Here is a 57,671-nt window from a genome sequence, read left to right on the forward strand (position 1 = left end):
ATGCTGGCCGGGGTGCTGTAAGGCGCGGCCGCGGCGACCGTCGGCTGCAGGATGTCCTGCCGGAGATAAGTGAAAAAATCAGCGATATCCGCCGCGGACAGGTCGCTGACCTGCTTACCCAGGGCCGCGAAAAAATCGCCCGGACGGGCAACGGTTGCGGCGATACCGGCGGCCATGGCGGCCGCGATTTCCCAGGCTGACGGCTCCTGCTCATCGCCGTCAGCAGCAGGCGCATTGAGAAAGGCGCGATCGACCGTACCCGCCGCGCGCGCCGCCGGCTTGCCCATAATACGGACGCTGGCGGAACCGCTGGTGATCACCGCCGCCGGTGGCCCGGTCAGGCCAAGTGCGCCGACAAGGCCGTCTGCCGCCGCGCCGGCAGCATTGCCCCAGCGCTCAGGAAACCCGCTGGCAATTGCGGCCACCGTAAGGCCAGTCCCCAGCGCGATCCCCGCACCGCTTGCCACCATGGCGGTACTGGCGATGAAAACCCCGGCGTAGATCGCGCCCTCCACCAGCCCACTGACAAAATCACTCAGTAACGAGCTGTGTACCAGCGGATCGTCAAGCCTGGCGGCAACGTAATCGGCCATGGTTCAGGCCTCCGCCACTGCGGGGGAAAACGTCTGGCGGATGGCCTGCCATGCCAGCAGTTGCTGTTCATTAAACTGGCCTGCAGTACTGAACGTGATTACCAGTAAATGATCCCTGCACCATGCCACCAGCAGCTTTTGATCGACCAGCACGCCCTGATTTTCAAAGCGCATCGCCACTTGCTGCGCAGGCAGATCGCCCAGCATGCTCTCCTCAGGCGACTGCGCGCTGAACTTTTTCATATCGCGCTTCACCTTTTGCAGTTGCTGCTGCAAAAAGGTATCCAGCTGATCGACCGTGATCTGCCAGTCGCGGGTCACCACCAGCGTCGCGCCTAAACTGGCCAGCGGCAGCACGGTCACACTCTGTTCCTGAACTGCGTCAGGCAGAGTAAGCATGCCCTCTGATAAGGCATATTGCACTGTCTGGCTCACAGGTTGCTCCCGGCATCTTTAATGATGAACACCTTGCTGACTTCTGCGGCAATCTCTGTCGGGCTTGGCGAGGGCGCTGCGACCGGAACGGGCTGGTTGATATTCAAATCCAGTATTCCGCCGGTGTTAATTTCACCCTGCCCTGAGGCGTTAATCTGAAAGTTTTTACACTGTAGTGAAATGGTGCCGTTGGGATTCATGTTCAGCAGGCTGTCACCGGTGACAAAAGTAATACCGCTGCTGGCCGCCAGCATAATGTTACTGTTCGACTTCAATATATAATCGGTACCGACTAACTCACTGCGGGCGTATTGCGTCTGCTGGGCGTACTGACCACTGACTTTGCTTTCGAAGCTTTTCTCCACGCTAAGGGTATGATTACCGCCAACAGAATGGGTTTCATCATTTTTGACACGGGTATCCATATTCCGCTCAGCCTGCATCCACAGCTGCTCTTCACCGCTCTTATCTTCAAAGCGCAAGGCGTTGGCATTATCCGGCGTACCGTTTTTACTGCGGCTGATAAAGCCCATTTGCGTTGCAGCGGCAGGCAGCGACCACGGCGGCATACTGGCTTCGTTATACACGCGGCCGGTGATAATCGGACGGTCCGGATCGCCATTGATAAAGTCGATCACCACCTCGTCACCGACGCGAGGGATCTGCACGCCGCCAAAGCCCTGACCCGCCCAGGCACTTGAGACGCGTACCCAGCAGGAGCTGGTATCGTCGCCTTTTGCCAGACGATCCCAATGGAATTTCACCTTCACGCGCCCGTATTTATCGGTCCAGATGGATTCGCCGTTCGGCCCCACTACCCGCGCAGTCTGAGGGCCATGAGTACGCGGCCACCCGGTGCGCTGCGGCGAGCGGAAAGTCACATCCGCCGGAATCACCACAAAGTTGATTTGATGCCGGTTGTCATTGTCGCCGCCACTGGCATAGGTGTTTTCCTGCAAGGCGTAGGAAGCTTTTACCACCAGATAATCACCGCTGTCACAGGGATAAGGGGGCTGGCTAAGGGTAAAGGTATAACCCGGCACAATTCCCAGCGCGGTGCCGACGGCGTCAATGCATTGATGCTTCGCCAGCCACTCTTCCTGACGAATGCGTGCATAAAATTCGCCGTGGCTGTGGTCAACAAAACGCCCCGGCCACTCATAGTAATCAATCTGCCCCGGCGACGGTGAAGATGGATTTTGCCGCGCCTGAAATAGCCAGGCATTCGGTTTACGGAAGTCGTAATCATCAATGCTGTAGATGCCCGGCATCACGTATTCGCTGATTGCCCATTGACCAATTCCTTGCTCGCTGGTGCTACCGCCCGACTCGCTGACGTGATAAGGGATCACCTCGTAACCCTGATACGGCTGGTGCTGCTGCGCGCTATCCATCAATACCAGCGTATGTTTGTCCGCTTCATGGCGGAAGAAATAGTAAATTCCTTCCAGCTCCATCAGGCGGGAGATAAAGCTGTAACTGTTTTCCTGGTACTGCACGCAGTATTGCCAGTTGCGATACTCGCCGGTCAGCTTGTCTTCAATGTTTACGCCATACTCACCCAGCAGCGTTTTGATAATATCCGGCACCCGCTGGTTCTGGAAAATACGCTGATTGCGGTCGCGTAACATCGGCCACAAATCCGACTCCATAACCAGCTTGTACACCGCGTAACGCATGCCATTAAGCTCGGTGCTCTGCACATTTACCGATGTGACTTTCCCATTGAGATAGCGCGGTGTGGCCAGCAGTCCCTGGGTGGGAATGGTGAGGGTAATTGGCTGGCCCAGCATCGCTTTGCGGTCAAGGCGTGCATTGGTACTGAGCAGGCTGACATCCAGCGAATAGGAGCGCGATAGCTCCTCAGTGCCGGTGAGTTTCCAGAAAAGCAGTTCTTCGACAGGAAACTGTACAGAAATGCGTTCATGCATAACGTTTCATCCATAAAATAATTCACTACCCCTGCTACGGGGAGTTCACCTGATCCTTCAGGGAGTCACTATTCATATCTTTTACGGGCAGGACACAATGCGCATTCCCGATACTTTACCGCTAGCCACGGTTTTTCGATTTGCAGAATGCTGCCTTGCGTTGTTTTAAACTAACCGCTGCGAAAGCGCAACGGTAAACATCATCCGTTGCACACCAGGCTTTTTAGTCAATAAAGACAGGGGTATTGCTCAATTTATTTCACTGAGGATTTTTTAAAAGCAGCACCTACCCCTGCCTGTCGTCGTCACAAGGACATTCAGGGTTCTGGTTTGGGGATATTGATGGGTGAGTCGTCAGGATGACGCCAGCGTTAAACCGCTTGATCGTAACTCAGCGACTCTTTCTGCACATGCGGAACCAGACGATCGTGCATAATTTTAATCGCATCGCCCAGCGCCATACTGCGCCCGGCCAGCGTAAGCTGACTTTGTGCCAGCAGACACAGTGCGGCATTCTCACCGGTTTCGACCACCAGCAGACGCGCCTGCTCGCCATTCTCGCACAGCTGAACCTTCACCATATCGCCTTCACCCGGTCGCCATTCAACATGGTGATAACTTTCAAAATGCCAGCTTTTCGGCATTAACGGCTTAAGGAAGCGGGTCGCCACCAGCGCATTCAGCACCAGCTCCGCGCGTTGATCGGCTTTCAGTCCGGCCAGGCGGCATTTTTCGTCAAAGTTGAAGAACTGCGCCGCATCGTCAACGCAAAAACCTGAGACGCTGAAAGCATCCGGGGTGAGCATTTTGCGCGGAAAACGGGAACGGAACAGCATACCATCTGCCAGATCGAGCATCATGCGGTCATGCTCTGCGTCAAAAAACCAACGCCAGTTGTCGTCAGGTTTGATTCTCATGGTACGCCCTTTAAGAAAAAAAGATTATGACTCTTGCCTGGAGTTTTGTATTCGAAACCTCTGCGGTAGCCGAAGGTGAAACGTAGCGGCAAAATGAATATAGACTAAATAATGACTAATCGGGATAAAATATAAACGAGCCAGCGGCAGAAATAAAGCCCCTGGCTGATTTAGCGGAGAATAGTATCAGAGGCAGGTCACAGTTGTGACACTATTTCCTTAATTAATGGCGGTCCTTTATAGATAAAACCAGAATATATTTGCACCAGCGTGGCCCCGGCAGCAATTTTTTCCCGCGCCGAAACCAGGGAATCAATACCGCCAACGCCAATAATCGGGATACGGCCTTGCAGCTCCTGCGCCAGTCGGCGAATCACTTCGGTGCTGCGTAACTGCACCGGACGACCGCTTAACCCTCCCGCTTCGTCACAATGTTTTAATCCGGCAACTAACGAACGGTCGAGGGTGGTATTGGTGGCGATCACGCCATCAATATTATGGCGCAGCAAACTTTCCGCTATTTGGATCAACTCTTCTTCAGAAAGATCCGGCGCGATCTTCACCGCCACAGGCACATATTTATGGTGCTTTTTCTCCAGTTCCTTCTGCTTTATTTTGATCGCATCCAACAGCTCGTCTAATGCTTCACCATATTGCAGCGTGCGCAAACCTGGGGTGTTCGGTGAGGAGATATTGATGGCGATATAACCAGCCCAGGGATAAACCTTCTCCATACAGATTAAATAATCGTCTTTGCCCTGTTCAACCGGGGTATCTTTATTCTTGCCGATATTGATACCCAGAATGCCGTCGAAATGCGCTTTTTTGACGTTCTCTACCAGATGATCAACGCCAAGATTATTGAATCCCATGCGGTTGATGATCCCTTCGGCCTCAACAATCCGGAACATGCGCGGCTTGTCGTTGCCCGCCTGCGGGCGCGGCGTTACGGTGCCGATCTCGATAAAACCAAAGCCCATCGCAGCAAAAGCGTCGATGCACTCGCCGTTTTTATCCAGTCCGGCGGCAAGCCCCAGTGGATTTTTAAACGTCAGTCCCATGCACTTTACCGGTTTATTCGGTAATTTCTGCCGGATAATGGCATTAAAAGGGGTGCCGGACAGTCGGCGCAACTGCTGAAAGGTCAGTTCATGCGCTCGCTCTGGATCGAGCTGAAACAACGCTTTACGAACGATGGGATAGTACATGCACTCTCCTGAATTCCCGATGCAAATCGGGGCAGTATTATCCGGGATAAATAACAGAAAAAACAGCATCTGAAACCAATCAGACGAAATAAAGGCAAACGTTTTCCCTCCCCGCGCCGTGGATTGCTCTCCTTATCTGAAAACTGGCTTAGATTTGCCGGATAAATCATTTAAACGCCCCTCCCTGCTCTGTCAGGATAGCTCCATCTGTTCTGAATTAAGTTTAATCAATAACTTTTAGTTATAAGGAGTGTTTATGCGCGTTATTAGTCTGGCGGGAAGCCCTCGCTATCCTTCACGCTCTACGGCGCTGTTAACCCTTTGCCAGGCGGCACTGGAAAAACGAGGAGTCGACGTGATTCCATGGAACCTGCATAACTTCCAGCCTGAAGATCTGCTTTACGCGCGTTTTGACTCTCCGGCACTGCTGGCATTAAAGGAAGATCTCGACAGCGCCGATGGCCTGATCGTGGCCACGCCAGTGTATAAAGCCTCTTTCTCCGGCGCGCTGAAAACCCTGCTGGACCTGCTGCCGGAACGCGCTCTCGAACATAAAGTGGTATTGCCACTGGCAACCGGCGGCACCATCGCGCATATGCTGGCGGTCGATTACGCCCTGAAGCCGGTACTGAACGCGCTGAAAGCGCAGGAAGTGCTGCACGGCGTGTTTGCCGATGATACGCAAATCACCCATTACGACCGTCACCCCGAGCTGAGCCAGGTGCTGGCCGCCCGCATCGATGATGCACTGGAGACGTTCTTCCACGCGCTGTCGCGTCGTCATCGCCCACTGGCTGCCGCGGTCTGAGGATAAAATCATGATAAAACGACTCCGCCATATGTTATCCGGTACTGCACTGACGGCTCTGCTGGCTTTTACCGGCAGCGCCAGTGCCGATGCCTCATCTCCGCAACAGTTTCGGATTGGCTACCAGAAAGGTTCGGTCAGCATGGTGCTGGCAAAATCGCATCAGCTGCTGGAGAAGCAGTTTCCTCACACCACCATTAAATGGGTCGAGTTTCCGGCTGGCCCGCAACTGCTGGAAGCGCTGAATGTCGGCAGTATCGATCTCGGCGGCACCGGCGATATTCCACCGCTGTTTGCTCAGGCTGCCGGAGCCGATCTGCTGTATGTCGGTTCAGAACCCGCCAAACCCAAGGCCGAAGTGATTCTGGTGCCGAAAGATAGCCCGTTGAAAAGCGTTGCCGATCTGAAAGGCCGTAAAGTCGCCTTCCAGAAAGGTTCCAGCTCCCATAATCTGCTGCTGCGTTCGCTGCAACAGGCGGGTCTGAACTTTAGCGATATCAAAGCAACGTATCTGACGCCAGCCGATGCCCGCGCCGCCTTTCAGCAGGGCGATGTCGATGCCTGGGCCATCTGGGACCCTTACTACTCTGCCGCGTTGTTGCAGGGCGATGTCCGGGTATTAAAAGATGGCACCGATATGAATCTGACCGGCTCTTTCTATCTCGCCGGACGCAGCTTTGCCGAAGCCAACGGCGGCTTTATTCGCCAGGTGCTGGAGACGTTCAGCCAGGCCGATGCGCTGACCCGTACCGATACCGAACAGAGTATCGACCTGCTGGCAAAAGCGATTGGCTTGCCGAAACCGGTGGTCGCCACCTACCTCAGCCATCGCCCGCCGACCGTGATTACGCCGGTCAGTGAGCAAACCGCCAAAGCGCAGCAACAAACTGCCGATCTGTTTTATCAAAATCGTTTAATGCCGGTGAAAGTCGATATCACCGATCGCATCTGGCACGACGCGCCAGCACATCAATAAGGAGCACATCATGAGTCTTTCCGTTTTCTGGTTTCTGCCTACTCACGGTGACGGCCATTATCTTGGCACAGGAGAAGGCGCACGTCCGGTCGATCACGGCTATTTACAGCAGGTCGCGCAAGCGGCTGACCGCCTCGGCTTTGGCGGCGTACTGATCCCGACCGGTCGCTCCTGCGAAGATGCCTGGCTGGTGGCGGCATCACTGATTCCGGTTACTCAGCGCCTGCGTTTCCTGGTGGCGCTGCGGCCGGGCGTGATCTCGCCGACGCAGGCTGCCCGTCAGGCCGCCACGCTCGATCGCCTTTCCAATGGGCGCACCTTATTTAACCTGGTGACCGGCGGTGATCCGGAAGAGCTGGCGGGCGATGGCGTGTTCCTCGACCACCGTGAGCGTTATGCCGAGTCGGCTGAATTTACCCGTGTCTGGCGTCGGGTGCTGGAAGGTGAAACTGTCGATTACGAAGGAAAGCACGTCCATGTGCGCGGTGCGCGCCTGATGTTCAAACCGGTACAGCAACCCCGTCCCCCTCTGTGGTTTGGCGGTTCATCGGATGTGGCGCAGGATCTGGCCGCCGAGCAGGTGGATGTCTATCTGACCTGGGGTGAGCCTCCGGCGCAGGTAAAAGAGAAAATTGAAACGGTGCGCGCCAAAGCAGCGGCCCAGGGCCGTACGGTACGCTTCGGCATTCGCTTACACGTGATCGTGCGTGAAACCAATGAAGAAGCCTGGCAGGCGGCGGATCGACTGATTTCGCATCTTGATGATGCCACCATCGCCAAAGCACAGCAGGCGCTGGCCCGCACCGACTCCGTCGGTCAGCAACGGATGGCGGCACTGCACGGCGGTCGTCGCGACAAGCTGGAGATCAGTCCGAATCTGTGGGCAGGCGTGGGTCTGGTGCGTGGCGGTGCCGGCACTGCGCTGGTTGGCGATGGCCCAACCGTGGCCGCGCGGATGCAGGAGTATGCCGATCTCGGCATTGAGACCTTTATTCTCTCCGGCTATCCGCATCTGGAAGAAGCGTACCGCGTCGGCGAGCTGCTGTTCCCGCATCTTGACCTGAACGTGCCGGAAATCCCGCAACCGCGCAAAGTCGCGGCGCATGGTGAAGCGGTCGCGCACGATTTTGCTCCGCAGAAAGTGTCACAGAGCTAAGAGGTCACGATGAGCAAACGATGGAATCGACTCGCTAATCAGCTTGCTCCCTGGGCGCTGCCAGTACTGCTGATTGTGGTGTGGCAAATCGCTTCTGAAACCGGACTGTTGTCGACACGCATTCTGCCTTCACCGGAAAATATCGTGATCACCTTCTGGCGGCTCTCCGCCAGCGGTGAGCTGTGGCAGCACCTGGCCATCAGTAGCTGGCGCGCGGTGATAGGTTTCAGCATCGGCGGATCGATTGGCCTGTTACTGGGGCTGATTACCGGTATGTCGCGCTGGGGTGAACGGTTGCTGGATACCTCGGTACAGATGCTGCGTAACGTGCCGCATCTGGCGCTGATCCCGCTGGTCATCCTGTGGTTTGGCATTGATGAGGCCGCGAAAATTTTTCTGGTGGCGCTCGGCACGCTGTTCCCGATCTACCTGAATACCTATCACGGTATTCGTAATGTCGATCGTGGACTGGTGGAGATGGCGCGCAGTTATGGTTTATCCGGCTGGAGCCTGTTTGTGCAGGTGATTCTGCCGGGTGCATTGCCGTCGATTATGGTGGGCGTGCGCTTTGGACTCGGCCTGATGTGGCTAACGCTGATTGTCGCGGAAACCATTTCAGCTAACTCAGGTATTGGCTATCTGGCGATGAACGCCCGCGAATTCCTGCAAACAGACATCGTGGTAGTGGCGATTATTCTTTATGCCCTGCTTGGCAAACTGGCTGACGTCAGTGCGCTGTTGCTTGAGCGTGTCTGGCTGCGCTGGCATCCGGCTTATCAACTGAAAGAGGAAAACGCATGAGCGAGTTACCCCCTTCTCCGGCGCGTCTCAATACCGGCACGCCGCTGGTGATAAATGGTGTCAGTAAACAGTACAGCGGTCGCACCATTCTGAACGATATCGATTTACATATTCCTTCCGGACAGTTTGTCGCGGTGGTTGGCCGCAGCGGTTGCGGTAAAAGTACTCTGCTGCGCCTGCTGGCCGGGTTGGAAACCACCAGCTCCGGCCAGTTACTGGCAGGCAGTACGCCGCTGAGCGAGTCGCGTGATGATACCCGCCTGATGTTTCAGGATGCACGTCTGCTGCCGTGGAAAAGTGTGATTGATAATGTCGGGCTGGGTTTACGCGGCAAGTCGTGGCGTAACGCGGCGCTGGAAGCACTGGATGCGGTGGGTCTGGCCGATCGCGCCAGCGAATGGCCCGCTGCCCTCTCGGGCGGACAGAAACAGCGTGTGGCGCTGGCGCGAGCACTGATTCATCGTCCAGGCCTGTTGCTGCTGGATGAGCCGTTAGGTGCGCTGGATGCGTTAACCCGTATTGAGATGCAAGACTTGATCGCGTCACTCTGGCAACAGCATCATTTTACTGTGTTGCTGGTCACTCATGACGTCAGCGAAGCGGTGGCGATGGCCGACCGGGTGCTGCTTATTGAGGAAGGTAATGTCGGGCTGGATTTAACCATCGACCTGCCGCGTCCACGGCGTCGCGGATCGGTCAGGCTGGCAGAGCTGGAGGCAGAAGTACTGGATCGGGTGATGAAACGCGCGCCGGCACAACCGGCAGCAGAAAAACGTTACGCACAGTGATAATAGTACTAATCACGATTAATATCAGGCATTTAGGCATAGGGCGGCATTCTCGCCGCCCGTGCCAGGATGATACAACCTGCATACCCTCAACACGGGCGTCGAGAACGACGCCCCTACAACAGATGCTGCTTACGCGTTTAACGCTTTGGTGATTTTCTCGTAGAGATCGCCAGAGAGTTTATCCAGCCCTTTCAGCTGCTCCAGCGCCTTACGCATTAATCCCTGACGCGTCGCATCATAACGTTTCAGCCGAATCAACGGCTCGATCACGCGTGCGGCAACCTGTGGGTTACGCGTATTGAGATCGGACAGAATCTCCACCAGGAACTGATAGCCACTGCCATCAATGGCATGGAATGCTGACGGGTTGGCCGAGGCAAACGCGCCAATCAGCGATCGCGTACGGTTTGGGTTGCTCAGGCTGAACGAGCGATGGTTCAGCAGTTCACGCACCCGCGACAGCACATCCGCCGCCGGGCTGGTGGCCTGCAAGATAAACCACTTATCCATTACCAGACCATCCTGGTGCCAGCGCTCGTCAAAGGCCGCCAGTAAGGCTTCACGGCATGGCAGCTGTGCAGCAACTGCCGCCGACATCGCCGCCAGCGCATCTGTCATATTGTTGGCATGCTGATACTGCGCGGTGACTAACTTCTCGCCCAGCGTCGCATCACCCAGTGCCAGATAACTCAGGCAGACATTTTTCAGCGAACGCTTGCCAATCTCCGCATGTTCAACCCGGTACTCCGTGCTTTGATTAGCGTAATAAACCGCCAGCAGCTCATCAGCCAGTTCCGTCGCCAGCGTACGCATCAGCGCATCGCGTACAGAAGAGATGGCTTCCGGATCGATGGTTTCAAACAGTTCAGCGATTTCGTTTTCACTCGGCAATGTCAGAATCAGCGCGGTCAGTGCCGGATCGCTGTTCTCTTCCAGCAGCACCGCGCGGAAGGCATCCGCAACATGCTGCGGCAGCGACAGTGGCTGGTCCTGCTGATGACGCGCGACATTCAGTTTGATATAGGTTGCCAGCAAACTCTGCGCCGCATCCCAGCGGGAGAAATCATTGCTGGCATGACGCATCAGGAAAGTCAGCTGCGCATCGCTCCAGTTGTAGTCCAGTTTCACCGGCGCAGAGAATTCGCGCAGCAGTGACGGCACCGGCTGGAAATAAACATTATCGAAGACAAACGTCTGGAAATCTTCAGTGATATTCAGCACGTTATGTACCGGATGGCCATTGTGCTGTAACGGGATCACTTTACCTTCACCATCGTACAGCTCGATATCCAGCGGAATATGCAGCGGCTGCTTCTCTTTTTGATCGGCAGTCGGTGGCGTCATCTGCGTCACATGCAGCGTGTACTGTTCCAGTTCCGGATTGTAGTCATCACGCACCGAAACCACTGGCGTACCGGACTGGCTGTACCAGCGACGGAACTGCGACAGGTCAACATTAGAAGCGTCTTCCATTGACTGCACAAAATCATCACAGGTCGCCGCGCTGCCGTCATGGCGCTCAAAATAGAGCTGCATGCCCTTCTGGAAATTCTCTTCGCCCAGCAGCGTGTGCAGCATCCGGATCACTTCCGACCCTTTCTCATAGACCGTCAGAGTATAAAAGTTATTCATCTCGATAACCTGCTCGGGACGAATCGGGTGCGCCATCGGGCTGGCATCTTCAGCAAACTGGGAACCGCGCATCACGCGCACATTATCAATACGGTTTACCGCACGGGAACCGAGATCCGAACTGAATTCCTGATCGCGGAACACCGTCAGCCCCTCTTTCAGGCTGAGCTGGAACCAGTCGCGGCAGGTCACACGGTTACCGGTCCAGTTGTGGAAATATTCATGACCGATCACCGCCTCAATACCGAGGTAGTCTTTGTCAGTCGCGGTTTCCGCTTTCGCCAGCACATATTTTGAGTTAAAGACGTTCAGGCCTTTATTCTCCATCGCCCCCATATTGAAGAAATCGACCGCGACAATCATAAAGATATCGAGATCGTATTCGAGGCCAAAGCGCTCTTCATCCCACTTCATGCTGTTTTTCAGCGAGGTCATCGCCCAGTCAGCACGATCAAGGTTGCCGCGATCAACATAGATCTCTAACGCCACATCACGGTTTGAGCGGGTGGTAAAGCTGTCGCGCAGCACGTCAAAATCACCAGCCACCAGCGCAAACAGGTAGCAAGGTTTCGGGAACGGGTCTTCCCACTTCATCCAGTGGCGACCATCCTCCATATTGCCGCCATCCAGGCGGTTACCGTTAGAGAGCAGGAAAGGATAGCGCGCCTGGTCAGCAATAATGGTGGTGGTAAAGCGCGCCAGCACATCCGGACGATCGAGATACCAGGTAATATGCTGGAATCCTTCCGCTTCACACTGGGTACATAACGCTTCACCCGATTTATACAGCCCTTCCAGCGCGGTATTCTGGTCCGGGTGGATATCGTTAACAATCTTCAGCGTGAAGTTTTCCGGCAGCTGATCGATGATCAGCGCGCCTTCCTGCAACTGATAGTGGCTCCACGGCTGGCCGTCAATCTCCAGCGAAATCAGCGTCAAATCTTCGCCGTCAAGGCGCAATGCAGCATCACTGGCACCTAACCGTTTGATGCGGCTGACCGCTGTCACGCGTGTCACGCTGGCATCAAGGTTGAAAGTCAGATCAATATCGGTAATGGTGTAATCAGGCGCACGATAATCATGGCGATTCTTAGCTTGAGGCTGTTGCGTCATAGAATTCTTCTCACGTCTTCAGAAAAAAGTTAATCGGTTCAAGTCTATTCCTGTTGCGCAAAGGTTGCCACGATGAATCACCGTGATTCGCAGCAAATTACACATTCTATTAACAATGGCACTTTTTACCCTCGACCTGACGGTCTGAATTGTGCTGTGATCGGGTTCAATAAATAAGTAATCCGGTTATACTTCTGGCTCTTGATTGAGACACTTTACTTACACCAAGGAAACGCTCCGCGCGCGAGAGGATGCTGAAACGCACCATGACACGACACGCTTCCCCGATATTGACCACGCTGCTTGATACTGATGCTTACAAGCTTCATATGCAGCAAGCCGTGTTTCATCGCTATAACGACGTTTTCGTCGCGGCGGAGTTTCGCTGCCGTGGTGACGACCTGCTGGGCATTTATGCAGATGAAATTTCTCAACAGATCGCGATGATGTCCGCGCTGGCGCTGAGCGACGAGGAGTACAACTACCTCGCCTCACTGCCGTTCTTCACAGCGGACTATCTCGACTGGCTGCGCGACTTCCGTTATGACCCGACGCAAGTGCGGGTGCGCAATCACCAGGGCAAACTGGATATCCGTATCACCGGCCCGTGGCGCGAAGTGATTATGTGGGAGGTTCCGCTACTGGCGCTGATCAGTGAAGTGGTGCATCGCCACCGTTCACCGCAGGTGACCACAGAGATGGCGGTGGAACATCTGCACAGCAAACTGGCGGCGTTTAACCGTCTGACGGCGGATATTGATCTGTCGCGCTTCAGACTGATGGATTTCGGCACCCGTCGCCGCTTCTCTGGTGAGGTGCAACTGGCTATCGTCAGTACCCTGAAGCAGCAGTTCCCGTGGCTGGTGGGTTCGAGCAACTATGAAATAGCCCGCAAACTCGATATCGCGCCAGTGGGCACCCAGGCGCATGAGTGGTTCCAGGCGCATCAGCAAATCAGCCCGGTACTGGCTAACAGTCAGCGTGCCGCCCTGCAGGCGTGGCTGGAAGAGTATGATGATCAGCTGGGTATCGCGCTCACCGACTGCATCACCATGGACGCTTTCCTGCGTGATTTCGGTAAGGGTTTCGCCAGCCGCTATCAGGGGCTGCGTCATGACTCGGGCGATCCGGTTGAATGGGGCGAGAAAGCTATCGCGCATTATCAGCGGCTGGATATTGACCCACTCAGCAAAACGCTGGTGTTTTCCGATAACCTCGATCTGGAAAAAGCGGTCAGCCTTTATCGCCACTTTGGCCAGCGCGTGAATCTGAATTTCGGTATCGGCACGCGCCTGACCTGTGATATCCCGCAGGTTAAGCCGCTGAATATCGTGATCAAACTGGTTGAGTGTAATGGCAAACCGGTAGCCAAACTTTCCGACAGTCCGGGTAAAACCATCTGTCAGGATCAGGCGTTTGTCCGCGCGTTACGTAAAGCCTTTGACCTGCCGCTGGTCAAAAAAGCCAGCTAAGAACTTCCGGGGACGTGCCACTTCGTCCCCGAACTCCCCGCTTTAGTGAATAAATCTCATCTGCTACCGCGAATTCTTCTTGTGTCCTGCCCGACGGCAAGTAACATAGCAATACCCTCAGATCCGGGGGTTATTAATTTTCAAATCAGAAACTAATAAAGAGAGAAATTTATGAGCGTAGTGCCTGTAGCGGATGTACTGCACGGCCGTGTCGCGGTTGACAGCGAAGTCACCGTACGTGGTTGGGTGCGTACCCGAAGAGATTCAAAAGCCGGTATTTCCTTTGTCGCCGTTTATGACGGTTCCTGCTTTAATCCCGTTCAGGCTGTCGTAAATAATTCTCTGAATAATTATCAGGAAGAAGTATTGCGCCTGACCACCGGTTGCTCAGTGATTGTCACCGGTAAAGTGGTGGCGTCGCCGGGTGAAGGCCAGAGCTTTGAAATTCAGGCGACGGCGGTAGAAGTGGTCGGCTGGGTTGACGATCCGGATACCTATCCGATGGCGGCAAAACGCCACAGCATCGAGTATCTGCGTGAAGTCGCGCACCTGCGCCCGCGTACCAACTTGATCGGTGCGGTTGCACGTGTACGCCATACGCTGGCGCAGGCACTGCATCGCTTCTTCCATGAGAACGGCTATTTCTGGGTGTCCACTCCGCTGATCACTGCATCCGATACCGAAGGTGCCGGTGAAATGTTCCGCGTATCGACGCTGGACCTGGAAAACCTGCCGCGCGACCCGCAGGGTAAAGTGGATTTCAGCGAAGACTTCTTTGGTAAAGAAGCTTTCCTGACGGTTTCTGGTCAGCTGAACGGTGAAACCTACGCCAGTGCGCTGTCTAAGATCTACACCTTTGGCCCAACCTTCCGCGCTGAGAACTCCAATACCAGCCGTCACCTGGCTGAATTCTGGATGCTGGAGCCGGAAATCGCTTTCGCCGATCTGAACGATGCCGCAGCACTGGCAGAAGCGATGCTGAAGTATGTGTTTAAAGCGGTGCTCGAAGAGCGTGCCGACGATATGGCCTTCTTTGCCGAGCGCGTCGATAAAGATGCGGTAGCTCGCCTGGAACGCTTTGTCACTACGGATTTCGCTCAGGTGGATTACACCGATGCCGTCAATATTCTGCTGGCTTCCGGCAAGAAATTTGAGAACGATGTTTCCTGGGGTATCGACCTCTCCTCTGAACATGAACGTTACCTTGCAGAGCAGCACTTCAAAGCGCCAGTGGTAGTGAAAAACTATCCGAAGGACATTAAAGCCTTCTATATGCGCCTGAACGAAGATGGCAAAACAGTTGCCGCGATGGACGTTCTGGCACCGGGTATTGGCGAAATTATCGGTGGTTCACAACGTGAAGAACGTCTGGATGTGCTGGATGCGCGTCTCGAAGAAATGGGCCTGAATAAAGAAGATTACTGGTGGTATCGCGACCTGCGTCGCTATGGCACCGTGCCTCACTCAGGTTTTGGCTTAGGTTTCGAACGTTTAATCGCTTATGTCACCGGCGTACAAAATGTAAGAGATGTTATCCCGTTCCCTCGTACACCACGTAACGCCAGCTTCTGATTTTCGGCATTAAATATAAGAAATTCATATATATAAAAAGGTCAGCCTCGCTGACCTTTTTTTATTTTTGTAATTTTAGAGTTGTCTCACAAAGTTCCGTATATTTTACATTTTGTAATACATATTTTCCTTTTGTAACCAGATTAGGAGATTAGTAGCATTTTCGAGGTGGATTAACCGTGCTTTGAATGGAAAGATGCCTGCAGACACAGGAAGACACCAAACTCTCTTCGTAGTTCTGTAAAGAATTATTGACGGCAGTGGCAGGTGTCCGAATAAACTCCAATGAGGGTAATAATAAATGATGAAGCGCAACATTCTTGCAGTGGTAATTCCAGCTCTGTTGGCTGCAGGCGCAGCAAACGCAGCAGAAATCTATAATAAAGATGGCAACAAACTGGATCTGTACGGTAAAGCAGTTGGCCTGCACTACTTCTCTAAAGATGACGGTAATGACGGCGACAACTCTTATGTTCGTTTCGGCTTCAAAGGTGAAACTCAGATTTCTGACCAACTGACCGGTTACGGCCAGTGGGAATACAACGTTCAGGCTAACAACTCTGAAGGCTCTGATGCACAAGACGGCAACAAAACCCGTCTGGGCTTTGCCGGTCTGAAATTCGGCGACGCGGGTTCTTTCGACTACGGTCGTAACTACGGCGTCGCTTATGATGCCATCGCATGGACTGACATGCTGCCAGAATTCGGTGGTGATTTCGGCTTCTCCGACACCATGACCAGCCGTACTACCGGCGTGGCGACCTACCGTAACACCAACTTCTTCGGCCTGGTTGATGGCTGGGATTTCGCAGTACAGTACCAGGGTAAAAACGACCGTGAAGACATCCGTCGTGCGAATGGTGATGGCTGGGGTATCTCCTCTTCTTACGTTTCTCCAGTCGGTGTTGGCATCGTGGGTGCATACTCAAGCCAGGATCGTACCGAGCGTCAGAACACCGGTGCAACCACTCTTGGTCGTGGCGACCGTGCAGAAGTTTGGGCAGCTGGCGTGAAATATGACGCGAACAACATCTACCTGGCAGCAACCTACGGTGAAGGCCGTAACGCAACGCCAATCAGCGGCACCCGCAACGGTACCGAGGTTTCTGGTTTTGCTAACAAATCCATCACTACCGAAGCGGTTGCTCAGTACCAGTTCGATTTCGGTCTGCGCCCATCCCTGGCATATGTGCAGGGCAAAGCTAAAGACGTAGAAGGCATTGGCGATGCAGATATCTACAAATATGTTTCTGTAGGTACCACTTACTACTTCAACAAAAACATGTCTACCTATGTTGATTACCGTATCAACCTGCTGAAAAACGACAACGCGTTGGGTCTGGCTGACGACGATATCGTAGGCCTGGGTCTGGTATACCAGTTCTGATTGCCTGCAATTTATCGCAAGCTGGATAAAAAAACGGAGCCGAAAGGCTCCGTTTTTGTTTATCACGCTTTGCCTCAGAGCCTGCTGCAATAAGGTTCACCCGCCTGATTTGACCACCGCTCCCGCTTCCCGGGTCAAACCCAAAATCACGGTGAGATCTGCGTAGTTCTTTTTGTCGCAAACGGTTGGCATTTGCCCGTTCTGGCGTTAACCTGAGAACTCAATTCGCTTTAGATTAAGCTTACGGACCCTCTCATATGTTTGAAAACATTGCAGCTGCACCCGCCGACCCGATTCTTGGTTTAGCCGATCTTTTCCGTGCCGACGACCGTCCCAATAAAATCAATCTCGGCATTGGTGTGTACAAGGATGAAACCGGAAAAACACCTGTTCTGACCAGCGTGAAGAAAGCGGAACAGTATCTGCTGGAAAACGAAACCACTAAAAACTACCTGAGCATTGATGGCCTGGCTGATTTCGGTCACTGCACTCAGGAGCTGCTGTTTGGTAAAGGCAACGAGATTATCACCAGCAAACGTGCGCGCACTGCGCAAACCCCTGGCGGTACCGGTGCGCTGCGTGTGGCCGCAGACTTCCTCGCTAACCAGACGGCCGTTAAACGCATCTGGGTAAGTAACCCGAGCTGGCCGAACCATAAAAATGTGTTCGAATCTGCTGGCCTGGAAGTGTGTGAGTACAATTACTACGATGCGGAAAACCATCAGCTGAATTTCGACGGTATGGTTGCCAGCCTGCGTGAAGCGAAAGCGGGTGACGTGGTGCTGTTCCACGGCTGCTGCCATAACCCAACCGGCATCGACCCAACCGCAGAACAGTGGGCGCAGCTCTCGGAACTGTCACAGGCCAGTGGCTGGTTACCGCTGTTTGACTTCGCCTATCAGGGCTTTGCGCGTGGACTGGAAGAAGATGCTGAAGGCCTGCGCATTTTCGCCGCCAGCCATCAGGAGCTGATCGTTGCCAGCTCTTACTCCAAGAACTTTGGTCTGTATAATGAGCGCGTCGGTGCATTTACGTTGGTAGCGGCCGATGCGGCCATTGCTGATGTCTCCTTCAGCCAGGTAAAAGCCACCATTCGTGCCAACTACTCTAACCCGCCGGCTCACGGTGCGGCAGTGGTTGCCACTATCCTCGGTAATGACGCTCTGCGCGCCATCTGGGAGCAGGAACTGACCGATATGCGTCAGCGTATTCACCGTATGCGTCAACTGTTTGTAAATACCCTGCAAGAGAAAGGGGCAGATCGTGATTTCAGCTTTATCATCAATCAAAACGGTATGTTCTCATTCAGCGGCCTGACCAAAGATCAGGTCGTGCGCCTGCGTGAAGAGTTTGGTGTTTATGCGGTGAATTCCGGACGCGTTAACGTTGCCGGTATGACGCCAGATAATATGGCACCACTGTGCGAAGCGATTGTGGCGGTGCTGTAAATAATACCCAGGGGCGGCGCTGTCGCCGCACCCGTGCCGAACAGTAGGGGCGGCGAGAACGCCGCCCGTGCTGAGGGTTAGCATCCCGCATGCCATCAGGACGGGAGCCGAAAACGGCGCCCCTACGTAAAATCAGCGGGACAGCTATTGCAGGAAAGGATTGCTGACTCGTTCATGACCGAGCGTCGACATCGGTCCATGGCCTGGAATAAAGGTCACATCATCGCCCAGCGGCAGCAGCTTATCCCGGATGGAATCAATTAACGCCTGATGGTCGCCCTGCGGGAAATCGCTGCGGCCGACACCACCATTGAAAATCACATCGCCAGAAACCAGCAGACGACCCACCGCATCAAAGAATACAATATGACCCGGCGTGTGCCCCGGGCAATGCAGGACATCGAGCCTGATCTGCCCTACTTCGACCGTTTCGCCTTCTTCCAGCCAGCGATCCGGCGCCAAAGGCGCGCACTCTGCCAGGCCAAACATACGGCTCTGCGCAGGCAAACCGTCCAGCCAGAAAGCATCGCGCTTTTGTGGGCCAATAATTTTCACCGCATAATGCGCGGCAAGTTCAGCAGCGGCACCGACGTGGTCGAGATGCCCATGAGTCAGTAGAATCTGCGTGACGGTTACGCCCTGCTCAGCCACGGCTTGCTTAATTTTCTCAGCGTCACCGCCCGGATCGACAATAGCGGCTTGTTGCGTTTCCGCACACCAAATCAACGAGCAGTTCTGAGCGAATGCCGTGACGGGAATAATGTGATAATCCATAACACTCCGTTACCGGCCAACACAGGGTTGCCGGAATTTCTCTTAATTACCAGGTTCTTACCGGCCCGGTATCAATGTGCACAAAGTCACTGCTGGGGTAGTATCCTACACCACCTGCGCGCATTTTTAATGCCGCTTTGCGTACATTGCTTAGAGAAACGCCTTCAATATGGAAATCCATCGCCTGACCCAGCGTGTGATAGCTGTGTTTTGCCACCCCTTTGCTGTGCGAACGCAATTCATTATTGGTCGCCAGCGAACGGTAACCGGAAATCAGCTGCACCGGTTTACGGGTTTCCAGCATCGCCTGCAGGCGGTAGAGCTGATCAAAGAGTTTAGGATCGATGCTCTTCACTTTATTCGCCCGATAATCACGGAAAAAGTGATTCAGACGCGATAACTCATCTTTGTCGTAGCTTTTACCATTAAAAAACTCAGTTTTAAGCGTTTCACCGGTATGAAGGTTACTGAGGGTAAGCACACGAGGACGAGGGGTGGAAAGCGTAGCAAATGCCTGACCTGGCAGCAGCGCTAAACCACAAGCTGCTCCGCCTAATGCCAGTAACTTACGGCGTTGAGAATCGAATTTATCCATGAAATGCTGTTACCTGAATGTAAAAACCGAAAACGTGCAAAAACCACACAAGGCCGAACCATAACCGCCGTATAGCCATCCGTCAACCCACCAGCCAGTAAACTGCGAGGAGTATTCACCCGGCACCGCGCAGACAGTAAAAAGCCGGGACATTGCCCGGCTCTGTTTGTTGCTGAATTTTCAACTATTAGAGTAACAGCTGCCCGGCACGCGCCAGCACCTGAGAGCCGGAACGCGCAGTGGCATCATAATTGTAAATATCTGTACGAAACTGCGGCTTACCGTCATCGGCAACCCAGGCGGTCAGATAATAGAGATTGACCGGAATACGATGACGAATAGAGACAAAGCGTGTATTCCCCTCTTTCAGGGTGCTGGAGATACGGCTATCGTTCCAGCCTGCATCCTGCAACAGCAGATTGGCTAGATCAGACGCCTTGTTCACTCGCACACAGCCGGAGCTCAGCGCGCGGATATCCTTCTGGAACAGGTTATGGTTCGGCGTGTCATGCAGATAGATAGCATCTGAACTTGGCATATTGAATTTATAGCGTCCCAGCGAGTTTGCGCTGCCTGGTGCCTGGCGCAGGCGGTAAGGGAACGAGGCAGCCGATACCATACTCCAGTCAATCATTGACGGGTCGATAACTTCAGCATCATTGCTCCAGCCCGATAACAGCGTGTAACCGTGTTTATAGAGATAAGACGGGTCGCGTTTTACCTTTGGAATAATATCCTGTCGCACCAACGATGTTGGCACATTCCACGGCGGGTTTAACACCACATTGTTCAGCGCGCTGCGCATTAACGGGGTTTTTCGATCTGGCCGACCGACAATCACCCGGGAAGAGAGAATTTCATTGCCTTCTGAATAGTAAATAAGTGAATAGTTAGGAATATTCACCATGATGCCGTTATGCATATCATCCGGCAGCAGTCGCAGGCGCTGAATATTCAGTGCCAGCAGCGAAGCACGCAGTTGCGGCGAGACATTTAACCACTCGCGGGTACGTGGACCAATCGCGCCATCAGACGCTAAACCCTGCCACTGCTGAAAGCGCTTCAGCCCTTCCACCAGTTCCGGCGAATAGATATTGGCCGACGTGGTACTGGTAGCCTGCGGCAGAAGATTACTGCTTTGTTCCGGCGTATTGACGGGCAAATCGGCCACATTAGTGGCTGATGGGCTGACAGCAACCGCGGCCTGATCAACCGGTTGTGGGGGTTCCGCGTTATCACTCAGCATACCGGTGCGCTGCAAAATTTCGCGCAGTGCCGGCACATCCTGACTGATTTGGCCTGGTCGTAAGGTCTGCTTATCCCTCAGCTGCGGCCAGGGCCGGTTATCCGCCAGCATGGTTTTCAGCGCCTGATGCATACGCGTATATTGCGGATGCTGTGGAGCCAGTGACACCACAAAGGTATTTAACCCCCCGGCATCAGCGGCCGTCTGCCACTGATTGATGACTGAAACCGGCGGCAGCGTCATTTTGTAGGGCACATTACTGTATAACCACTTTTCTCCCTGAACCGGTACGCTGGAGACAAACTGCAAATAGCCCAGCATCGCATCAGACAGAATGATATCCCGTGCCAGCCCGGTAATTTCAGGATCGGTTAACTGTTGTATCCATTGGGTAAACTGCGGTTGCACGCCCGAAATAGCCACTTCTGCCAGCTGCTGTTGAAATTGCTGTACCGCTTCACGATCCTGCCACAACGGCTGCATATCACGTGCGGCATAGAGGGATGCCAGCGAGCCCAGATAGAAGGGTTTGACGGAATGCGGCAGCGCCGCAAGGATTTGCGACTGGCTCTGCGCGGCCGTCATAATACTACTGGCCGACGAAGCCGGCAGTGGAGAATTTATCGCAGCGGTAGCACTGTACACCTGGGCAAGGCAAAGCACGATACAACACCCTAAGGACGCTTTTTTTAAATTAACTCGGTTTGCCAGCAACATCCTTTGCCCCCTGTGAATTCTGTTGAGCTGCAACAAGTAAAACGCTTACCCGCTGGGCTATTAATCATTGTTATAAGTATAGAAACTAAAAACGGCATTTGCCCGTATTAGGGCAAATGCCGTTGTCAGAGTAATCCGAGCGCAAATTTTTTACTACATTTGCGCCCGTGATTTTTCTGCATCCACTTCCGCAGCATCACTGTTCTGCGGCGAATTGCTGGCCGGAGACGGTTCAGCCGAGAAGCCGCGCAGCCCAACCACATGCACGTGTTCGGTGTTCTGGAACACTTTACGCACCAGTTTATAGGTGGTGCCTTTTTCCGGGCTGATGTTCTCAGGAGCGGCGATAATCAGCTGCATTTCGAGACGGTCGCACAGTTCAAACAGCGTGGCGATGGATTTGGCGTCCAGACGAGCAGCCTCATCAAGGAACAACAAGCGACACGGAGAAATATCTTTACCGCGCAAACGCCGCGACTCCTCTTCCCAGCTCTGTACAACCATAACCAGAATCGACATCCCGGTACCGATCGCTTCACCGGTCGACAGTGCGCCACTTTCGGCACGCAGCCAGCCGTCTGAACCACGGTTAACTTCGACTTCCATCTCAAGATAGTTGCGGTAGTCGAGCAGCTCTTCACCGATAGTCTGCGGCGTACGCTGCCCCATATCGATGTGCGGATTCAGGCGCTGATAAAGTTTCGCCAGCGCTTCAGAGAAGGTCAGGCGATTGCTGTTAAACAGATCCTGATGCTGCTCATGCTGCTCTGACAGCACATCCAGCAGTGTGGAATGCGCCTCGCGCACATTGACATTAAGACGCACACTGCGAACCTGACCAAAACTGACGGCCTGCAAACCCTGGTTCAGCTGACGAATACGGTTCTGCTCACGCTGAATCGTCTTACGAATAATGTTCGATACGCTGCGTGAACTGATGGCCAGCATCTGCTCACGCGCGGTCAGCTCTTCAGTCAGGCGGTTCAGCTCAATTTCCATCTGCTCGATGGCTTCCACCGGATCGTCAGTGCGGATAATATCCTGACGGATGCGCTCGCGCAGATGCTGATAAACCGCGATAAAGAACTGAATCTTACGTTCCGGGCGCTTCGGATCTTCCGACAGGCGCAGCACGTCACGCAGATGCTCGTTATCAGCCACCGCCAGACGCAGCGCACCCAACGCCTTATCCGACATTGAACGCAGCTCGTCGCCACCGAGGTAGGCCAGCTCACGCCGATGCAGACGGCGCTCGACACCGTTGTCCTTCACCATGCGCATAACCGCACACCATCCGGCTTTTGCCGACACCACCTGCTCACGATTCTGGTGGTAGTCACGCTCCAGGCGGCGCAGTTTTTTCTGCAAGGCATCCATTTCTGCTTCACAAAACGTCAGCTGTTTCTCCAGCTGATTACGACGCGCGCGGTTATTACTTAATGCGCTGTACAGCTCATCACGTCGGAGTCGCGCGCGCTCTTCCGCGCTGGCATCAGCCTGCACACCGATATCCTGCATCTCCTGATGCAACTCTTTCAGCATGTCACGCTTGGCGTCATATGAGCTTTTCAGCGAGGCCAGCAACTGGGAATACTGGGTCAGTTGGGCCTGATGCTGGCGCAGCTGATCACGCGCACGCGCACGTTCAGACTCCGCCTGCTCCAGACGCTGACGCAGTTTCTCATTCAGATCGCTGTTACCGGTCAGCATGCCGGCGGAATCAACATAGCCAAAGTGGGCGCGACGCTGCGTCACTTCGGTTAAGGCAAACGCCTGCTGACGCGCATCACGCTGAATCTGCTGCGCCTGCTGATAATCAGCTTTCAGCTGTTCGTGCTGCTCCGGGTCGCTTTGCAATACGGATACGATCGGCTCCAGCCGCGTCAGGCTGTTGCCATGCTGCTGGATAAAGCGCGAGGCTTCATGCGCTTCGTCGAGACGCTCACGAATCTCTTCACAGCGATCCTGAAGCGTGTCATCGGTCAGCAGGGTCACGCGTGGCAGCAGACGGTTCAGCTGTGACACGCCCTCTTTCGCCAGCTCGTACTGCTGACGCTGCTGCTGATTGTCATTTTCATGGCTGTTCAGCGCACGTTCAATTTCGGTGCGACGACCATTCAGCTGGCGAATCTGTGCTTCCGGATCGGCCTCAAACGCCACCGCCAGGTGACTGCCGATAAAGCGGCTGAATGACTGATGCAGACGCTGCGTTTTCTGTACGTCAAATGAGAGCGTGGCGTAAGTCTCCGCCAGCTGTTCGCGCTCGGCATGCAGCAGTTCCAGCTGGTTTTCACGTGCCGCACGGCCAAACAGCGGGACTTTCGGGAAACGCGAGTAACGCCACTGGCGTTCGGCAACCTTCACCACCACCGCTTTTTCCAGCTCTTCCACGCTGAACACGCTGTCATCAAAGGACTGCGGATCCCCTTCGATCAGGTAGAGATCTTCCGGGCACTCTTCCAGCCCATCCAGCTGCTCACGCACCCGCGACAGATCCGGCACCACGATAGCGTGGCGTGACGGGCCATACAGCGCCGAGAAGTAAGGTGCATCGTCGAGGGTAACGTCATCGTAAATTTCGGACAGCAGCACGCCGCCGAAACGCTCGGCGAGGTTATTCAGGCGTGCATCTTCCGCACCGCCTGGCTGACTCAGCCTTTCGATCTGTTTCTCAATATCACGTTTACGCGCGGCAACTTCGTCGCGTTCCACGGTGGTTTCGCGTTCACGCTCCAGCAGTTGCTGCATAAACTCGGTGACCTGCTGGCTGTTTTCCAGCGGCTGACCGGTCTGCTCGCTAAGCTGAGTCAGAATCTCCTGCGCGGCCAGCCAGTGCGGTGCACGCGCCGTCAGGTTATTAATGCGTTCACGCAGCTGATCCAGCTCCTGACGCATCATCATACGGCGTTCACCGGCATCGGAGACGCTCTGCGACAGCTGCTCGATCTGCGCTTCCAGCTCACGCTGTAACGACTCCAGCTCGTGGGCGTCGTACTGCTGCCCCTGACGTTTGCAGAACTCATTCAGCAAACGCTCGGCATCCTGCTGCTCGCGCAGGCGTTGCTCCATCTCACTCAGGCGCATCCGCAGCGATTGTAGCTGCTCCGCATGATGGCGCTGGTTGGCCGCATCGCGCAGCAACTCGCGACCCGTTTGCCAGGCTTCGCTACGGCTTACCGGTCCGGCAATTTTATTGACCAGTTCGAAAGCCTGCTCAAACTGGCTGTGCGCGGCAGCCGCCACGCTCATTTTCTGTTCCAGCATTAACAGCTTGTCGGTGGCTTCCTGCTCTTTCGCCTGGAAGGTGTCCAGCCACTCTTCCGCATTATCGACCGACAGTTCCGGCAGGCGACAGACTTCCTGCGCACGCTGTAACGCCTGCAACGCCTGTTGATACTGAATCGCCCGGGTTTGCTGCACATCAAGCGCCTGCTGGTAATCGGCCAGCTGGCTTTTCAGCTCATCGACTTCAAGTTCGGCGGCTTCGGCGCGGGCTTCGTTCTCTTCCTGCACCTCGCGCGCTTCTGCGACTACCTCATTCTGCTCTTCCAGACGATAAGTCAGCTCATCGAGGTCGGCTTCATAGCGCTCGATTTTTTCCTGCTGACGCATCGCGGTTTGCACCAGATTAAGGTGGTCGCTGGCACCCTGATAATCGGTTTCCAGATCGCTTTCCGCACCGTTGTGCTCGGCCAGCTCACGCGCCATTTCGATATGACGGTACTGCTCTGCGCCCAGCTGTTTGCGGCTGGTAAACAGATCGTTACGCAGCGCCAGTGCGCCATCAAGATGAATGCGGCGCTCGTTAGCATGGCGCATATAGTCTGCCGCCACATAGTTAGTGGCTTCAGAGATCAGGTGCTTAAACAGGTCGCGGTCGGATTGCGTCACACGAATCGCTTCCAGCGTCATGCGGTTTTCGCGCAGCGCCGCTTCCATATCCTGGAAGGCTTTACGCACGCCGCTGTTTTCCGGCAGCAGATAGTCGCGCAGAGAGCGGGTAATGGCGCTGGAGATACCGCCGTACAGCGAGGCCTCAATCAGACGGTAATATTTGCTGCGGTCGCCCGCAGAACGCAGACGACGCGCCACGATGCCCAGATCGAACATCAGCGAGTGATAGTCGATAATCGAGTTAAATTGTTTGAACTGCACGCCTTCAATCGCCTCGAGGCGATCTTTCAGTTCGTTCAGCGGCAGCACGCGTGCCTGACGTTCATTCAGCGTTTCAGTCAGAATTTCCGTCGGGTTCATCGACGATGGCAGGCCATGAATACTGAATGGCTTGATATCGACCTTTTTGTCACGACCGGCAACCTGTTGCAGACGCACACCAACAATCACGCGCTGATGGCGCGAGTTCACCACGTCCAGCGTGGAATAACAGACGCCGGCACGCAACTTACCGTGCAGACCTTTATCACGCGAACCTGAAGTTGCGCCCGCTTCGGTGGTGTTGCGGAAGTGCAGCAAGGTCAGATCGGGGATCAATGCCGTAATAAAGGCCGCCATGGTGGTGGATTTACCCGCACCATTGCCGCCCGACAGCGTGGTGACCAGCTCGTCGAGATCGAAGGTACGCGCAAAGAAGCCGTTCCAGTTAATCAGCGTCAGCGAGCGAAATTTTCCGCGTTCAATCATGCCTGTTCATCCTCCGCATTGTCTGACGTATTGCCGTCTGCATCGTTATCGTTTTCATCGGCTTCATCATTTTGCGCCGTACCGGTGTCGATCGGCATCGCTTCACCGTCACGAATCATCCGCAACTGCGCGTCGCGCGGATCGTCGCCGCTGCGCACATCGGCACCAAAGCGGAAGACAGATTCGTTGATACGAAACTTGGTGCTGTCGTTCCCCATAAACCACACCATACCCAGACGGCGCAGGCGGTTTAATGAGGCACGCGTTTTTTCCTGGAGTTTCTGACGATCGAGATCGGAACCGGTGGAACGCTGGTTAACCAGCTTCAGCAGTTTGTTTTCATCCGCCAGACTCAGCAGCTCGTCATACAGCTCCTGCTGGGTAAAAATACCCTCATTGGCCAGGCGCTCCGGGCTGAGATAGAGATAGCAGAGGATCTTGCCTACCATCATATCCAGCTCAGACAGTACCGAACGCGGGATCAAGGTGGTGGAGCGCGGACGTAAATAGAAGAAACCTTCCGGCGCGCGAATTAACTCGACGTTATAGCGCGCGTAAAACTCTTCCAGAAACTCCTGATAGTCCATCAGGAAAGCATGATTATCCAGTTCTTCAATGCCGATATGACGCCCGGCACGCAACTGGCTGTCCAGCGCCGGGAAAATCGGGTTAGCCAGGGCCTGGGCCAGCTTAACCGGCATCACTTGTTCAATATTTGTCGATGACATGTGCCTGCACCTTGGCTCCGTAATCATTAATGACCTGCCATTCTGCTGGCAAGCCTGAGAAATCTGCTTCGGCCACGCCTAAACGCACGGCCTGATCGACAACAATCCGCGCCACGTCGAAATGACGGGCCCGTGGATATTGCGCCAGATAATCGCGCATTACCGCGCCTAAATTGAGCGGTTTTTGCTGCGCTTTGTAAATCTGCAACGCTTCTTCAATCATCGCTGCAAGCTGCTCACGAATTTCATTAAATTCTTCGTATTCCAGTTCCGAAGGCAGCTCACCAGTGACCTCTTCGCTGCGCAGCGTCAACTCTTCGTCACGCATATCATACAGACGGTCGGCATTGGCATACGTCAGCGCCCATGGATTGTCGAAATAGTTCTGTACCGACTGACGCAAACGCTGAGCAAACACCCGGTTTTTATCCATATCGATGGCGGTACGAATAAATTTGTGCACATGGCGGTCGTAGCCAATCCACAGATCAATTGCCTGCTGCCCCCAACTGATAATGCGGTCGAGTTTGTTTTGCAGGTCGAAGACCAGCTTATCGACAAAGCCGAGATCCGGGCTGCTCATGGTGGCATCCTGAATACGCAGCAGATTAGCCTGCAACTTATCGCCCGCCGCTTCCAGCGTATCCTGCAATTCACGCAGCGTGCCGGAGGTTTCCGACAGTAGCAGTTCACAGCTGGAGATTGCCGCACGCCAGTCCTGGTTCAGCAGTTGCGCGATGTCATCTTTCACCGCCTGCTGCTGCTCATCCATGATGCGCTGTGTCATATCAATACTGTCGAAAATCTCCGCCACGGAATATTTCAGCGGGGCAAAGACATTACGATGCCAGTGAAATTCATCGCCATCTTCATCGGCAGCATCTGCCGCACGCTTCAGCTCCTGCGCGACAATCGACAGCTGCATCGACAGGCGTAATGTGGAGAACTCGCGCTGACGGATATAGTAGTCGGTAATGCCGATGGCCAGCGGCGTCAGACGATAGATGGCATTGCCTTCAGAAATTTCGCTGGTAAAGCGGTTAAGCAGACGCTGACGCACCATATCATTAATGGCGTTATTGGCACGCACCAGCACGGTTTCATGGGTTTGTTCGAAGGCTTTGCTGACATGGCGAAACGCGTCGATCAGTTCGCCTTCACTCATTTCACCGTCCATGCGCTCGCCGTTAAGGGTGGCAATGGCCAGCAAAAATGCCAGACGTTCGGTCGGTAATGAGACGGAAAAATCGTTTTTTCGCGCCCAGGCAACCAGTTCCGGTACAGTCTGGGAAAATTCACTCATAGTTCGTCCTTCTGAATGGGTTTCCGCGCTGTGACGTGGATATAACGCCCTAAACTTAAAAATGGTTCCTGCCGGCAATAACGTTGCTCCATTGCCAGCACTTCCTCGAATCTTTCGCTCTGCTTCTCTTTATCGCGCATATAGTCATGGAAAACGCGGATTCCCGCCCGCTGCTCGATGACAAATCCGAGCTGCTTTAACCAGCCATACACCTGATCCGGATCGCGCGGATAATCAGGCGATAAGGTTTTCCTTTTGCGCTTACGCAAGTCGGCCTGCAGATAGCCAAAGTTACCGAGTGTCAGCGTGCGCAGGGTTAAGCCATGCAAATTGTAAAACATCAGCGACAATACGCCACCAGGTGCCAGCGTATCATACAGCGCTGCCAGAACCTCTTGTGGCTGCGCCACCCACTCCAGCACAGCGTGAAACAATACCAGATCAACCGGCTTATCCAAATGTTGGCCAACCTGCTGGGCGCTAATTTGTTTGAATTGCATGTTATCGCTCACACCTTTTTCTTCGGCATGAGCCCGTGCACGCTGTAACATTTCGCCGGACAGATCGCACAGCAGCACCTGATGTCCGCGCGCAGCGAGGCCACAACCGGTTTGCCCTTCGCCGCCGCCGGCATCCAGTACCGAAAGCGGACGCTGTGGCAGCGTAGTTAATAACGCCTCAAGCTCCTGCCACAAGATGGCCTGACGGATACGCCCTTTGGTGGTACCGTAAATGTTTTGCGAGAATTTCTCAGCGATATCATCAAAGTTACGATCCTGCATGGCTCGGCTCCGCGGTTACTGCCGTTAAGTAAACGGCTATTTTGGCATACACTGGCAGAGAATGAACCTTTCACTCATCGCTTCGCTTTTAGATGATGTTTTTTCGGACAAAAGGAGTCCGTTTTAATGCTTTTCACCGTTAAAAAAGTGGTTGGCGGCCTGCTGCTGCCCTTGCCTTTCCTGCTTGCCGTTATGGCAATCGGCATTTTTCTGCTCTGGTTCAGTCGCTGGCAGAAAACCGGCAAAATTATACTCTCTTCTGCCTGGTTAATCCTGCTGTTAATCAGCTTACAACCGGTGGCCGATCGGCTGCTGAAACCGCTTGAAAACCCTTATCCGACGTGGAATGGCGGCCAGAAAGTGGATTACGTGGTGGTACTCGGTGGCGGCTATACCTGGAACCCGGAATGGGCGCCCGGCTCTAATCTGATCAATAACAGTTTGCCGCGGCTGGTGGAAGGCGTGCGCCAGTGGCGCGACAATCCAGGGTCGAAAATGATTTTTACCGGCTACGCGGCACAGGGTAATCCGGTCAGTACCGCTGAAGCCGGGGCGCGGGTAGCCAAAACCTTAGGTGTGCCGGATGAGGCGATTATCAGGCTGGAGAAACCGGTAGATACGGAAGAAGAGGCGCAGGAAGTGAAACGGGCCATTGGCAACCAGCCGTTCCTGTTGGTGACCTCGGCGAACCATATGCGCCGGGCGATGAACTTCTTCCATGCGCAGGGACTGACGCCAATCGCGGCGCCGGCTAATCAGATGGCGATTGATTCACCGTTAAACTGGTGGGAACAAGTGCTGCCTTCCCCGCTATATCTCGGCCATAGCGATCGCGCGTGGTATGAGTCACTGGGGTTGGTATGGCAATGGCTGAAAGGCGATAAGGTGCAGGAATAATGCAGGGAGCCGTTTTCGGCTCCCGTCCTGAGGGAATGCGGCGTGCACCCCCCCGGCACGGGCGGCGAGAACACCGCCCATGCCGAAGATATTACTGCATCGCCTCGCGGACCCGCTGCAAATCTTCCGCCGTATCCACGCCGACGCTTGGGACGGCTTGCGCCACATCGACGTGAATTTTTTCGCCATACCACAGCACTCTGAGCTGTTCTAACAGTTCAATTTGCTCCAGCTGGCTCGGTTCCCAGGTGACATAGCGGCGGATAAAACCGGCGCGATAGGCATAGAGACCGATATGGCGCAGGAAAGTATCACCAATGGTGTCACGTGATTTGGCAAAACGCTCGCGATCCCAGGGAACAGGCGCACGGGAGAAATAGAGCGCGTAACCCTGCGCATCCATCACCACTTTGACCGCGTTGGGATTAAACGCCTCTTCAGCGCTGTCAATCGGCACCGCCAGCGTCGCCATTCCGGCGGATGCGCGTGTCAGATTCTCCGCAACCTGGCGAATAATCACCGGGGGGATCAACGGTTCATCACCCTGCACATTGACGATTACCGTATCATCAGAAAACCGATAATGATCGATCACTTCCGCCAGTCGTTCGGTACCGGATTGATGATCGGCACGCGTCATACAGACTTCGCCACCGGCAGCTTGCACTGCCGCAGCGACATCGGGATGATCGGTGGCGACAATAACACGGTCAGCACCCGATTCCAGCGCCCGCTCCATCACGTGGATTACCATTGGTTTACCATGGATATCCACCAACGGTTTACCGGGTAAACGTGTCGATGCAAAGCGCGCCGGTATAATGGCCACAAAACTCATGGATGGGTCTCTTCCAGCGTCATGGTACGCGCTTCAACCTCCAGCAGCACCGGAATACCGTCGCGTACCGGGTAGGCCAGACCATCTGGCTTGCAGATCAGTTCTTGCTGTTCTTTGTTGTAGTAGAGTTTGCCGTTACAGACTGGGCAAGCCACAATTTCGAGTAAACGGTGATCCATGGTTCCTCCGTAATGGACCCGATTTCATCAGGAATCCAAGCATATCACAGCCAGCTGGTGAGCGGTTATTGCCAGTGGTATCGATCGCCTGGTTCCGCCGCAAAGTGCTCATTCACAACGCCAGCCACGCCCCCAGCAAGCGCTGAGATCGGCCGGGGCGTGATCAACAACTATCTGATTAGCCCCTTGCCAGCGGGCAAAGTCATTTAACGTGCGGGTCAGATCGCGAACCAGTGTTGCGCTAACCGTCACTCCGGCCTCCAGCCACAGCCCTTTAATTTGCAGTATCTGCTCTTTACGCTGCATTTTGGCATCCAGCCGCCCTTTTAACCCGCCACGATGTAAGATGGGTAACACAAAATAACCAAATTTGCGTTTGGCTTCTGGCGTGTAGCATTCAATCCGGTAATCGAAGTTAAACAGCTCCAGCGCACGACGACGATCCCAGACGACCGGGTCAAATGGCGATAACAGCGCGCTGGCCGTCGCCCGAAGTGGCTGCTCCAGCAGCGGCAGAAGACGGTGATGGAGATACATCGCGCCGAGTTTTTCCACATTTACTGCCACCACCTCGCCGCGCTCCAGCGCCTGTGCTAACAGCGGCTTAACCGGCGCACGTTTCAGGCGATAGTAATCTGCCAGCCATTCAGCACGGAAAATCCCAAGGCTCTGCATGCTGTTTCGCAGCATCTGCTGCACCGCTTCTGGCTCGCTAAGCATATGCAAATCATCATCCCAGTCCGGCATTACCCGTCGACGCAGATCATAGACGCGCTGAAAATTACGCCGTTCAGTCACCATCACTTCACCGGCGGTAAACAGGTTTTCCAGGTGGCGCTTATGGGGTTTCCATGACCACCAGCCTGGCTTATGGGCGGCTGCGCTGGCGAAGTCAGCCGAACGTACCGGCCCTTGCTGCTCGATATGCAGTATCAGTTGCTGAATGTCCTGCTGATGCTGCTGCATCCAGTCGGCATTGTATTTCCAGCCCAAACTGGCTGGCGTCAGCATGCGGTGGCGCAGTAATTTGTAATCTTCGGTGGGGATAAAACAGGCTTCATGCGCCCAGTACTCGAACAATTTGCCTTCGGCCAGCGTCATCTCCAGCCACTCGGGCGAAAACGCGCCCAGTCGGCTAAACAGCACCAGATAAGGACTGCGCGCCACCACATGAATGGTATCAATTTGCAGCAGCGACATGTGGCGGATAGCTGCCGCCACATCATCATATTGCGCCTTACGCGGTGGAGACCTGAGCAGGTTCTGGGCTGCCAGATGCAGTTTGCGGGCAGTTTTAAGCGAGAGTTCAGTGACTGGCATCATGGCATCCTGAATCAGCAGATGCCTTCAGTTTAGCGGCTAAATATCCGCTGCCGAAAGTTTTACCGACAAAGAGATTGAATTTTATCAAGCAGTTCGGCGGCGGGTGCCGCAGTCAGCTGCGCATCAACCGGCAGATACCACCAGTTATCCTGAGCAAAGTGGCGACATTTTACCGCGTCTTTTTCCGTCATCATCAATGCCTGATTTGCCGTGGTCAGCGCGCGCAACTCCGCTTCGCTGTACGCCTGATGGTCGGCAAAAGCCAGCTGTTTAACCGGCGTGATTCCCTGCTGCACAAGCGTATTGAAAAAGCGCGGCGGGTGACCAATTCCGGCCATCGCGACCACCTGATCAAACGCCGCCAGCGGTTGCGACTGGCCGGTTTTCAGGTTAATCGCCGCACCCGGTTGCAGCTGCATGGCAATCTCATTACCGCTGGCGCGGCCACCATTGACGATCACCGCATCGACACTGTTCAGGCGTCCGGCGCGTTCACGCATCGGTCCTGCCGGTAGCCACCAGCCGTTACCAAAGCGACGCTCGCCATCCACCACCACAATTTCGAAATCACGCGCCAGCGCATAATGTTGCAGGCCATCGTCGGTAATGATCACATCGATATTACCGCCCGCCTGCAAAGCCTGAACCGCCTCACTGCGCACCGGCGAAACCGCCACCGGCGCACGGGTGCGCTGAAAAATTAACACCGGTTCATCACCGGCTTGCGCAGTGGTGGTGGTGGCATCCAGCAGCAACGGGTAGCGTTCTGCCTTACCGCCGTATCCGCGAGACACCACACCGACGCGCAGGCCCTGACGTTGCAGAGCTTCCACCAGCCAAATTACTACCGGCGTTTTACCATTACCACCGGCGGTCAGATTTCCTACCACCACCACCGGAACGGAGGCGCGCCACACTTTACGCCAGCCAAGCTGATAACTCAGACGGATGCCGTTGCTGATCAGCCCATACAGCCAGCTAAACGGCAACAGCAGCAGCCAGAGTGGCGAACGTCCGCTCCAGATACGCTCAATCATTGACCAAACTGCATCTTATGCAACTGAGCGTAGGCACCTTTCTCGTTCAGCAGCTGCTCATGGGAGCCACGCTCAACAATACATCCATCTTCCACCACCACAATTTCATCGGCTTTTTCGATGGTTGACAGACGGTGAGCGATCACCAGCGAAGTACGGTTTTTCTGTAGCTCATCCAGCGCCGACTGAATCGCACGTTCTGACTCGGTATCCAGTGCTGAAGTCGCTTCGTCGAGGATCAGAATCGGACTGTCGCGCAGCAGAGCACGGGCAATGGCAATACGCTGACGTTGGCCACCAGAAAGCAGCACGCCATTTTCACCAATCACCGTATCAAGACCGTTGTCCATTTTGCTGATAAAGTCCATCGCGTGCGCCATGGTCGCCGCTTTTTCAATCTGTTCACGGCTATACTCATCGCTGCGTGCATAGGCGATGTTATTGGCGATGGTGTCATTAAACAGATGGACGTTTTGCGACACCAGCCCAACCTGATTACGCAATGAACTCAGGGTATATTCACGCAGATCGTGACCATCCATCAGGATTTCGCCCTGCTGAATATCATAAAAACGCGTCAGCAGGCTGGCCATGGTCGATTTACCCGAACCAGAACGCCCCACCAGTGCCACCGTTTTACCGGCCGGAATGGCTAAATTGATATTGCGTAACGCCGGGTTTTCGCGTCCCGGATAGGTGAAGGTCACGTTGCGGAATTCAATATCCCCTTTAGCGCGTTCAATCTGACGCTTCCCGGTATCCACTTCCTGCTCGCTATCCAGAATCGAGAACAGCGTCTGACAGGCCGCCATACCGCGCTGGAACTGTGCGTTGACGTTAGTCAGTGACTTCAGCGGACGCATCAGCGCCACCATTGAGGAAAACACCACGGTAATGGTACCGGCCGTTAACGTCTCCATTACGCTCGGAAAGCTGGCCGCATACAGCACAAATGCCAGTGCCATTGAAGCGATCAGCTGAATGATAGGATCGGAAATCGACGATGCGGAAACCAGCTTCATACCGTGCTGGCGCATTTTATTGCTGACCGTTGCAAAGCGATTGCTTTCGATTTCCTGACCACCAAAGATCAGCACTTCTTTATGCCCTTTGAGCATCTGCTCTGCGCTGGTGGTCACTTCACCCATGGTGTTCTGCATATTCTTGCTGATATTACGAAAACGCTTTGAAACCTGACGTATCGCAAAGGAGACAATCGGTGCCAGCACAATCAGAATCAGCGACAGCTGCCAGCTGTAGTAGAACATCATGATAAACAGACCAATAATCGATGCCCCTTCACGCACTACGGTAACCAGTGCACTGGAAGAGGAGGAGGCAACCTGCTCTGAGTCGTAGGTGATACGCGACAGCAAGGTACCCGTCGATTGTTGATCGAAGAAGGAGACCGGCATCCCCATCATATGGCTGAACAGGCGACGACGCATATTCATCACCACGTTGCCGGAAACCCATGAGATGCAGTAACTGGAAATAAATCCAGAAACACCACGCATCAGCATCAGGCCAATCACGGCCAGTGGCATCCACATCAGCACGGAGCTATCCGATTTACCAAAACCATCATCGAGTAAAGGTTTCAGCAGTGACAACATTAAGGTATCGCCAGCCGCGTTAACGATCAGTGCAATCGCTGCCACCACCAAACCTGCTTTGTGCGGCGCGATCATCGGCCAGAGGCGACGGAATGTCTGCCATGTCGAGAGATCTTTATCCAGATGCATTATATAACCAGCTTTAGACTTAAGTAGCCGCTCATTCTACCTGGATTCCCTGGGGACGCCAAACCACTGATGATACCAACGGGGCATTATTTGCTCTCTTAACCCTTTGACCTGCCAATTTTCGTTGATAAATTGCACACTCAACTGCCCGGAAAGCGCGGTATCATGCCACTGATAGCCATTATCCTGATAGCGCTGAATAATTTGCGTCGACGGTAAGCGCCAGGCATTAAAGCGCGCCACTGAGGCGAGTGCTGCCGCCCCTTTAACATTGCGCAGTAACAGCCCCGTAGAGGATGTGCTGCTGCCATGGTGCGGCACCTGAATAATATCGGCCTGCAATGCGGTTTTATAGCGTGCCACCAGTGCTCTTTCACCCGCCGTTTCCAGATCGCCGGTCAGCAGTACCCGATGTCGGCCATCATCAATCAGCAGTACACAGGAATCATTATTCTGGCCGCGCTGATTGCCTTTTTCCGGCCATAACACCTGAAAATTCAGTTGCTGCCACTGCCAGCGTTCACCGGCGTAACAGGGCAAATGGCCAGGCTGTCCCAGCGCGCTACGCACTGTCAGCTGCGGCCAGGCGTGCAACAGGCTGGTGGTACCGCCGGTATGATCCAGATGAATGTGGCTCAAAATAATATGCTGCGGCTCAATTCCATGCCAGCGCAACCAGGGTGCAATAATCCGCTCGCCTGCATCGCCCCCCGGCCAGCGATTGCCGGTATCATAGATAACCGCTTTCCCCTGGCGGGAAATCACCACCGCCAGACCATGCCCGACGTCCAGCATATCGATACGCCAGTCCGGCTGCGGTAATGCCTGTCGCCACCCGATCAGCGTCAGCAGCAGGCTGATAACGGTAATCGGCGAAGCGTGCCACCAGCCAAATCGCCATACCACCAGTGCCAGCCAGCACAGCAGACAACCCAGTGCTTGTGTCTCGCTCAGCGTCAGCCAGCCCGAGGGCAACAATTGTAAACTATTGATAACCAGCGCCAGCGAACGATCTGCCAGCCACCAGCTCAGCGCGCTCAAGCTGCTGAATGATGTCAGAATACTGAACAGAATTAACGGCACGCTGATAAACGACACCACCGGTACAGCAATTAAATTGGCGACCAGCGCACTCAGGCTGAGGCCATGGAAAATAAAGCCCTGAACCGGCATCAGCAGCAGCATCATTCCCAGTTGCAGATGTAGCAGTTGCAGTATTAAACAGCGTTGGTCACGCATAAAGCGGGCGGGCAGCGGAAACCACTGATACCAGAGCAGCAACGCCGCCACCGCCAGTGCCGACAGCCAGAAACTGTCGGAGAGGATGGTTAATGGATCAAAAAACAGAATCAACCCAATGCATAAACTCCATACCTGCCAGCCGCTGCAACGCAATCCGGCCAGCCGCAGGCCGCACCATAACGCCAGCGCCAGCATTGCTCTTACCGCCGGAGGGTTTGCGCCCGACAGCCAGGTATAAAGCAGCGCCACCAGCAGACTGACGGCTAATGGCATACGGTAGCCAATCCAGTGCGCCGGCAGCAAGAATTGCAGGCCACGCGCCAGCAACCAGCCTGACATTGCCGCCAGTCCGATATGCATCCCCGAGATCGCCATCAGATGAGCGGTGCCGGTTTCGCGCAATAGCCGGGTGATGTCGCCAGCCATCTCGCCACGTTCGCCAAACGCCAGCGCAGTGAGCACACTCTGCCATGGCAGTTGCTGATAATGCGGTTGCGCGCGGTCGATAATTTTTTGCCGCCAGCTGCACTCGCGCTGCACTAACCGGGCAGCCAGCACACGGCCATTGAAAAGGGTCTGGCTGGCCAGCGCCTGTCGTTGCCGGTCAAACTCCCCCTGATTGAGCCGGGCATGAACCGGCCTTAAGCGCAGGGTCATCTGCCAGTGCTGACCGGCGCAGGCATTTTCTGTTTGCAGTGAAGAGTGAATAATCGCATACACCGGCGGAAACAGCGGACGCTGCTCAATGGAAAGCAGGCGTACTTTAAGACGTTCTCCGCCGTTAATCAGGCTGTCAATTTTTATCCTGACATCAACAGGCTCAGCGCTGAGTTGCGACAGCTGCTCTGTCGTCTGACGAGCGGCGCTACAGCTCCAGATAAACAGCAGCAGTCCCATTCCGAGCACTCTGCACGTTCGCCAGCGGATGAGCAGCAATACCAGTGCGACGACGCCAGTCAGCGTCAGATAATGATTGGGCGGCAGCACCGGCAGCCAGCAAAGCGGCAGGGTCGCACAAATAATCATCCATGAGAACTGAGTAAGGGATTTCACCATCGTCATTCCTTGTCCGGTTGAGCAAGGAGTGTGACGGAAGTGGTTCAGTGATGCAGCCGTGGTTCCGCGTTAGCGGGAAGCGGCTTCAGAGAATTCATTCAGCGCGACATCGGACGACAAAACGCTGTGAGATGGCACGCAACACGCGGATAGCAGGCAAAAAAAACGACACCCTGAGGTGTCGTTTTATCGTATCCGCTTCGCGGCTGCTTAACCGTAGATATTTGCGCGATCGCGCAGCTCTTTACCTGGCTTGAAGTGGGGAACGTATTTACCTTCCAGATCCACTTTGTCACCCGTTTTCGGGTTACGGCCAGTTCGAGGTGCACGGTAGTGCAAAGAAAAGCTGCCGAATCCCCGGATTTCGATGCGCTCACCTGCAGCCAACGTATTGGCCATATGCTCAAGCATCTCTTTAACCGCATCCTCAACGACTTTCGCCGGAATATGAGTCTGCTGGCCTGCAAGTCTTTCGATCAGTTCTGACTTGGTCATAAATCCTCCGGTTAATCCCTAATGGAAAAGGTTTTGACAGCTTACTACTGAGTCCGGGCGACTCACGCCACCCGGATAGTCAGGTCGATTACTCGCCTTTAGCAGCTTTGAACGCTTCAGCCATAGCGCTGGAGAAATTACCTTCTTCCTGTTTGTTGTTAACAGTAGCGATGGCATCTTTCTCGTCAGCTTCGTCTTTCGCACGGACAGACAGGCTGACAACGCGGTTTTTACGGTCAACACCGGTGAATTTAGCTTCAACATCGTCGCCAACATTCAGAACCAGAGTTGCGTCTTCAACGCGGTCACGTGAAGCTTCAGAAGCACGCAGGTAGCCTTCAACGCCGTCTGCTAATTCAACTGTAGCACCTTTAGCGTCAACTGCAGTCACTTTACCGTTAACAATTGCACCTTTCTTGTTCAGAGAGATGTAGTTGTTGAACGGATCTTCTGCCAGCTGCTTAACGCCCAGGGAGATACGCTCGCGCTCTGCGTCAACCTGCAGAACCACAGCTGCGATTTCGTCGCCTTTCTTGTATTCACGAACTGCTTCTTCTCCGGTAGCGTTCCAGGAGATGTCAGACAGGTGAACCAGGCCGTCGATGCCGCCGTCCAGGCCGATGAAGATACCGAAGTCAGTGATTGACTTGATTTTACCTTCAACACGGTCGCCCTTGTTGTGGGTTTCTGCGAATTGCTGCCATGGGTTAGATTTGCACTGCTTCAGACCCAGGGAGATACGACGACGTTCTTCGTCGATATCCAGAACCATAACTTCCACAACATCACCCACGTTAACAACTTTGGATGGGTGGATGTTTTTGTTGGTCCAGTCCATTTCTGAAACGTGAACCAGACCTTCAACGCCTTCTTCGATCTCAACGAAGCAGCCGTAGTCAGTCAGGTTGGTCACGCGGCCAGTCAGCTTGGTGCCTTCTGGGTAACGCTTAGCGATAGCAACCCATGGATCTTCGCCCAGCTGCTTCAGACCCAGTGAAACACGGGTACGCTCGCGGTCGAATTTCAGTACTTTGACATTGATTTCATCGCCAACATTGACGATTTCGCTTGGATGCTTAACGCGTTTCCATGCCATGTCAGTGATGTGCAGCAGGCCGTCAACGCCGCCCAGATCAACGAATGCACCGTAGTCAGTGAGGTTCTTAACGATACCTTTAACTTCCATGCCTTCCTGCAGGTTTTCCAGCAGCTGATCGCGCTCTGCGCTGTTCTCGGATTCGATAACCGCACGACGTGAAACCACCACGTTGTTACGTTTCTGATCCAGCTTGATTACTTTGAATTCAAGCTCTTTGCCTTCCAGGTGCAGAGTATCACGCACCGGACGCACATCTACCAGAGAACCTGGCAGGAACGCACGAATACCGTTCAGCTCAACAGTGAAGCCGCCCTTGACTTTGCCGTTAATAACACCGGTAACAGTTTCAGCGTTTTCGTAAGCTTTTTCCAGCGTGATCCAAGCTTCATGACGTTTAGCTTTTTCACGGGACAGCAGGGTTTCACCGAAGCCGTCTTCTACTGCGTCCAGAGCAACGTCAACTTCGTCACCAACCTGGATTTCCAGTTCGCCGGCTGCGTTTTTGAACTGCTCTGCAGGAATTGCAGATTCAGATTTCAGGCCCGCATCAACCAGAACGATATCTTTGTCGATAGAGACAACGATACCACGAACGATGGAACCCGGACGGGTTTCGATTTCTTTCAGGGACTCTTCAAAGAGTTGAGCAAAAGATTCAGTCATATTGATAATCTTATGGATTCTTCAATTTAACGTCCACCTGACTTCCTGCCGGGTGGGGTTGTTTCACATGCCCCATGACGTCCATATCACAGGGTTAAGGAATTCATCTGCGCGTGATTTACCGAATTAATTATTCGGCAATGCGAGCTTTTCCCGGGCGTAGTGTAACGCTTTTTCAATCACTTGCTCAATGGTCATACTGGTTGAATCCAGTACCAGAGCATCTTTAGCAGGGACTAAAGGCGCAATTGCCCGATTACGATCGCGATCGTCGCGCTCTTTTATCTCAGATAAAAGGCGTTCAAAGTTAACACTAAAGCCCTTCTCCTGCAACTGTAGCATGCGGCGGTGCGCACGCTCTTCCGAGCTGGCATCGAGAAAGATTTTCACTGGTGCATCAACAAATACCACTGTTCCCATGTCACGGCCGTCGGCAATTAAGCCCGGCGCTTCACGAAATGCACGCTGGCGACGCAGTAATGCCTCACGTACGCGCGGGAAAGCAGCAACTTTCGATGCGGTGTTACTGACATCCTGCGTTCGAATCTCGGCGGAAACATCCTCGCCTTCCAGAATCACTTCCAGTTCACCGTTGGTCGACACAAATCGCACATCCAGGTGGGCAGCAATCGGGACCAGCGCCTCTTCAGACTCGATATCCACTTGATGATGCAGAGCAGCAAGCGCTAAAACGCGGTAAATTGCGCCTGAATCCAACAGATGCCACTGCAGCGCTTCTGCCATTGCTTTACACAGCGTGCCTTTACCCGCACCACTTGGCCCATCAATAGTGATAACCGGGGCTGTTGCCGTCATCTTTCACTCCTGTTGCTGGAAATTTTCCGTGACTGCCTGCTCGTCAGACAAATATCGCCGCGCATTATACGCTGCAATAGTCGTGATCGTTACCCTTAAGCATAGCCCCGGGCAAAATAATCAACAGGCTGATAACAACGTGCTGCGACAACAGTGGCAAAATGAAGAGAAAAAAGCCGTCCGTCGCCAACGATTGCGACGGACGTAACAGTTTAGGCCAGCTGGCTAATGCGGGCCAGTTGCTCAAAGTAGTCCGGGAAGGTTTTCGCGGTGCATTTGGGATCGAGAATGGTGACCGGGGTCGAAGAGAGCGCCACCAGCGAGAAACACATCGCCATACGGTGATCGTTATAGGTGCCGATTTCGGCATACTGGATAGTGTCCGGTGGCGTGATGCGAATATAGTCATGCCCTTCTTCCACTTCCGCGCCCACTTTACGCAGTTCAGTCGCCATTGCCGCCAGACGGTCGGTCTCTTTCACTCGCCAGTTGTAGATATTACGCATCACCGTGGTGCCTTTGGCAAACAGCGCGGCGGTGGCGATAGTCATGGCGGCGTCCGGGATATGGTTCATATCGAGATCGATGGCATTCAGCTCGCCACGGCTACAGGAGATATAATCATCGCCCCATTCCACGGTTGCGCCCATTTTTTCCAGCACATCAGCAAAACGAATATCACCCTGTACACTATTACGACCAATACCGGTAACGCGCACGGTGCCGCCTTTTACCGCTGCCGCCGCGAGGAAATACGAGGCGGAAGAGGCATCGCCTTCAACCAGATACTCGCCTGGTGCCTGGTACTGCTGTTTGCCGCGGATATGGAACGTTTTGTAATGATCGTTTTCCACTTCCACGCCAAAGGTCTTCATCAGGTTCAGCGTAATATCGATATACGGCTTAGAAACCAGCTCGCCTTTGATCACAATCTGCGTATCTTGCGGTGCCAGCGGCGCGGTCATCAGCAATGCCGTCAGAAACTGGCTGGAGACGCTACCATCAACCGCCACTTCACCGCCGACAAAACCGCCTTTGATATGCACTGGTGGATAATCCTGCTGCTCCAGATAGTCAACCTGCGCCCCTCCCTGACGTAACGCATCAATCAGATGACCAATTGGGCGCTCTTTCATCCGCGGCTCGCCGGTCAGCACAATGTCATTGCTGCCGAGGCACAGTGCCGCCGCTAACGGACGCATCGCCGTGCCTGCATTACCGAGGAACAGTTCAAGGGCGTTATCCGCATGCAGCGGTCCGGCACAACCGACAACGTCACAAACGGTACGATCGGCAGACAGCGTATAATTCACACCCAGCGCGGTTAATGCATTAAGCATATGTTTGACGTCATCGCTGTCCAGCAGATTGGTCAAACGCGTGGTGCCCTTTGCCAGCGCCGCCAGCAGCAGAGCGCGGTTAGAAACGCTTTTTGAGCCCGGTAAATTAACGGTGCCGTCGACGCGTGCGATGGGTTGTAACGTCAGGGATTCCAGCATGCGAAACTTATTCTCCAAAAAACAATTGCAATGAAACCTCGCGACAAGCGAGGTTTCAGTATTTAAGTCATCAATAGTGACCCGAACTGACGCGGGTCATTAACCGTGACGGCGTTCGAAGTCCACCATAAAGTCGGTCAGAGTTTTCACCCCTTCCAGCGGCATCGCATTGTAGATGGAAGCACGCATGCCGCCAACCACGCGATGACCTTTCAGCGCGTGCAGACCGGCGGCGAACGACTCTTCCAGGAACAGTTTATCCAGTGAAGCATCCGCCAGCTGGAAAGGCACGTTCATCCGTGAACGGTTTGCCGGCGCCACGCCATTGCGGTAAAAATCACTGTTATCGATTACGCCATACAGCAGGTCAGCTTTCGCCTGATTACGTTTATCGATTTCGCTGACGCCACCCTGCTCTTTCAGCCATTTAAACACCAGACCAGAGAGATACCAGGCAAAAGTTGGCGGTGTGTTAAACATCGACTCGTTGTCGGCCAGCACTTTGTAATCAAGAATCGACGGCAGTTCTTTGCGCGCCTGACCCAGCAAATCTTCACGCACGATAACCAGCGTTAACCCTGCCGGCCCGATATTCTTCTGCGCACCGGCATAAATCACGCCATAGCAGCTGACATCGATGGGAGAAGAGAGAATCGTCGAGGAGAAATCGGCCACCACCACTTTGTCGCCGAAGTCCGGCTGCTCATTGATGGCGATCCCGTCAATGGTCTCATTCGGGCAATAGTGCACATAAGCCGCATCATCGCTCAGCGCCCAGTTGTTCATTGGGGTGATAGCCGCTAAACCGTCCAGCGTGGTTTTGGCATCAATCACATTAGGTGTGCAATATTTCACCGCTTCTTTGATCGCGCTCTGTGCCCAGTAGCCACCGTCGACATAATCGGCGGTTTTCGCCGGCCCCAGCAGATTTAACGGCACGGCAGCAAATTGTGCACGTGCGCCACCGTGGCAGAATAAAACTTTATAGTTGGAGGGGATTTTCATCAGATCGCGCAGATCCTGTTCTGCTTCTTCTGCGACCTGAATAAACTCTTTACTGCGATGGCTAATCTCCATCACGGAGGTGCCTAAACCTTGCCAGTTACACAATTCTTGTTCTGCACGACGAAGCACTTCTACCGGCAGCATTGCCGGACCGGAGCTAAAATTAAAAACCTGAGTCATTTCCCCTCACCACTGTCAGATCTATCGGTTATGAATCTGCTATCGGTTTTATCACTGCGCCCCTGATGCTGCAATCATTTATCCGGGCTGGATCACGTTTTTGCCGGGCGCGCCGCAACAGCTTGTAGGGTTATTGCAAATAACCACGCTATTTTATTCGAAACGGAGGATGGGAACGCCGCCCAGGTAGCCGTGCTTACTGAAATTCCCCTGTTCAGCGCTAATTGTCCGCGCATTGACCTCCCGCAGGAAATTATTGCGCCCTGATGGCGATTAGAGCGCAAAACCCGTATCATTGCGCGCTTTACGCACAATCAAAAATAGTGGGCAACATGACTCAAACTTATATCCCTGGCAAAGACGCCGCGCTGGAAGACTCCATCGCACGTTTTCAGCAAAAATTGCAGGATCTGGGCTTCAATATTGAAGAAGCTTCCTGGCTGAATCCTGTCCCTAACGTCTGGTCAGTACACATTCGCGATCGCGATTGCCCACTCTGTTTTACCAACGGTAAAGGCGCGAGTAAAAAGGCAGCGCTGGCTTCTGCGCTGGGAGAATATTTCGAACGTCTCTCTACCAACTATTTCTTCGCCGATTTCTGGTTAGGTGACTCCATCGCCAACGGGGATTTTGTCCACTACCCTAACGAGAAATGGTTCCCGCTGACCGAAGATGAGAGCTTACCGGAAGGCATTCTCGATGCACGCCTGCGTAAATTCTACGATCCGGAAAACGAACTGAGCGCCAGCGATCTGATCGATCTGCAATCCGGCAATGCCGATCGCGGTATCTGCGCCCTGCCATTCAGCCGTCAGTCAGATAACCAGACCGTGTATATTCCGATGAACATCATCGGTAACCTGTATGTGTCGAACGGCATGTCTGCCGGTAATACGGCCAATGAAGCACGCGTCCAGGGCCTGTCAGAAGTCTTTGAGCGCTACATTAAAAACCGTATTATTGCCGAATCCATCAGCCTGCCAGAAATTCCGGCCGAGGTGCTGAACCGTTATCCTGGCGTGGTTGAAGCCATCGCTCGCCTGGAAGCGGAAGGTTTCCCGATTCTCTCTTACGATGCCTCACTGGGCGGTAAATATCCGGTGATCTGCGTGGTGCTGTTTAACCCGGAAAATGGCACCTGTTTTGCCTCGTTCGGCGCGCACCCTGATTTTGGCGTCGCACTGGAGCGTACCGTTACCGAGCTGTTGCAGGGCCGTGGCCTGAAAGATCTCGACGTGTTTACCCCACCCACCTTCGATGACGAAGAAGTGGCCGAACACGCCAACCTCGAAACCCACTTTATCGATTCCAGCGGCCTGATCTCCTGGGATATGTTTAAAGATGATGCCGATTATCCGTTCGCTGACTGGAGCTTCAGTGGTTCCACTGAAGAAGAGTTCGCCACCCTGATGGCGATCTTTAAAGCAGAAGATCAAGACGTGTATATCGCCGACTATCAGCATCTCGACGTCTACGCCTGCCGTATTATTGTACCGGGCATGTCGGATATCTATCCGGCGGAAGACCTGCTGCTGGCGAATAACAATATGGGAAGCAGTCTGCGTGAAACCCTGCTGTCACTGCCATCAAGCCAGTGGGAGAAAGAGGATTATCTTGCCCTGATCGCCCAGCTGGACGAAGAAGGTCATGATGACTTTACCCGCGTGCGTGAGCTGCTGGGCATGGCTACCGGTAAAGATAACGGCTGGTATACCCTGCGCATTGGCGAACTGAAAGCAATGCTGGCACTGGCGGGTGGCGATCTTGATCAGGCGCTCATCTGGACTGAGTGGACCATGGAGTTCAACAGCTCAATCTTTACCCCGGAACGCGCCAACTACTATCGCTGCCTGCAAACCTTGCTGTTGTTATCACAGGAAGATCAGCGCGATCCGCTGCAATATCACAACGCTTTCGTCCGTATGTACGGCAGCGCTGCGGTTGAAGCGGCATCAGCAGCACTGAGCGGTGAGGCACCGTTCTACGGCCTGCAAGCGGTCGACAGCGATTTAGTCGCTTTCCCGGCGCATCAGTCTTTACTGGCGGCGTACGAGAAATTACAGCGCGCTAAACGTCAGTACTGGAAATAATATTAATGGGTTATTTCAGCGATTTGACCATCGTGTGAAATAGCCCGTTTTTTATTTCTGCCGCATTCCGTCCTCTTAATCACTATCAAAAATAAACTGAATAACACCTCTTTTAGGCGTAAATTAATGCGCTGGCATCAATTTATATATAACTTCCCGGTTAATTTCCGCCTCAGCGCTTTAGCAAAACGTGTGCTATTCAACTTTTATCGCACATTTTCAAATAAATTTATTTAATAAAAATCAATAAGATAATCCATTTAACACCACTTTTTGCAGGGTTTTTAAGACGATAATCTTATCTGATATGATCCATGTCAATTTCTGCCCTATACTCCTTTGTTAGTATCTCGTTGCTGACAAATTTCAGGAGAACGTTAGTGAAAGCTGACAATCCGTTCGACCTATTATTACCTGCCGCCATGGCCAAAGTCGCGGAAGAAGCGGGAGTCTATAAAGCAACTAAACAACCGCTTACCACTTTTTTCCTGGCTATCACTGCTGGCGTATTTATTTCAATTGCCTTTGTCTTTTATATCACCGTGACCACCGGCACCGGCGCGGTACCTTATGGTCTGGCAAAACTGGTCGGCGGCATCTGTTTCTCTCTGGGATTAATGCTGGTAGTGATCTGCGGCGCGGACTTATTTACGTCTACCGTACTGATTGTGGTGGCAAAAGCCAGCGGTCGCATTACCTGGCTGCAACTGGCCCGCAACTGGATTAACGTCTATATCGGCAACCTGTTTGGCGCGCTGTTCTTTGTCGGCCTTATCTGGTTTTCCGGTGAACATATGGTGGCTAATGGCGCATGGGGCCTTAACGTGTTGCAAACTGCTGACCATAAAATGCATCACACCTTTGTCGAGGCCGTCTGCCTTGGCATTCTGGCGAACCTGATGGTTTGCATGGCGGTATGGATGAGTTACTCCGGCCGCACCCTGACAGACAAAATGTTAGCGATGGTTCTGCCGGTCGCGATGTTTGTCGCCAGCGGTTTCGAACACAGCATCGCCAACATGTTTATGATTCCGATGGCTATTGTTATCCGCGATTTCGCATCACCCGAGTTCTGGCAAGCCGCAGGCGCCAGCGCCGAACAGTTCTCCAGCCTGACCGTCAGCAACTTTATTGTCGACAACCTGATTCCGGTCACCCTCGGCAACATTATTGGCGGCGGTATTCTGGTCGGACTCACCTATTGGGTCATCTATCTGCGCGGCGGCGATAAGCACCAACACTAACCGCCGGGCTTAAGCATACTGGATCTGGCCGCCGTATTAATCGACTGGATCGACGAAAGAACTTCATAAAATAAGGTAGGTATCACATGACCGAGCTTAATCAAAAATTATCCACCGCCTGGGAAACGTTCACCGCTGGCGAATGGCAGAATGCCGTCGACGTGCGCGACTTTATTCAGAAAAACTACACGCCTTATGAAGGCGACGAGTCTTTCCTGTCCGGTGCAACCGAAGCGACTACCGCACTGTGGGACAGCGTGCTGGAAGGCATCAAAATTGAAAACCGCACCCATGCGCCGGTTGATTTTGATACCGACCTGGCATCCACCATCACTTCCCACGATGCCGGATTCATTAATAAGAAACTGGAAAAAATCGTCGGTCTGCAAACTGAAGCCCCGCTGAAACGCGCCCTGATTCCGTTTGGTGGCATCAAGATGGTGGAAGGCTCCTGTAAAGTGTATGGCCGTGAGCTGGATCCATCACTGAAAAAAGTTTTCACCGAATATCGTAAAACCCATAACCAGGGCGTATTTGACGTCTATACCCCGGATATCCTGCGCTGCCGTAAATCTGGCGTACTGACCGGCCTGCCAGATGCTTATGGCCGCGGACGCATTATCGGTGACTACCGTCGCGTTGCCCTGTACGGCATCGATTTCCTGATGAAAGACAAGTTCGCTCAGTTCACCTCACTGCAAAGCGATATGGAAAATGGCGTCAATCTGGAAGCCACTATCCGTCTGCGCGAAGAGATTGCTGACCAGCACCATGCACTGGCGCAGATTAAAGAGATGGCGGCAAAATATGGCTGCGATATCTCCGGCCCGGCCACTAATGCGCAGGAAGCGGTACAGTGGACCTACTTTGGCTACCTGGCGGCGGTTAAATCGCAAAATGGTGCGGCAATGTCATTTGGTCGTGTCTCGACCTTCCTCGATATCTATCTTGAACGCGACCTGAAAGCCGGCAAGATCACTGAACAAGAAGCGCAGGAACTCATCGATCACCTGGTGATGAAACTGCGTATGGTGCGCTTCCTGCGTACGCCAGAGTATGATGAGCTGTTCTCTGGTGACCCAATCTGGGCAACCGAGTCACTGGCAGGTATGGGTGTTGATGGACGCACGCTGGTCAGTAAAACCAGTTTCCGCTTCCTCAATACGCTGTACACCATGGGGCCATCACCTGAGCCAAATATGACCATTCTGTGGTCGGAAAAATTGCCACTGAACTTCAAAAAATACGCGGCGAAAGTGTCCATCGATACCTCATCAGTCCAGTATGAAAACGATGATCTGATGCGCCCGGATTTTGATAATGATGACTATGCGATTGCCTGCTGCGTCAGCCCAATGATTGTCGGCAAACAGATGCAGTTCTTTGGTGCCCGCGCTAACCTGGCGAAAACCATGCTGTATGCCATCAACGGCGGCATTGATGAAAAAATGAAAATGCAGGTCGGCCCGAAAGAAGCGCCAATTATGGATGACGTGCTGGACTTCGATATTGTGATGGATCGGATGGATCACTTTATGGACTGGCTGGCGAAACAGTATGTGACTGCGCTGAACGTCATCCATTATATGCATGATAAGTACAGCTACGAAGCATCATTAATGGCCCTGCATGACCGCGATGTTTATCGCACCATGGCCTGCGGTATCGCCGGTCTGTCGGTGGCGGCGGACTCACTGTCAGCAATTAAATACGCCAAAGTTAAACCGGTACGTGATGAAGATGGCCTGGCCGTTGATTTTGAAATCGAAGGTGAATATCCGCAGTTCGGTAACAACGACTCACGCGTTGATGAACTGGCCTGCGACCTGGTTGAACGTTTTATGAAGAAAATTCAGAAGCTGCAAACCTATCGCAATGCGGTGCCAACCCAGTCAGTACTGACCATCACCTCGAATGTGGTGTACGGTAAGAAAACTGGTAACACGCCGGATGGTCGTCGCGCCGGTGCACCATTCGGCCCCGGTGCTAACCCAATGCATGGCCGTGACCAGAAAGGTGCCGTTGCCTCACTGACTTCCGTGGCGAAACTGCCGTTTGCCTACGCGAAAGACGGTATCTCTTACACCTTCTCTATCGTGCCAAACGCGTTAGGTAAAGATGACGATGTGCGCAAAACCAACCTTGCAGGTTTGATGGACGGCTATTTCCATCATGAATCCAGCATCGAAGGCGGTCAGCACCTTAACGTCAACGTGATGAACCGTGAGATGCTGCTGGATGCGATGGACAATCCGGAAAAATATCCGCAGCTGACCATTCGCGTTTCGGGTTATGCGGTGCGTTTCAACTCGCTGACCAAAGAGCAGCAGAAAGACGTGATCACCCGTACCTTTACTCAATCGCTGTAACGCTTCCTAGCCTCAGGGCTAATCAAAGGCTCCACCCGTGGAGCCTTTTTACTAAAAGCCTCTTTTGCCCGCCATCTGATCTTCGGGTCGCTGGCAAAACAGACTCACCTAACGCAGCACGTAAAGACTGCGTAACCTGTCACTGGCAGGTTCACCCTGGAGAACTCATCGCAATGTCAACTATCGGTCGTATTCACTCGTTCGAATCCTGCGGAACTGTAGACGGTCCCGGCATCCGCTTTATCACCTTCTTTCAGGGTTGCCTGATGCGCTGTCTCTACTGTCATAACCGTGACACCTGGGACACCCATGGCGGTAAAGAGATCACCGTGGAAGAGCTGATGAAGGATGTGGTCTCCTATCGTCACTTTATGAATGCCTCCGGCGGTGGCGTGACGGCTTCGGGTGGCGAAGCGATTTTACAGGCGGAGTTTGTGCGCGACTGGTTCCGCGCCTGCCATGCAGAAGGTATTCATACCTGTCTGGATACCAACGGCTTTGTGCGCCGCTATGATCCGGTGATTGATGAACTGCTGGATGTGACTGACCTGGTAATGCTGGATCTGAAGCAGATGAATGATGATATTCATCAGAACCTGGTCGGCGTCTCTAACCACCGCACGCTGGACTTTGCCCGTTATATAGCCAAGCGCGGCATCCGCACCTGGATTCGTTATGTGGTGGTGCCGGGCTATTCGGATGATGATGATTCAGCGCATAAGCTGGGAGAATTTACCCGCGATATGGGTAACGTCGAAAAAATCGAACTGCTGCCCTACCATGAGCTGGGGAAACATAAATGGATTGCGATGGGCGAAGAGTACAAACTGGACGGCGTTAAGCCGCCGAAAGCCGACACCATGGACCGCGTAAAGCATATTCTTGAGGGCTATGGTCACAAGGTGATGTACTGATAACGTCGGCGCGAAGAGGATGAACGATACAAATCATTGATACGGGCGGCGAAAACGCCGCCCGCTACGCAGTCAGGCATGGGCAATTGGCGTAGCGTGCTGATCCGCTTTACGCAGCAGCATCACCAGGTACACCAGCGCTACCGTCGCAATCATTACAAACAGCAGATTGTCGGAATAATGCTGCATCAGCATTGAGGTCATGGTTGGCCCTGCCAGGCTGCCAATAGTGTAACTCAACAATAGCGCCTGATTCATCGCCACTAATTCATGACGTGAGACTTTCTCGCAGGCCCACGACATCGCCACCGGATAGAGCGTAAAGCCGGCGCAGCCGAGAACAAACAGCGCTGGCCCCATGGCCGCATCACTGAGCATCGCAATCGCTCCGACGATCATCACAAACACCTGCACACGCAGCACCAGCAAGCGGCCAAAGCGGTCTGCCAGACGCCCTACCGGCCACTGTCCAATAATACCGGCACTGACCAGCAACGCCATCCAGTAGCCCACTGATGCATCGCTCATTCCCTGATGCGATAACCACAGCGGCATCAGGCCGTACAGTGAACCCAGCACCACGCCGGAGATAATACAGCCGTTGATACCCAGACGTGCGCTACGACGGCGTAGCATCGACCACATGCGACCTGGCGCCTCTTCTTCCTCACCACCGCTATTCACTTTGGTAAACACCAGCGGCAGAATCGCGGCAATCATCACGCCGGTGACCCACGGCAGCACGCTCATCAGCTCTGTCGAGACTTTACTCACCAGCAGCTGGCCGACGACCGTGCCCAGGTAGTAAACCATCATATACGCTGCCAGCAGCTGCCCACGGTTGCGTACCGTGCCGCTACACATCAGTGCACTCTCAACCACCACCCAGATCAGCGCGCAACCCATACCGGCAGCAAAACGGCCGAGGCTCCACGCCATAAACCCACTGCTCATTCCTAACCAGACGGTCGCCAGTGCAAATACCGCGGTCGCCAGATAGTAACTGTAGTTAAAACCGAGACGTTTAATCAGCCAGCCCGCCACCAGCGTTCCCACCAGGTTACCGGTGAAAAAGGATGAGCTTACCAGCCCGACCTGCCAGGTAGGCAACCGATCGTGCGTCAACCAAAGTGGAACTAAGGTGTTGAGCACGGCAATAGAGACCGTCAACAGTAATAAGCCGCAGAGCAGCAAGATGACAGGGCGAGACCAGGTGGACATAGATGAAACGGCCAAAATAGCAGGAAGATTTTGCGCGCATATTGCCATTACTAATGCTAATGTCAACGCGCAAAAATCGACCACCGCACGATTTGCCTGAGACCGATTTAATTTTTTTATCTACAACGGCTTAAGGGCAATTGTGGCAGCCAGCATAAAGTGAATTATCCCTATGATTTATCTAATTTTCGCTAAAAAATCGCCAGCTGAGATCTATGATTTTTATTGCTGATAAAATTTATTCATAGTTATAAAAAAAGCCCGACAACTTATCGTTGCCAGGCTATTTTTTGATGGAACGCTTATCGGGATTAGCCGATAAACTCCAGACCTTTCATATAAGGACGCAGCACTTCCGGCACCTGAATACGACCATCAGCTTGCTGATAGTTCTCCAGTACCGCAACCAGTGCGCGACCGACAGCCAGACCGGAACCGTTCAGGGTATGCACCAGACGCGGTTTCTTCTCGGTTTTGCTGCGGCAACGTGCCTGCATGCGACGCGCCTGGAAATCACCCATGTTGGAACATGAAGAGATTTCACGATAGGTATCCTGCGCTGGCAGCCAGACTTCAAGATCGTAGGTTTTAGTCGCACCAAAGCCCATATCGCCGGTACACAGCAGCACTTTACGGTAGGGCAGATTCAGCAGCTGCAACACTTTCTCGGCGTGACCGGTCAGTTCTTCCAGCGCCTGCATGGAGTCTTCCGGGCGAACGATCTGCACCATCTCAACTTTATCAAACTGGTGCATACGGATCAGACCACGGGTGTCACGACCGTAAGAACCGGCTTCAGAGCGGAAGCATGGCGTGTGCGCCGTCATTCTCAGCGGCAGAGACTCTTCTTCCACAATCTCGTCACGCACCAGGTTGGTCAGCGGCACTTCTGAGGTTGGAATCAGCGCGTAGTTGCTGCTCTCTGACTCTTCTTCCAGCGGACGGGTATGGAACAGGTCTTCACCAAACTTCGGCAGCTGACCGGTACCGTACAGCGAGGCGTGGTTAACCAGATAAGGCACATAAGTTTCCAGATAACCGTGCTGCTCAGTATGCAGATCGATCATAAACTGGCTCAGCGCACGATGCAGACGCGCAATCTGACCTTTCATCACCACAAAGCGGGAACCGGTCAGTTTGACCGCAGAAGCAAAATCCAGCCCCTGTGCCATTTCGCCCAGCTCAACGTGGTCACGCACGGTGAAATCGATTTTACGTGGCTCGCCCCAGCGGCTGATTTCCTGATTCTCGCTGTCATCTTTACCCAGCGGAACTTCATCAGACGGCAGGTTTGGCATGGTCAGCGCGAAGTCGCGAATTTCATTCTGCAGTGCATCCAGCTCAGACTTGGCGGCGTCGAGACGTTCGCCCAGTGTATTCACTTCCTGACGCAACGACTCGATATCTTCCCCACGCGCTTTGGCCTGACCGATGGATTTGGATCGGGAGTTACGCTCTGCCTGCAGATTTTCAGTTTCGACCTGCAACACTTTACGACGCTCTTCTAAGGAGCGCAGCGTGTCAACATCCAGTTTAAATCCTCGGCGTGCCAGTTTTTCAGCGACTGCGTCTGGCTCGTTACGCAGTAGATTGGGATCGAGCATGCTAATCCTGTGATTATTGTGGTTAAGTAAGACCCAGGGTTGTTGCAGTTTCAGCCGCCTTCACCGATCCAAACCACTGACCGCAGTCAGCTTATCGTGATTGGTTGAATCGCCGCCTGGCAGCAACGCCAATAACTTTGGGTAATATATTCGAGGGACACATCCGCACATCCGGCAAATGCGTTGAATTCATTGCTAACCTTACCGCAACGTCTGAATTAGCGGTAGCGTTTTGTCGGGCTATTTTGATCCTGACCGGTCAGCCAGGCGAGCTTTTCGCCAATTTTGCCCTCAAGACCTCGGGAAGTCGGCTGATAATAGCGCGTTTGTGCCATCTGTTGCGGGAAGTAGTTTTCACCTGCGGCATAGGCATTGGGTTCATCGTGTGCGTAACGATATTCGGCACCCAGCCCCATCTCTTTCATCAGTTTGGTCGGCGCGTTACGCAGATGTTCCGGCACATCGTAATCGGGATTTTCGCGCGCATCGCGCATCGCGGCTTTAAATGCGGTATACACCGCATTGCTCTTCGGCGCGCAGGCAAGGTAGACAATCGCCTGCGCAATCGCACGTTCACCCTCTGCCGGACCCACGCGGGTAAAGCAATCCCAGGCAGAAATCGCCACCTGCATGCCGCGCGGATCGGCATTGCCGACATCTTCCGACGCAATCGCCAGCAGACGCCGGGCAACATACAGCGGATCGCCGCCAGCGGTGATAATGCGAGCATACCAGTAGAGCGCCGCATCCGGTGCCGAGCCGCGCACCGACTTATGCAGCGCCGAGATTAAATCGTAAAAGCGGTCGCCTTTATTATCGAAGCGGGCGCTGCGTTCACCGGAAACCTCATTCAGCAGTTGCGACGTCAGTTCACGCTTGCCCTGCGCATTGGTTTCGGCCATATCGGCCATCATTTCCAGCGTATTCAGCGCACGTCGCGCATCGCCATTGACCAGCTCGGCAATCATCGCGCGGGTGTTATCGGGCAACACGATGTTCTGACTACCATAACCCCGGTCACTGTCGCTCATCGCCTGTTCCAGCACCTGTTCAATATCGGCAGTGGTCAGTGATTTCAGCAGATAGACGCGCGCACGCGACAGCAGCGCCGAGTTCAGTTCAAACGAAGGGTTTTCGGTGGTGGCACCAATAAAGGTAATGGTGCCATCCTCGATATGCGGCAGAAAGGCATCCTGCTGGCTTTTATTGAAGCGGTGCACCTCGTCGACAAACAGAATGGTACGCCGACCGGCGTTGCGGTTTTGCCGCGCCCGCTCAATCGCCTCTCGGATCTCTTTCACCCCGGAGGTCACGGCAGAAATGCGTTCAACATCCGCATTACCGTAATGACCAATGATTTCCGCCAGCGTGGTTTTACCGGTCCCTGGCGGTCCCCACAAAATCATCGAGTGCAGATGACCAGCCTCAATCGCACGCGGCAACGGTTTTCCCGCTGCCAGCAAATGCTGTTGGCCGATATACTGCGCCAGCGTGTTGGGCCGCATACGCGCGGCTAACGGCTGAAACTCGTTATGGGAAAAATCCAGAGACAGATTACTCACTTAAACCTCACTGACGCTGATCGTCCACCGTCACGCCTTTTGGCGGAGTAAACCTAAACTTATCCGCACTTACTGACCCGTTCTGCTGGGTTTTCAGCGTATAAGCACTGCGCTGATCGTCCTGTTCAATGGCACTGAACTGATTAATGGTGCCATTAGAGGAAACATTGATGGTGAACTGCTTCAGATTACCGGCAGCACTTTTCGGCGTCAGTTCAAAATTGTCGCCCTGCTTTTTGATATTGTACTGCTTCCAGTCGCTGGACTGGTTACGCGCAATCAGCATAAATGGTGTGTTGCTGGTGGCATCTTTCAGCCAGCTGGCGCTGACCTGCTCGACAAACGGATTGTAGAACCACAGGGTTTTACCGTCAGAGATCAGCACGCTTTCATCCGGTGCAGTCATATGCCAGTTAAACAGATTCGGGCGCTGTACCCACAGTTCACCTTCACCATCCTGTACGGAAGAACCGCTGGCATCGGTGACTTTTTGCGTAAAGCTGGCGTGGAAGCTTTTCACTCTATCCAGACGCTGCTGCAAATCACCGGCAGCATCAGCCAGTGCATTTGCCGAAGTCAGCGCGGTCAACAGGCAGCAAGAGAGTAATAATTTTTTCATATATAAATCCCGTCATTACGAGCCGTAGAAATCATTGGCACGGGTAGCGATAACCGCTCCCGTGCCAATACTATGCGATTGATTACATCTCATGAGACGGCGGAGCCAGCACCTCACGGTTACCATTATGGCCAGGCGATGACACAATCCCCTGCGCTTCCATCTGCTCGATAATTCGCGCCGCCCGGTTGTAGCCGATACGGAATTGACGCTGTACGCCCGAGATCGAAGCACGACGTTTCTCAACGATAAATGCCACCGCTTGATCAAACAGCGGATCCAGCTCTTCATCGGCATCCAGCCCCAGACTGCCACCTTCGCCCTCTTCACCGGCGGTGATGCTGTCGATATATTGTGGACGACCACGCGCTTTCCAGTCCTGCACCACCGCATGAACCTCTTCATCACGGACAAATGCGCCGTGCACACGGATCGGGATCGAGGAGTTCGGCGGCATATACAACATATCACCCATCCCCAGCAGCGATTCCGCACCCGCCTGATCGAGAATGGTACGCGAATCGATTTTACTCGATACGGTAAAGGCAATTCGTGTCGGGATGTTCGCCTTAATCAGGCCGGTAATCACATCCACCGACGGACGCTGTGTCGCCAGCACCAGGTGGATACCTGCCGCACGGGCTTTTTGTGCCAGACGGGCAATCAGCTCTTCCACTTTTTTGCCCACTGCCATCATCAGGTCGGCGAATTCATCCACCATCACCACGATGTAAGGCAGTTTCTCCAGCACCGGCGGAGTGGTTTCCATACTGTCGCCTGGCTTCCAGAACGGATCGGGAATCGGACGGCCCATCGCCGCAGCCTGCTCAATCTTCTCGTTGTAACCGGCCAGATTACGCACACCCAGCGCCGACATCAGCTTATAGCGACGCTCCATTTCACCGACACTCCAGCGCAGCGCATTGGCCGCATCTTTCATATCGGTAACCACTTCCGTCAGCAGATGCGGAATACCTTCGTACACCGACAGTTCCAGCATTTTCGGGTCGATCATAATAAAGCGCACTTCTTCCGGCGTGGCTTTATACAGCATGCTGATAATCATGGCGTTAACGCCGACGGACTTACCAGAACCGGTTGTACCGGCCACCAGCAAGTGCGGCATTTTACCTAAATCAGCCACCACCGGTTGACCGGCAATGTCTTTCCCCAGCACCACGGAAAGTGGTGACGGATTGTCGCGGAATTTTGCACAGTCCAGCACTTCACGCAGGTAAACCGTCTGACGATGTTTGTTTGGCAGTTCCAGACCAACATAAGGTTTACCCGGAATCACTTCCACCACACGCACCGCCACTGCTGACAGCGAGCGCGCCAGGTCACGGGACAAGTTAGAAATACGCGCCGCTTTCACTCCTGGCGCCAGATCCAGCTCGTAACGGGTAATCACCGGCCCTGGCGAAATCCCGACCACTTCCGCTTTGACACGGTAATCCGCCAGCCGCGCCTCAACCAGACGAGCAGTCTGCTCCAGCGCAAACATATCGACCGGCTCCTCTTCTGCTGGCGGTGAGGTCAGCAAATCCAGGGTTGGTAACGGCGTTGCAGGTTTATGCAACGGCTGTTCGTGACGCATCAGGAACGGATGAATCAGGCTGTCGGCAGCAGGTTCCTCTGGTTTCGGCACGGCGACAGCCGCTACCGGCTGCTGAGCAGGCTGTGGCGTATACTGTGATGCCGCAGGTGCCGCCACCGACTGATGAGCAGACTGCTGTGCCGCAGGCGTTGGCTGCTGCCAGGATGGCGTAACCGGCTGCTGTGGCTCAACCTGATGGTAAGGCTGAGCTTCCGGCTCCGGCGTCGCATCGAGGGTAAACAGCGGCTCAGTCGGGCCATCGTCTATCAAATCATCCATTGGTGAGAAGTCAAAAGCGCGCGAGGTGTCCAGAGAGAAGCTCTGCGTCGCCGGTTCAGCGGCGGGCTGCTGCTCATGGGTATATCGCTGCTGCTGTTGCTCTGCGAACTGACGCGCCAGCATCGCCTGCTGGAGCGCCTCTTCATCCTCTTGTTCCGGCGCAAACTCTTCGCCGTAGCGCTGCTGCTGTTGTGCCATAAAGGCTTCACGCAGCTGAGATTCCTGCACCATCGCCTGCTGCTCTTCATCCGTCTGGAAAGCCGTGGCAGCAGGTTGCGACGCTTGCTGCTGCTCCTGCTCTTTGGCTTTCTCTTCCGCAATGCGCTGCGATGGCAGCTTGATGCCCCAGGAAGCCAGCTCGCGGCGAGTCGGTAACTTCACCGGATTCGGACGCGGTAACGCAGGACCGATACCCTGTTTCACCTGCGGATTGCTGTCGCTGCCGCTGGTAGCCGTGAAACCTGGCATAAATGCTGCTGCGCTGGCTGCCACCTTCGCCGCATCGGCAACACTGCCCGCCCGCGACGGATTTGCAGCAATCGCCGTCGGCTCAGTTTGTGGAGCAGAGAAATCAAACGGTGAAGCCGAAGAGGATGGCGTGTCGCGCCAGTTGCCCATCTGCGGAGCATCGTCCTCATCTTCCAGCGGATAATCGGGTGCTGGCGTCTCTTCCGGTAATTCGAAACGATACACCGGCGGCGCTTCAGGCTGTGGCGCAGGGGGACTTACCGGCGCAGGCGGGCTGACCGTCGGTGCCGCAACCGGCGCGGAAGCCGGGCGCGCTGCCGCAGGGGACGCAGCCGTAGCCGCAACCTCTGGTGCCGGCGCACGTTGCGCGGCGGTAGCGGTAGCCGCCAGCGCAGCCGTGGTCGCCGCTGCCGCTTTCGCTAACAGCGGGTCCTGCGATTCACTGTCGTCATCTTCGACCTGCTCTTCGTCATCGGCGATGAGCTTCGGTGCCGACAGCAATACGTCATCATCATCATGCGCAGCCGCTTTCAGTACCGGCGCGGCACGGGGTGGCTCGTCTTCTTCTTCATGCCACTCATCGTCGTGACGTGAGCGATTACTG

At 54.0% G+C, this 57,671-nt stretch carries 41 protein-coding genes and 2 pseudogenes (1 of these 43 only partly in view); 14 read left to right on the forward strand and 29 right to left on the reverse strand.

The genetic code is table 11. The features are described 5' to 3' along the window. The 5 genes and pseudogenes from NG42_RS23065 to pyrD form a co-directional block, all read right to left on the reverse strand. A pseudogene (locus tag NG42_RS23065) lies at positions 1–593 on the reverse strand (RHS repeat-associated core domain-containing protein); the annotation flags it as partial. A 3-nt stretch (positions 594–596) separates the two neighbouring features. Further along, complete coding sequence (locus NG42_RS00020; RefSeq protein ID WP_052788931.1) at positions 597–1,028, reverse strand: DcrB-related protein; 432 nt, start codon at positions 1,026–1,028, stop codon at positions 597–599. Continuing rightward, positions 1,025–2,959 (reverse strand): type VI secretion system Vgr family protein, encoded by a 1,935-nt coding sequence (locus NG42_RS00025; protein WP_052791921.1) that lies wholly within the window; start codon positions 2,957–2,959, stop codon positions 1,025–1,027. Before NG42_RS00025 ends, NG42_RS00020 begins: the two co-directional genes overlap by 4 nt. Positions 2,960–3,330: 371 nt before the next feature. Further along, the gene (locus tag NG42_RS00030) at positions 3,331–3,876 is read right to left on the reverse strand and encodes a cell division protein ZapC (RefSeq protein WP_052792720.1); all 546 of its coding nucleotides are present in this window, start codon (positions 3,874–3,876) and stop codon (positions 3,331–3,333) included. A 197-nt stretch (positions 3,877–4,073) separates the two neighbouring features. Then, the gene (pyrD, locus tag NG42_RS00035) at positions 4,074–5,084 is read right to left on the reverse strand and encodes a quinone-dependent dihydroorotate dehydrogenase (protein ID WP_052896508.1); all 1,011 of its coding nucleotides are present in this window, start codon (positions 5,082–5,084) and stop codon (positions 4,074–4,076) included. 256 nt (positions 5,085–5,340) lie between these two features. Here pyrD and ssuE point away from each other — a divergent pair, with 256 nt between their 5' ends. From ssuE to ssuB, 5 genes are read left to right on the forward strand one after another with little or no spacing between them, the layout of a single operon-like run. Beyond that, the gene (ssuE, locus tag NG42_RS00040; RefSeq protein WP_052896509.1) at positions 5,341–5,892 is read left to right on the forward strand and encodes an NADPH-dependent FMN reductase; all 552 of its coding nucleotides are present in this window, start codon (positions 5,341–5,343) and stop codon (positions 5,890–5,892) included. A gap of 10 nt (positions 5,893–5,902) precedes the next feature. Then, positions 5,903–6,868 carry a sulfonate ABC transporter substrate-binding protein gene (locus tag NG42_RS00045; RefSeq protein WP_052896510.1) on the forward strand — a complete coding sequence of 322 codons (966 nt, stop codon included), beginning with the start codon at positions 5,903–5,905 and terminating at the stop codon, positions 6,866–6,868. A gap of 10 nt (positions 6,869–6,878) precedes the next feature. Beyond that, positions 6,879–8,024, forward strand: a complete 1,146-nt coding sequence (ssuD, locus tag NG42_RS00050; protein WP_052896511.1) for an FMNH2-dependent alkanesulfonate monooxygenase — start codon at positions 6,879–6,881, stop codon at positions 8,022–8,024. A gap of 9 nt (positions 8,025–8,033) precedes the next feature. Continuing rightward, a complete protein-coding gene (gene ssuC, locus NG42_RS00055) occupies positions 8,034–8,825 on the forward strand; it encodes an aliphatic sulfonate ABC transporter permease SsuC (protein ID WP_052896512.1) in 792 nt (263 codons plus the stop codon). Next, positions 8,822–9,613: an aliphatic sulfonates ABC transporter ATP-binding protein gene (ssuB, locus tag NG42_RS00060; protein WP_052896513.1), complete on the forward strand. Its 792-nt coding sequence runs from the start codon at positions 8,822–8,824 to the stop codon at positions 9,611–9,613. The genes ssuC and ssuB overlap by 4 nt, the downstream gene beginning before the upstream one ends. 132 nt (positions 9,614–9,745) lie before the next feature. Here the strand turns inward: ssuB and pepN are convergent, their stop codons facing one another. Next, positions 9,746–12,361, reverse strand: coding sequence for an aminopeptidase N (pepN, locus tag NG42_RS00065; RefSeq protein ID WP_052896514.1), 2,616 nt, complete (start codon positions 12,359–12,361; stop codon positions 9,746–9,748). A gap of 266 nt (positions 12,362–12,627) precedes the next feature. Between pepN and pncB the strand changes: the two genes are divergently transcribed. From pncB to NG42_RS00085, 4 genes are all read left to right on the forward strand, one after another. Next, positions 12,628–13,833: a nicotinate phosphoribosyltransferase gene (gene pncB / locus NG42_RS00070; protein ID WP_052896915.1), complete on the forward strand. Its 1,206-nt coding sequence runs from the start codon at positions 12,628–12,630 to the stop codon at positions 13,831–13,833. 171 nt (positions 13,834–14,004) lie between these two features. After that, positions 14,005–15,405 carry an asparagine--tRNA ligase gene (asnS, locus tag NG42_RS00075; protein ID WP_052896515.1) on the forward strand — a complete coding sequence of 467 codons (1,401 nt, stop codon included), beginning with the start codon at positions 14,005–14,007 and terminating at the stop codon, positions 15,403–15,405. A 301-nt stretch (positions 15,406–15,706) separates the two neighbouring features. After that, on the forward strand, positions 15,707–16,792 hold the full coding sequence (gene ompF / locus NG42_RS00080) for a porin OmpF (protein ID WP_052896516.1): 1,086 nt from the start codon (positions 15,707–15,709) through the stop codon (positions 16,790–16,792). Between the two features lie 257 nt (positions 16,793–17,049). Further along, the gene (locus tag NG42_RS00085) at positions 17,050–18,240 is read left to right on the forward strand and encodes an amino acid aminotransferase (protein WP_052896517.1); all 1,191 of its coding nucleotides are present in this window, start codon (positions 17,050–17,052) and stop codon (positions 18,238–18,240) included. Positions 18,241–18,384: 144 nt separating this feature from the next. Here NG42_RS00085 and NG42_RS00090 read toward each other — a convergent pair whose 3' ends face one another. The 7 genes and pseudogenes from NG42_RS00090 to cmoM all read right to left on the reverse strand — a co-directional run bounded on the left by NG42_RS00090 (position 18,385) and on the right by cmoM (position 29,026). Continuing rightward, on the reverse strand, positions 18,385–19,014 hold the full coding sequence (locus NG42_RS00090) for an MBL fold metallo-hydrolase (RefSeq protein ID WP_052896518.1): 630 nt from the start codon (positions 19,012–19,014) through the stop codon (positions 18,385–18,387). Between the two features lie 46 nt (positions 19,015–19,060). After that, positions 19,061–19,609 (reverse strand): peptidoglycan L,D-endopeptidase MepK, encoded by a 549-nt coding sequence (mepK, locus tag NG42_RS00095; RefSeq protein WP_052896519.1) that lies wholly within the window; start codon positions 19,607–19,609, stop codon positions 19,061–19,063. A 187-nt stretch (positions 19,610–19,796) separates the two neighbouring features. Continuing rightward, positions 19,797–21,431, reverse strand: a pseudogene (gene ldtD / locus NG42_RS00100) (L,D-transpeptidase); the annotation flags it as partial. Positions 21,432–21,725: 294 nt separating this feature from the next. Further along, on the reverse strand, positions 21,726–26,213 hold the full coding sequence (gene mukB / locus NG42_RS00105; protein ID WP_052896521.1) for a chromosome partition protein MukB: 4,488 nt from the start codon (positions 26,211–26,213) through the stop codon (positions 21,726–21,728). Continuing rightward, entirely contained in the window at positions 26,210–26,941 is a 732-nt protein-coding gene (gene mukE, locus NG42_RS00110) for a chromosome partition protein MukE (RefSeq protein WP_052896522.1), read from the reverse strand. Before mukE ends, mukB begins: the two co-directional genes overlap by 4 nt. Next, positions 26,922–28,244: a chromosome partition protein MukF gene (mukF, locus tag NG42_RS00115; protein WP_052896523.1), complete on the reverse strand. Its 1,323-nt coding sequence runs from the start codon at positions 28,242–28,244 to the stop codon at positions 26,922–26,924. Before mukF ends, mukE begins: the two co-directional genes overlap by 20 nt. Then, positions 28,241–29,026: a tRNA uridine 5-oxyacetic acid(34) methyltransferase CmoM gene (cmoM, locus tag NG42_RS00120; RefSeq protein WP_052896524.1), complete on the reverse strand. Its 786-nt coding sequence runs from the start codon at positions 29,024–29,026 to the stop codon at positions 28,241–28,243. Before cmoM ends, mukF begins: the two co-directional genes overlap by 4 nt. Positions 29,027–29,152: 126 nt before the next feature. Between cmoM and elyC the strand changes: the two genes are divergently transcribed. Beyond that, complete coding sequence (gene elyC, locus NG42_RS00125) at positions 29,153–29,923, forward strand: envelope biogenesis factor ElyC (protein WP_052896525.1); 771 nt, start codon at positions 29,153–29,155, stop codon at positions 29,921–29,923. Positions 29,924–30,014: 91 nt separating this feature from the next. Here the strand turns inward: elyC and kdsB are convergent, their stop codons facing one another. From kdsB to serC, 11 genes are all read right to left on the reverse strand, one after another. Further along, on the reverse strand, positions 30,015–30,761 hold the full coding sequence (kdsB, locus tag NG42_RS00130) for a 3-deoxy-manno-octulosonate cytidylyltransferase (protein ID WP_052896526.1): 747 nt from the start codon (positions 30,759–30,761) through the stop codon (positions 30,015–30,017). Beyond that, positions 30,758–30,940, reverse strand: coding sequence for a Trm112 family protein (locus NG42_RS00135; protein WP_052896527.1), 183 nt, complete (start codon positions 30,938–30,940; stop codon positions 30,758–30,760). The genes kdsB and NG42_RS00135 overlap by 4 nt, the downstream gene beginning before the upstream one ends. Before the next feature lie 108 nt (positions 30,941–31,048). After that, entirely contained in the window at positions 31,049–32,260 is a 1,212-nt protein-coding gene (locus NG42_RS00140) for a winged helix-turn-helix domain-containing protein (protein WP_156321993.1), read from the reverse strand. A 62-nt stretch (positions 32,261–32,322) separates the two neighbouring features. Next, entirely contained in the window at positions 32,323–33,300 is a 978-nt protein-coding gene (lpxK, locus tag NG42_RS00145; protein WP_052896529.1) for a tetraacyldisaccharide 4'-kinase, read from the reverse strand. After that, on the reverse strand, positions 33,297–35,045 hold the full coding sequence (gene msbA, locus NG42_RS00150) for a lipid A ABC transporter ATP-binding protein/permease MsbA (protein WP_052896530.1): 1,749 nt from the start codon (positions 35,043–35,045) through the stop codon (positions 33,297–33,299). The genes lpxK and msbA overlap by 4 nt, the downstream gene beginning before the upstream one ends. 36 nt (positions 35,046–35,081) lie before the next feature. Next, a complete protein-coding gene (locus NG42_RS00155; RefSeq protein ID WP_052896531.1) occupies positions 35,082–37,343 on the reverse strand; it encodes a ComEC family protein in 2,262 nt (753 codons plus the stop codon). Positions 37,344–37,553: 210 nt separating this feature from the next. Continuing rightward, positions 37,554–37,838 carry an integration host factor subunit beta gene (ihfB, locus tag NG42_RS00160; protein WP_052896532.1) on the reverse strand — a complete coding sequence of 95 codons (285 nt, stop codon included), beginning with the start codon at positions 37,836–37,838 and terminating at the stop codon, positions 37,554–37,556. 88 nt (positions 37,839–37,926) lie between these two features. Then, entirely contained in the window at positions 37,927–39,600 is a 1,674-nt protein-coding gene (gene rpsA / locus NG42_RS00165) for a 30S ribosomal protein S1 (protein ID WP_052896533.1), read from the reverse strand. Positions 39,601–39,726: 126 nt separating this feature from the next. Beyond that, the gene (gene cmk / locus NG42_RS00170; protein ID WP_052896534.1) at positions 39,727–40,416 is read right to left on the reverse strand and encodes a (d)CMP kinase; all 690 of its coding nucleotides are present in this window, start codon (positions 40,414–40,416) and stop codon (positions 39,727–39,729) included. 212 nt (positions 40,417–40,628) lie between these two features. After that, on the reverse strand, positions 40,629–41,912 hold the full coding sequence (gene aroA, locus NG42_RS00175) for a 3-phosphoshikimate 1-carboxyvinyltransferase (protein ID WP_052896917.1): 1,284 nt from the start codon (positions 41,910–41,912) through the stop codon (positions 40,629–40,631). A 102-nt stretch (positions 41,913–42,014) separates the two neighbouring features. Beyond that, complete coding sequence (serC, locus tag NG42_RS00180; protein WP_052896535.1) at positions 42,015–43,100, reverse strand: 3-phosphoserine/phosphohydroxythreonine transaminase; 1,086 nt, start codon at positions 43,098–43,100, stop codon at positions 42,015–42,017. 332 nt (positions 43,101–43,432) lie between these two features. Between serC and ycaO the strand changes: the two genes are divergently transcribed. From ycaO to pflA, 4 genes are all read left to right on the forward strand, one after another. Further along, positions 43,433–45,190, forward strand: coding sequence for a 30S ribosomal protein S12 methylthiotransferase accessory factor YcaO (gene ycaO, locus NG42_RS00185; protein ID WP_052896920.1), 1,758 nt, complete (start codon positions 43,433–43,435; stop codon positions 45,188–45,190). 380 nt (positions 45,191–45,570) lie between these two features. Then, positions 45,571–46,434 carry a formate transporter FocA gene (focA, locus tag NG42_RS00190; protein ID WP_052896536.1) on the forward strand — a complete coding sequence of 288 codons (864 nt, stop codon included), beginning with the start codon at positions 45,571–45,573 and terminating at the stop codon, positions 46,432–46,434. Positions 46,435–46,520: 86 nt separating this feature from the next. After that, positions 46,521–48,803, forward strand: a complete 2,283-nt coding sequence (gene pflB / locus NG42_RS00195; RefSeq protein WP_052896537.1) for a formate C-acetyltransferase — start codon at positions 46,521–46,523, stop codon at positions 48,801–48,803. 173 nt (positions 48,804–48,976) lie between these two features. Beyond that, positions 48,977–49,717, forward strand: coding sequence for a pyruvate formate lyase 1-activating protein (gene pflA, locus NG42_RS00200; RefSeq protein WP_052896538.1), 741 nt, complete (start codon positions 48,977–48,979; stop codon positions 49,715–49,717). 72 nt (positions 49,718–49,789) lie between these two features. Here pflA and NG42_RS00205 read toward each other — a convergent pair whose 3' ends face one another. From NG42_RS00205 to NG42_RS00225, 5 genes are all read right to left on the reverse strand, one after another. Beyond that, positions 49,790–50,938 (reverse strand): MFS transporter, encoded by a 1,149-nt coding sequence (locus NG42_RS00205; protein ID WP_052896539.1) that lies wholly within the window; start codon positions 50,936–50,938, stop codon positions 49,790–49,792. Between the two features lie 311 nt (positions 50,939–51,249). After that, positions 51,250–52,542 carry a serine--tRNA ligase gene (serS, locus tag NG42_RS00210; RefSeq protein ID WP_052896540.1) on the reverse strand — a complete coding sequence of 431 codons (1,293 nt, stop codon included), beginning with the start codon at positions 52,540–52,542 and terminating at the stop codon, positions 51,250–51,252. 218 nt (positions 52,543–52,760) lie between these two features. After that, positions 52,761–54,104 (reverse strand): replication-associated recombination protein A, encoded by a 1,344-nt coding sequence (locus NG42_RS00215; RefSeq protein ID WP_052896541.1) that lies wholly within the window; start codon positions 54,102–54,104, stop codon positions 52,761–52,763. Positions 54,105–54,111: 7 nt separating this feature from the next. Beyond that, the gene (gene lolA, locus NG42_RS00220; protein WP_052896542.1) at positions 54,112–54,723 is read right to left on the reverse strand and encodes an outer membrane lipoprotein periplasmic chaperone LolA; all 612 of its coding nucleotides are present in this window, start codon (positions 54,721–54,723) and stop codon (positions 54,112–54,114) included. An 82-nt stretch (positions 54,724–54,805) separates the two neighbouring features. After that, a protein-coding gene (locus NG42_RS00225) for a DNA translocase FtsK 4TM domain-containing protein (RefSeq protein ID WP_052896543.1) crosses the window boundary here: on the reverse strand, positions 54,806–57,671 show its 3' portion. The gene runs 602 nt beyond the window's last position; the window shows 2,866 of its 3,468 coding nt (coding positions 603–3,468); the start codon falls outside the window, past its right edge; the stop codon is at positions 54,806–54,808.

The sequence above is a fragment of the Winslowiella iniecta genome (genome assembly GCF_001267535.1).
In the GTDB taxonomy this organism is placed as follows: Bacteria; Pseudomonadota; Gammaproteobacteria; order Enterobacterales; family Enterobacteriaceae; genus Erwinia; species Erwinia iniecta.

Bases quoted from the DNA above. Each gene is read 5' to 3' on its own strand.
- NG42_RS00140 (WP_156321993.1), bottom strand. From the start codon at position 32,260: ATGCCAGTCACTGAACTCTCGCTTAAAACTGCCCGCAAACTGCATCTG.
- ssuC (WP_052896512.1), top strand. From the start codon at position 8,034: ATGAGCAAACGATGGAATCGACTCGCTAATCAGCTTGCTCCCTGGGCG.
- ihfB (WP_052896532.1), bottom strand. From the start codon at position 37,838: ATGACCAAGTCAGAACTGATCGAAAGACTTGCAGGCCAGCAGACTCAT.
- elyC (WP_052896525.1), top strand. From the start codon at position 29,153: ATGCTTTTCACCGTTAAAAAAGTGGTTGGCGGCCTGCTGCTGCCCTTG.
- cmk (WP_052896534.1), bottom strand. From the start codon at position 40,416: ATGACGGCAACAGCCCCGGTTATCACTATTGATGGGCCAAGTGGTGCG.
- NG42_RS00205 (WP_052896539.1), bottom strand. From the start codon at position 50,938: ATGTCCACCTGGTCTCGCCCTGTCATCTTGCTGCTCTGCGGCTTATTA.
- ssuE (WP_052896509.1), top strand. From the start codon at position 5,341: ATGCGCGTTATTAGTCTGGCGGGAAGCCCTCGCTATCCTTCACGCTCT.
- pepN (WP_052896514.1), bottom strand. From the start codon at position 12,361: ATGACGCAACAGCCTCAAGCTAAGAATCGCCATGATTATCGTGCGCCT.
- msbA (WP_052896530.1), bottom strand. From the start codon at position 35,045: ATGCATCTGGATAAAGATCTCTCGACATGGCAGACATTCCGTCGCCTC.
- NG42_RS00030 (WP_052792720.1), bottom strand. From the start codon at position 3,876: ATGAGAATCAAACCTGACGACAACTGGCGTTGGTTTTTTGACGCAGAG.
- NG42_RS00045 (WP_052896510.1), top strand. From the start codon at position 5,903: ATGATAAAACGACTCCGCCATATGTTATCCGGTACTGCACTGACGGCT.
- NG42_RS00085 (WP_052896517.1), top strand. From the start codon at position 17,050: ATGTTTGAAAACATTGCAGCTGCACCCGCCGACCCGATTCTTGGTTTA.
- asnS (WP_052896515.1), top strand. From the start codon at position 14,005: ATGAGCGTAGTGCCTGTAGCGGATGTACTGCACGGCCGTGTCGCGGTT.
- lpxK (WP_052896529.1), bottom strand. From the start codon at position 33,300: ATGATTGAGCGTATCTGGAGCGGACGTTCGCCACTCTGGCTGCTGCTG.
- cmoM (WP_052896524.1), bottom strand. From the start codon at position 29,026: ATGCAGGATCGTAACTTTGATGATATCGCTGAGAAATTCTCGCAAAAC.
- serC (WP_052896535.1), bottom strand. From the start codon at position 43,100: ATGACTCAGGTTTTTAATTTTAGCTCCGGTCCGGCAATGCTGCCGGTA.
- pncB (WP_052896915.1), top strand. From the start codon at position 12,628: ATGACACGACACGCTTCCCCGATATTGACCACGCTGCTTGATACTGAT.
- ssuD (WP_052896511.1), top strand. From the start codon at position 6,879: ATGAGTCTTTCCGTTTTCTGGTTTCTGCCTACTCACGGTGACGGCCAT.
- NG42_RS00090 (WP_052896518.1), bottom strand. From the start codon at position 19,014: ATGGATTATCACATTATTCCCGTCACGGCATTCGCTCAGAACTGCTCG.
- rpsA (WP_052896533.1), bottom strand. From the start codon at position 39,600: ATGACTGAATCTTTTGCTCAACTCTTTGAAGAGTCCCTGAAAGAAATC.
- pflB (WP_052896537.1), top strand. From the start codon at position 46,521: ATGACCGAGCTTAATCAAAAATTATCCACCGCCTGGGAAACGTTCACC.
- mukF (WP_052896523.1), bottom strand. From the start codon at position 28,244: ATGAGTGAATTTTCCCAGACTGTACCGGAACTGGTTGCCTGGGCGCGA.
- mukB (WP_052896521.1), bottom strand. From the start codon at position 26,213: ATGATTGAACGCGGAAAATTTCGCTCGCTGACGCTGATTAACTGGAAC.
- ssuB (WP_052896513.1), top strand. From the start codon at position 8,822: ATGAGCGAGTTACCCCCTTCTCCGGCGCGTCTCAATACCGGCACGCCG.
- ompF (WP_052896516.1), top strand. From the start codon at position 15,707: ATGATGAAGCGCAACATTCTTGCAGTGGTAATTCCAGCTCTGTTGGCT.
- pflA (WP_052896538.1), top strand. From the start codon at position 48,977: ATGTCAACTATCGGTCGTATTCACTCGTTCGAATCCTGCGGAACTGTA.
- mepK (WP_052896519.1), bottom strand. From the start codon at position 19,609: ATGGATAAATTCGATTCTCAACGCCGTAAGTTACTGGCATTAGGCGGA.
- ycaO (WP_052896920.1), top strand. From the start codon at position 43,433: ATGACTCAAACTTATATCCCTGGCAAAGACGCCGCGCTGGAAGACTCC.
- mukE (WP_052896522.1), bottom strand. From the start codon at position 26,941: ATGTCATCGACAAATATTGAACAAGTGATGCCGGTTAAGCTGGCCCAG.
- NG42_RS00025 (WP_052791921.1), bottom strand. From the start codon at position 2,959: ATGCATGAACGCATTTCTGTACAGTTTCCTGTCGAAGAACTGCTTTTC.
- NG42_RS00135 (WP_052896527.1), bottom strand. From the start codon at position 30,940: ATGGATCACCGTTTACTCGAAATTGTGGCTTGCCCAGTCTGTAACGGC.
- NG42_RS00155 (WP_052896531.1), bottom strand. From the start codon at position 37,343: ATGGTGAAATCCCTTACTCAGTTCTCATGGATGATTATTTGTGCGACC.
- serS (WP_052896540.1), bottom strand. From the start codon at position 52,542: ATGCTCGATCCCAATCTACTGCGTAACGAGCCAGACGCAGTCGCTGAA.
- kdsB (WP_052896526.1), bottom strand. From the start codon at position 30,761: ATGAGTTTTGTGGCCATTATACCGGCGCGCTTTGCATCGACACGTTTA.
- lolA (WP_052896542.1), bottom strand. From the start codon at position 54,723: ATGAAAAAATTATTACTCTCTTGCTGCCTGTTGACCGCGCTGACTTCG.
- pyrD (WP_052896508.1), bottom strand. From the start codon at position 5,084: ATGTACTATCCCATCGTTCGTAAAGCGTTGTTTCAGCTCGATCCAGAG.